We start from the raw sequence: 56,976 nt of genomic DNA, 5'->3' as shown, positions 1-56,976 counted from the left end.
GCGTCGGCGAACTTCACTTCGTTGCCGTCCATCAGGATGCGGCCCGAATCCGGCTGATATTCGCCGCCCAGAATCTTCAGCAGCGTCGATTTGCCCGCGCCGTTCTCGCCCATCAGGCCATGCACTTCGCCGGCGTTCACGTCGAACGACACGCCGTCTAGCGCGCGCACGCCCGGGAATACTTTGCCGATATTGTCAAAACGCAGTGTCGCTGACACTTCGGTTTCCTCTCATTCGATCGCTGCGACACGCTCATCCGGAGCGCGCCGCAGCGGGAAACACCCTAAACAACCTCTATCCAGCGCTTACTTCGAAGCGAGACCCATCTGCTGGCGCACGCTTTCCACGTTGTCGCGCGTGGCCAGCATGCCCGTCGTCAGCGTGAGCTTCGGCGGTTCCTTGCCTTGCGTGATCCAGGCGTACATCAGGTCCGAGGTCTCTTCGCCGTGGCGCTTCGGGCTGATGATGACGGTGCCGTAGAAGCCCGTCGGGTTCGGCTTCTTGAACTCGTTGAGCGCCGAATCCGACCCGCCGATGCCGATACCGATCATGTTGTCGGCCTTGAAGCCGCGGCCTTCCGCTGCGCGCACCGCGCCGAGCACGGCTTCGTCGTTCAGACCGTAGGCGACCCAGTGCTTGAACTGCGGGTTCTTGGTCAGCGCGATGTTGGCGGCGTTGAAGGCGTTTTCCGTGTCGGTCTTGGCTTGCGGCGCGGCGATGATGTTCGCCTTCGGGAAGCCAGCGGCCACCAGCGCGTCGGTCGCGCCGCTGGTGCGGTCATGCGCCGTCGGCAGCTGTTCGTAGGTCACGTCGATCGCGCCGACGTCCTTCATGTCCCAGCCGCGCTTCTTGATTTCGGCGGCGATGCCGTCACCCACCTGCTTGCCGATGTTGTACGCCGAGATGCCCATGTGCGGCACTGACTCGATCGGCTTGCCCGCACCGTCGACGAGGCGGTCGTCCACCGTCATCATCTTGAGGTTGTCGGCCTTGGCCTTGGCAACGATGCCCGGCCCGAGCTTGACGTCAGGCGTGCAGATGATGAAGCCCTGCGCCTTTTGCGCGGCCAGGTTGTCGATCGCGCTCATCACCTTCTCGCCCGACGGCGCACCGATCTTCACCAGCGTGAAGCCCTTTTCCTTCGCGGCGGCTTCGGCGAACTTCCATTCGTCCTGGAACCACGGTTCTTCGGGCTGCTTGACGAGAAAGCCGATCTTCACCGGATCGGCGGCTTGCGCGACGGGCGCCTGGACGAGCACTGCGGTTGTCGCGGCGGCGATCAGCGTGAGGAAAATCCTGCGTTGCATGGTGTCAGTCTCCTGTCTTCTTCAGTCACGGGAAGGGTAACGGCCGCTTGTTCTGCCTTCGCCCGCGCGCGGCCAGCGCCGCGGCGAAAGTGATGCGATGTCTTGCTACCTTGTATTGCCTTCGTGCTGCTTTTTAGTACTGCTTTTTTTGCTGCTGTTTTTACTTCGATACTGCGGTGCTGCGTTTATTCGTGATGCAGCGCCGTGCGGCCGCCATCGATGGTGATACAGCTCGCGTTGATGAACGGCGCTTCGTCCGAGGCGAGGAACACGGCTGTCATCGCCACTTCCTCCGGCTTGCCGATGCGCTTCATCGGCGGCAATTCGAGGGTGGCGCGGCGCGCCGCTTCGGGGTCGGGCTGAGCGTTCCACCAGTCGTGCGTGAGCTGCGTTTCGATGTAGCCCGGCGCGATGGCGTTCACGCGCACGTTCCTCGGCGCGTATTCGATGCCCAGCGCCCGCGTAAGGCCGATCACACCGTGCTTCGCCACCGGATACGGGAAGCAGCCCGGAATGATCTGGAACGCGTGTGTCGAGGCGATGTTGATGATGCTGCCCGCGCGCCGTTCGACCATACCCGGCAGCACCGCGCGACAGCCGTTCCACACGCCGTCCAGATCGACGGCGAAGCAGCGCCGCCAGTCGTCGTCGGTCATCGTGAGCGGATCGGCGAAAACGTTGATGCCGGCGTTGTTCACGAGCACATCGACAGGGCCGAACGCCTCCTGCGCTTCGCTCACGGCGGCCTGCACCGAAGCGGATTGCGTCACGTCGGTCTGCACGGCGAGCACGCGCGCGCCGCTTGCTTCCGCGATCTCGCGCGCCGTCCCTTGGGCCGTGGCGATATCGAGTTCCGCGAGCACGACCGCCGCGCCCTCAGCGGCGAACGCGCGCGCAATCGCCGCGCCGATGCCGCGTCCCGCGCCGGTCACGAGTGCGACCTTGCCCGTCAGGCGATTCACGCTTTGGCTCCGTGGGCGCGCGCCGTTTCACTCCAGCCCGCGATAAACGCGAGCGCATTGGCGCGCGTCGCCGCCACGTCCTGGCCCGGCTTGTAGAGCGCCGATCCGAGGCCAAAGCCGCTCGCGCCCGCGGCCAGTTGCGGCCCCATGTTGTCGGGCTTCACGCCGCCCACCGGCAAGAGCGGCACGACGGCCGGAATCACGGCGCGCCAGGCCTTCGTCACCTCCGGGCCAAGCTGTTCGGCGGGGAACATCTTGAGACCGTCCGCGCCGCACTTGAGCGCGGCGAACGCTTCCGTCGGCGTGGCGACGCCCGGCACGCAGGCGAGACCTTGCAGCTTGGCGGCGAGGATCACTTCGGTATCCGCATGAGGCATCACGATCAGTTCGCCGCCCGCGGCTTTCACGTCGCGCACGCGCTCGGTCGAGAGCACGGTGCCCGCGCCGATCAGCGCGTCGGCGGGCAACGTCGCGCGCAGCGCCGCGATGCTCTCCAGCGGCGACGGCGAATTGAGCGGCACTTCGATGATCCGGAAGCCCGCCTCATAGATCGCGCGGCCATGTTCGGCGGCTTCGGCGGGCTTGATGCCACGCACGATCGCGACCATCCGGCACGCGGCAAACGCGGCGACGAAGCCGGCGTGAGGCGTGTACGGAGCGGGCAGGTTCAGTTCGGGTTGCATGTGCGTGTCCTGTTATGAGCGTGAGCGTGTACGGGTGCGGGCGTTGTCAGACCACGGCGTTGACGAGGCCCGCGCGCACCGCGATGCGCCAGAGGCCGCGCTCGGTCGCATCGCGCACGATCTGCGCGCCGGTGCAGCCAAACTGCGCCAGCGCCAGCCGATAGCGCTCGCACAAGGCATCGGCGCCAATCAGTTGCGGCGCGCAGCCCGCGAGCGCCACGTCGCGGCGCGCCAGCACCGCTTCCAGCCCGGCCAGTTCATGGCCGATCACGAGACCGGAGAGATAGTCGGGTTGTTCGTCGGCGGCCAGTTGATCGGTGAGGCCCAGCGTGCGCGTGCTGAACGCAGTGGCGAGCAGGCCCGCGCTGCCGTGTTCGCGCGCCACCGTCACGCCGCGCAGGAACGCGGCGGTGTCGGGCGCGGCGGGCAGCTTCATGGTGCGGCCGAGGATCGTGTGCGCCTTGAGCGCGGCGTAGACCTCGCCCGTCATGAAGGTGTAAAAGCGCGCGATGCGTGCGCCTTCCACGACCGCCCATTTGGCGTGCGTGCCCGGCAGGCCGATCAGCGCGGTGTCCTGTGACGTCTTGCCGCTCAGTGCGCCGAAAATCTGCGTTTCTTCGCCGCGCATCACGTTCGGCAGCGCGCCCGGTTCGAGCACGCCGGGCACGACGGCGATCTGCGCGCCGTTTTGGGTTCGCACCTTGACGATGCCGGTCACGAGCGCGTCTTCACCCGCGGGGGTCTCGACATAAGGCGCCTGCACCCAGCCCTGCGCACTGCCGACCATCCCCGCCGCCAGCACGGGTAACGACGACGCCTGCGCAAGCCACACGCCACAGGCTTCCTCGAAAGCGGCGTCGAAACCGCCCTCTTCGGCCGGCACGGGCAGATTCATGATGCCCGCCGTCGAGACGCGCGTGTCGAGCACGTTGCCCGCCGCGTCGAAGAGGTACGCGCGCAGCGACGTCGTGCCCCAGTCGAGCGCGATCAGCGCTGCGCCTTCGTGCTTGCCGTGTTCCATAGTGTGTTCAGTCGTGCGGCCGGTCATCGGCGAATCCTGCGCGTGGTGGGCTGCGGCGCGCGCCAGCCGAGTTCCTGCGAAATCGCGCGCGCCTCGCGCTGCACGACCGGAATCAGCTCATCCATGCGTTCGAGCGGCATGTAGGGAATCGTGCTCGCCACCGACAGCGCCGCGACGATCGCCCCCGAAGCGTCGCGCACGGGCGCCGCCACGCAACGGATCGAAATTTCGTTTTCCTCAAGATCGAACGTATAACCGCCCGCCGAATAGGTGGCCATGCGCTTGAGGAAGGTATCGGGGTCGAGGCTGTGATCGGGGCGGAAACTCACGGCCGCCAGCGTGCGCCGCGACGCCTCGAACAGATCGCGCCAGGACTGCGGCGCGAGGTCGAGCATCATCGCCTTGCCGATGCCCGTGGAAGCGAGCGGCATGCGGTGTCCCACGCGCGAGCGCATTTCGAGACCGCGCTGGCCGGGGATCTTGTCGATATAGAGCACGTCGTCGCCATCGCGCACGCCGAGGTGAATCGTGTCGAGCGTGGCGTTCGCCAGTGCTTCGAGGTGCGTGCGCGCGACCGCCGTGAGCGGCATCTGTTCGAGCGCGATGGTGCCGAGTTCGATCAGCTTCGGCCCGAGCAGATAACCGCCCTGCACCTGGCGCAGATAACGCGCCTGCACGAGGCTCGACACCAGCCGGTGCGTGGTGCTGCGCGTGGTGCCAAGCACCGCACCGAACGAGCGCAGATCGCGCACGCCCGCTGCAGCGGCTTCGAGGATGGCGAGGCCGCGCAGGAGCGTCTGCGTGCCGGCCTGCGACGAGCCGTCGAGCAGCGTGCCCGGCAGTCCGACGATTTCATCGCCGGCCGCGTGGGCTTTGGGTTGCGCTTTCGGTTGCGCTTGCGTTTGAGCCGCTTTGGGCACGCTCGCGGCATTCGGCGCCGGCACGGCGTCGATGTCGTCAAGACGCTCGGCGAGATTGTGAGACATCGCTTTGTTCATGGCGAGGTCGATCTGAAAGAAGACGGGAGATGAACGCGCGGCGTCAAAAGACGGCGCGCGGGCCATGGTTCGGGGTGCGGCGGCGCGCATTCGCGCGGGACGGCGGACGGCACGAGGCCGCGCACTTCGCGGGCTGGAACATGGCAAACGTCTCCGGTTTTGCCCGCTGGAGCGCATCTGCGGCGCGGCTGCGGGCTTTTCTTTAGGTTTGGCCGATGGGCTGACGCGCGTTCTTCTGGACTGCGATGCACGTCATCTCGGATGGATCGGATTGTAGGGCGGTTTTTCTGAGATCTCCAATATGTGATTGGGTCGCTCATATATTGGGAATTCCGCGTTTTGAGAGCCTTATCCGGATGGGTAATGCTGCGGCAGACCTTGATGGAATCGAGGGCGCAATCGCCCGTCCTTGCAGAGAGTTGAGCCATGTCATCCCCGCGCTGCGGCGGGGTCGCTCAATTCTCTGGAGGACATATAAAATTTTGTATAGTCTAAAACTTGAAAAGCGCGTGCGGTTTTGCGGCAGTGCTCTCGTGGATCTTCAGGCGTTTCCGCTGAAGGCACGCAAGGAAGCCGGGCGGCAAATTCGCCTCGTGCAAGGCGGTGAGCCTCCTGACGACTGGAAGCCCGTCAACCCCGTCGGTCCTGGCACGCGTGAAATTCGCCTTAGGGAAAACGGCAATGCTTACCGCATTCTCTACGTGGCGACCTTTCGCGACGCGGTGTACGTACTGCACTGTTTTCAGAAGAAGACTGAAAAAATTCCCTTTGCCGATATGTCGCTCGCCGCACGTCGATATCGGGACATTCGCAATGAGGAGCACGGATCTTGAAATTCGAGACTTTCGACAACGTGTGGGACGCGATCGAGGACACCCCCGGCGACGCGGCAAACATGGAACTGCGTTGCCAGTTGATGTTCGCGCTGGAGGAGCACATCAAGCGCCACAAGATGACACAGGTGCAAGCCGCGAAACTCTTTGGCGTGACCCAACCGCGTATCTCCGATCTCATGCGCGGCAAGATGGACCGCTTCGGCATCGACATGCTCGTCAACATGGCCGCGACGGCAGGCATGAAGATCGAACTGCGTATCCACGAAGGCACGCCACACGATTCCAACGCACAAGAAAAAGCGGCCACCCGCTAAACCGGGCAGCCGCTTTCCAGAAACTCACACTACGCAGGAAGAAACCTTACTTCCCTGCTGGCGCCTTGTACGCGACGCAGTCCACTTCCACCTTGCAGTCGATCACCATGCTCGACTGCACGCAGGCGCGTGCCGGCGGATGATCGCCGAAGTATTCGCGGAACACCTTGTTGAACGACTGGAAGTCGCGCGCATCGTCGAGCCACACGCCGCAGCGCACCACATGCTCCGGACCGTAACCCGCTTCCTTGAGGATGGCGAACACGTTCTGGATCGTCTTGTGCGACTGCTCGACGATGCCGCCGTTGATCACTTCGCCGTTTTCCATCGGCGTCTGGCCCGAGACGAACAGCCAGCCATCGGCTTCCACCGCGCGTGCGAACGGCAGATGTTGACCGCCCTGGCCCTTGCCGCCTTCCACTCCATATCGTTTCATCGTTTGCTCCTGTGTGTTCGTGCGGCGCGTGTGCAGTGGCGTGTGCAACGCACGGCGCGCCGAAGGTCGAAATTGAATACTTAAAAAGCCGCGGTTTCGGTGCCCGCTGCGTTCGTCTCGCGCGGCCCGCGCGCGACAAAATGGCCCGCGCGCTCGCCGGTCGGCTGGCCATCGCGGTACGACAGCACGCCGTTCACCCACACCGCGTCGATGCCTTCCGCCACCTGCTGCGGCTTGTCGAAGGTCGCGGCGTCGCGCACCTTCGCGGGATCGAACAGCACGAGATCGGCGTGCCATCCCACACGCACTTCGCCGCGTTGCGCGAGACCAAAACGCCGCGCGGACAGCCCCGTCATCTTGCGCACCGCTTCTTCGAGCGGCAGCAATTGCTCGTCGCGCGCGTAGTGGCCGAGCACGCGCGGAAATGCGCCCCACAGACGCGGATGCGGCAGCGGATCGTTCGGCAGTCCGTCCGAGCCCACCATCGTCGCCGGATGCGAGAGGATGCGACGCACGTCGTCCTCGGACATGTTGTGATAGACCGCGCCCGCCGGCTGCAGACGCTTGCCCGCTTCCTGCTGCGAGACACCCCATTCGGCAGCGATGTCCTTGATGAGCTTGCCCGCCTGCTCCGGATGCGGCGTCGACCACGTAATCGTGATGTCGATGTCGCCCGTCACCTGCTTGAGGTCGAGCGTCGACGAACTGCGGCTATACGGATAGCAGTCGCAGCCCACCGGCTGATACTTGCGCGCGCCGTCGAGCGAGGCGAGCACTTCCGTGCTGCGCCCCCAGTTGGACGGCCCCGCGCACTTCAGATGCGAAATGATCACCGGCACACGCGCATGCTTGCCGATGTGGTATGCCTCGTCCATCGCGTCGAGGATCGCGTCGAACTCGGTGCGCATGTGCGTGGTGTAGAGCGCGCCGGCCAGCGCGAGCGGCTCCGCCAGCGTGGCGACTTCTTCGGTCGACGCCTCGTAGGCGGAACCATAAGCCAGGCCCGTCGACAGACCCAGCGCGCCGTTCACCAACGCTTCTTCAAGCTGCGCGCGCATCGCCTCGGTTTCTTCGAGCGTGGCCGCACGTTTGAGATCGTCGAGATGATTGTTGCGCAGCGCCGTATGGCCGATCAGCGCGCCCACGTTCACGGCGGGCTTCGCCGCGTTCACCGCTGCGACATAGTCCGCGAAGGTCGGGTACTGAAACGCGTCGCGCGTGCCGAGCAGGTTCATCGGATCGGGCGGATCGCCCTTGAGCGAAACCGGCGACGCGCTGATGCCGCAATTGCCGACGATCACCGTCGTCACGCCCTGACTGATCTTGGGCAGCATTTGCGGCGCGCGGATCACGTGGGTGTCATCGTGCGTATGCACGTCGATGAAACCGGGCGCGAGCGCACGGCCTTCGGCTTCGATCACCTCTTCGGCGAGCCAGTTCGACAGATTGCCGATGGCGACGATGCGGCCATCGCGCAGCGCGACGTCGCGTTCAACGGGCGGCGCGCCGGTGCCGTCATAAAGCATGGCGCCGACGATCAAGGTGTCGGCGGCTTCGGGATGCGAATGCATATCAGGGTCTCCTGTCGATCCCAGACACAGGTTGTCGATGAAGCGTTTTGATCCTATCCGCACGCTGGCGCGGCTGCGCGCCCGGGTGCAAAGTCGGCAGAAAAATCAGTCGCCAAGCGGCTGACGCTCGCCGCCGCGCCCCGCCGTGCCGCGATGCGCGTCGAGCGTGTGTTTCATGCGCCGCAGCAATTCGCGGCTCTGCTCGGGTTGCGACATGGCGAGTTCGGTGACGAGCACGTCGAGCGCCATCATCATTGCGTAACGCGACGACGACGGCTTGTAGATGAAATCGGTTTCGCTGGCGACGATCGGCACGAGCCAGTCGGCGAGCGCGGCCAGCGGCGAAGCCGGTGCGGTCAGCGCCACCAGCTTCGCGCCGTAGTCGCGCGCGATGCGGCAGGCGTCGAGCAGTTCGGGCACGCGCCCTGTCACGGAAAGCGCGACCACCACGCAATCGGGCGTGAGCGTACTGGCGACCATGCGCTGCAGCAGGCTGTCCTGATACGACGCGACCGGCCGCCCGAGCCGCACGAGGCGAAAGCGCATTTCGTCGGCGAGCGCACTGGAGCCGCCGCCCATGCCGAACACGTAAATTATGCGCGCGTTGGCCAGCGCCGCGGCGGCATCGGCGAACGGCGCCTGGCGCAGCAGTTCGTGGTTGCGCGCGAGCGCGCCGTGGATTTCCTCATACACACGCGTGGCGAGCGACGCGTCGGCCGAATCTGCATTGGCGGCGTTCGTGGCATCGTCTGCACGCTGCTTGCGGCGCTTGCCTTTGCCTTCGGCGGATTCGTTCTTGCCCGCTTTTGCCGCCCGGCCGTCAGGGACGGCACGCAGAAAGCGCTCGCCCACGGCCGCCGCCTGAGCGAGACGCAGCTTCAGTTCGCGAACGTCCTGGCAACCGACGGTCTTGGCGAAACGCGTGACCGACGCCACGCTCACGCCCGCGCGCTGCGCCAGTTCGCCGATGCTCGCGCGCGCGGCGGCGGCAATGTCAGCGAGGATCAGGGCGGCGACGTCGCGCTCGGCCGGACGCAGATCCGGCACGCATTGCGTGATTCGCGCGACGATATCGAAACGGCCTGGATCAAGGGCGGAATTCATGGGAGTCGGGCAAGATTCAGATGGGACGGCGGGGATGCTTTTGTTAGTAAATAACATTTCACGCAGAGATGGTACTTTGTGTACTATCACCGAGTCAACGCCACAAGATGTCGATCCCGTAATATAAGGCGTTATGGAGAATATGGAGCGAACGGAAATGAAAGTTACAAACTATCAGAGTGCGACGATCGACCCGAACAGCAAGGGCCTCGGCAACGTGCCCGGCGCGAGCGTGCCGCTGGGCGACGCCTCCCGCCTCGAATGGAATCTGCTGGCCGAAGATGTCAGCCTGCCCGCCGCCGTCCTGTATGCGGATCGCGTCGAACATAACCTCAAGTGGATGCAGGAATTCGTCACACGCTACGGCGTGAAGCTCGCGCCGCACGGCAAGACGACGATGGCGCCGCAACTGTTCCGCCGTCAGATCGACGCCGGTGCGTGGGGCATCACGCTCGCCACGGCGCATCAGACGCGCGCGGCGTATCGCGGCGGCATTTCGCGCGTGCTGATGGCGAACCAGCTCGTGGGTCGCCGCAACATGGCGATCATCGCCGAGCTGCTCAGCGACGCGACTTTCGAATTCTTCTGCCTGGTCGATTCGGTGGAAGGCGTCGAGCAACTGGGCGAATTCTTCCGCAAGGCCAACCGCAAGCTCGAAGTGCTGCTGGAACTGGGCGTGCCGCGCGGGCGCACCGGCGTGCGCGATGCGGACACACGCCGCGCCGTGCTGGAAGCGATCGCGCGCTATCCGGATTCGCTCGCGCTTGCGGGCGTGGAAATCTACGAAGGCGTGCTCAAGGAAGAAAGCGAAGTGCGCACCTTCCTGCGCGACGCGCTCAACGTGACCGAGGAACTCGCCGCCGCGGGTCGCTTCTCGCGCGCGCCGGCGCTGCTGTCGGGTGCGGGATCGGCGTGGTACGACATCGTCGCCGAGGAATTCGCCCAGGCGGCCAAGGCCGGCACGATCGACGTCGTGCTGCGCCCCGGCTGCTACCTGACCCATGACGTGGGCGTCTACAAGAAAGCGCAGTCGGACATCCTTTCGCGCAACCCGGTCGCACGCGAAATGGGCACGGCGCTCCTGCCCGCGCTACAGCTCTGGGCGAATGTGCAGTCGATTCCGGAACCGGGCCGCGCGATCATCGGCTTCGGCAAGCGCGACGCGGCTTTCGATGCGGGCTTCCCGGAGCCGTCGCGCCACTATCGTCCGGCGCGTGACGGCGAAGTCCACGGCGCGCCGCGCGAGATCGACGCGAAAGAAGGCTGGGAAGTGTTCCAGATGATGGATCAGCACGCCTACCTGCAGATTCCCGCGGGCGCGGATATCCAGGTGGGCGACATGATCGGCTTCGACATCTCGCACCCGTGCCTCACCTTCGACAAGTGGCGTCAGGTGCTGATGGTCGATGGCGAGTATCGCGTGACGGAAGTGATCGAAACGTTCTTCTGATCGAGCGTTGCTTCAATCGGCGGCGTCGCCCGTTGCAACGGTCTGCGCCGCCGCTACGCCAATGCGCTCTTCCATCATGCGCAATGCGCCCGACAGCGCCGTGAGCGCATCATCGGGCAGCGACATCGCCACGCGCAGAAACTCATTGCGGCGCGGCAGTCCCTCTTCGACGATCTCACGACCTGCGGCGGTCAGCTTGACGTTGGTGATGCGGTTGTCGCGCTCGTCGGCGCTGCGCGCAATCCAGCCCAGCGACTCCAGCGGCTTCAGTTGCCGCGTGAGCGCGCCCGGGTCCACACGCAGGCGCTCGACCAGACGCTTCTGCGAAGAAGCGCCGTCCTGCTCGTGCAAGGCCAGCAGGATGCGCCAGCGCGGCAACGGGTGGCCCACCTGCGCCTCGAACGCCGACATGAACGCGCGATAGGTGCGTCCGAATTGCTGCATGATGGCGATGCGGTCCTGTGCTTCCATGCGGTGTTTTCCTGCCTGAATTCTGATTCGCGGATTGCGTTCGGTTTGCTGCGTGCGGATTACTGCGTGCGGGTTCAATCGGCGTGAATAACCGGCTCGACCTTGCGCTGCAGTTTGATGAGCGGCACGCGGCGCGTCTGCCAGACCGACACCAGCGCCACCACCGCCGCCAGCGCGATGCCCAGATGGATCGCGCCCACCAGCGCCTCGCGCGCGGCTTCGAGCAGCGGCGCGCCATTGTGCCCGGCCTTCGCCAGTTCGCCAACGAGCGCACCCTGCGCGTTCCGGTTAATGAGAATTTGCGGATCGGCGAGTTGCGCGAACCAGTGCAGCGCGCCATCGGCGTCGAGCGCCTTGTGCACGCCGCTCGAGTAGAGCTGCGTCACCAGCGTGCCGGTCAGCGCCGTGCCGATCATCCCGCCGATCATGCGCAGCGATTGCAGCAGCGCCGTGGCGATGCCCAGATGTTCGCGGCCCGCGGTCTGCTGCGCGAACACGGTCAGGTTCGGCATCACGAAGCCCAGCCCCAGGCCGCCGACGATCATCACCGTCATCAACAGCCCGCGCGGCGTGTTGTGCGACGCGAGCGCCACCGCGAAGCACGCGAAAGCCAGCATCGCGAAGCCGATATAGAGCATGCGATTGGGATTGCGGATGCGCGACACGATGCGCCCGTTCGCGATACTGCCGATCGTGATGAACACCACCAGCGGCGTGATGACGACGCCCGCCTCGTTCGGCGACATGCCAAAGCCGCCCTGAAACAGCAGCGGCGCGTAGAACAGCAGCGAGAACATCGTGAAACCGCCCATCACGGCGAGCGTGAAAAGCGCGTTCAGGCTGGCGTTGCGGAACATATCGACGGGCAGGATCGCCTGCGGGCAGCGCCGCTCCCACTGCCACAACGCCCAGCCCGAAGCGGCGGCAAGCGCAAGCAGCCCGATCGCCGCGAGCGACAGGCCGTGCTCCGGCAAACGCTCGACGAACAGTTGCAGGCTGCCCAGCGTCACGGCGATCAGCAGCGCGCCGGGCCAGTCGAGCCGCATGCGCTCCTTGTGCGCGATATGGCGCAGATGCGGCAGATAGCGCCACACGAAGAACAGCGATAGCAGACCAACCGGCAGATTGACGTAGAACACCGAACGCCAGCCGTAGTACTGCGTGAGGAAACCGCCCAGCGACGGCCCAATCGCATTGGCAATGCCGAACGCCGAACTCATCAGCACCTGCCAGCGCAGGCGCACGACCGAATCGGGGAAAAGATCGGGGATGCAGGCGAACGCCGTGCCCACCAGCATGCCGCCGCCGATGCCCTGCAAGCCGCGCGCGATGACGAGAAACGTCATGCTGCTGGCCGCGCCGCACAACACCGACGCGAGCGTAAACACGACAATCGACGCAATCACGAAGGGCTTGCGGCCGTAGTAATCGCCGAGCCGGCCAAAAATGGGGACGGTAATGACGGAAGTAAGCAGATAGGACGTGGCGACCCACGCATAAAGCTCGAAGCCGCGCAGTTCGGCGACGATGGTCGGCAAGGCGGTGCCGACGACAGTCTGGTCGAGCGCAACCAGCATGGTCACGAAAGAGACGCCGAGCATCGCCAGAAGCGACTCCCGGAACGGCAGCACCTGGCCGCTGGAATGGTGAGCGGCGGTATGAACGGCCATTTTTTGATCCCGCAACGATTGACGCGTCAAAGGATTCACATCTTAGCATGGGCGATCCTCGATAAACTGGGGGTCGAGCGGCGATGTCCGCACTGACCGCGCAGTCTTTCGGGAGGCCTATGGCGACACTCAACGATTTTTCCGAAGCCGATCTTGCCGCGCTCAAGCGCGCGAAACATGAACTGGAAACGCCGCCGCTCGGCATGAAACTGGCGGCTATCGTCGGCGCGCCGGTCGAGAAGCTGATCGCGAAACTGCCCGCCGTCGCCAACGACAAGGTCAACGACGCCACTCAGGCGGCGCTGCGCAAGTGCCTGCAACTCGCGCTCAAGACGCTCGGCAAGGCGGGCCTCGCAGACGCGAGTACGCTTGCCGCGGTCGTGCCCGCCAAACCCAGCAACCTGCTCCACAAGTTCGCGGTCGCGACCACCGGCGCGGCGGGCGGCGCGTTCGGACTCTTTGCGTTACCCGTCGAGTTGCCGGTGACGACGACGCTGATGTTCCGCTCGATCTGCGATATCGCACGCAGCGAAGGCGAAGACATCGCGAGCGCCGACACGCAACTCCAGTGCCTCACGGTGTTCGGTATGGGCGGACGCTCGGCCTCCGACGACGAAGCCGACTTCGGCTACTTCGTCGTGCGCGGCGCACTGGCACAGGCGGTGTCGAAGGCGTCGTCGGAGATGGCGACCAAGGGCTTAGCCGCCCACGGGTCGGCGGCGCTGCTCAAGCTGATGCAGACCGTCGCGGCGCGCTTCTCGGTTCAGGTGAGCGAGCAGGTGGCGGCGAAATCGATTCCGGCGATTGGCGCCGTGCTGGGTGCGATGGTGAACACGGTCTTTATCGACCACTTCCAGAACGTCGCGCACGGCCATTTCACGGTGCGACGGCTCGAACGCCGCTACGGCGAAGCCGCGGTGCACGCCGCCTACGACGAAATCGAGGTCTCGCTGGATTGAGTCGATTGATGCGGCGAGGCCGTTTTCTGCGCGCGCGCCGTCGTGTCGGCGGTCGTCACGCGTCGAACGAAGCGCGCTGAATCGTCGAGCGATCGACGCGCCTCGGGCATGAAAGGCGCGTAGATCGGCCAGATATGCGGCAGGTTGCGCGCGATTTCGCAATCGACCTCAACGCCTGCCGCGCGCGCACGCTCGGCGACGCGCCGCGTATCGTCGAGCAAAGTCTCGGTACTGCCCGCCAGCATGAAAAGCGGCGGCAGGCCGCGAAAATCGGCGTAGAGCGGCGAGACGTAGGGATCGGTCGCACGCGTCGCGGCCGCATCGCCGAGATAGAGCGCGGCGACGCGACCGAAAACTTCGCCGCAGAACATGGGATCGCGCCCATCGTTTTCGCGGATCGAGGCACCGGTTACGGCCAGATCGGTCCACGGCGAGTAGAGCAACGCGCCCGCCGGCAGTTTGTCGCCAGCGTCGCGCAAGGCCACCAGGGTTGCGAGCGCAAGGCCACCGCCCGCCGAATCGCCTGCGATCACGAGTGAATCGGCGCGCACGCCGTCGGCGAGCAAACGCCGGTAAGCGGCGAGCGCATCGTCGAGCGCCGCCGGGAATGGATGCTCGGGCGCAAGACGGTAATCGAGCGAAAACACATCGGCTTCGGCACGCGTGGCGAGGCCATACGTGATCGCGCGATGCGTCTTTGGCGAACAGAAGTAATAGCCGCCGCCGTGCAGATAGAGGATCGTGCGCGGCGCCCCGCCCTCGCGCACCAGCCACTCGCCGCGCAACGGCGCCTCTGCCTGCCCATACAGCTCGCGCAGCTGCCAGCCCGCGGGCACGGGCGGCAGCCACACGCGCTTCTCCGTGTTTGCCCGCGTAAGCGCGACGTCAATCGGACGGCGCGTCACCGGCAAAAAGCGGCGACGCAACCACCAGCAAATGAAGCGGCTTTGCAGGCTCATGGATCAGTTCGCAGGCAACACCTGACCGCGAATCTCGCCCGACGGATTCTGTTGCGTGTGCACGTTGAAATACCATTGGCCGGCCATCAGATCGGTGACCTGCTTGTCGGTGAGCGTCGCGCTGCCTTTGATCGGGCTGGCCAGTTCACCCTTCGGAATCGGCACCTGCACGCCTGCGTTCTGGCCAACGGGTGCGGGGCCGTGGAAATGCGCGGCCGTCGTCGGGCTCGACAGGCCTTCGTAAGTGACGGTCCAGTTCAGCGATTTGCTGGACGTGTCGAACGTCGCGTTGAGCATGCCGTGGCCGTGACTCACGCGCGGCGGCACTTCACTGGACGGTTCGAGATCGGCTTTCAGTGCGACGGTGTCGGCAAAAGCGGCGCCGGAGGCGAGGACACACAGAGCGAGAGCGAGCTGCAGCGGACGAAGCGCTTTCATGGGATTTCTCCGTTGTTGTGACGCGCTGCACCAGAGGAAACTGAAAGGCATCCCGGGCCGCAGTCGCGTAGCCACATGCTAGAGCAAATCCGCCAATGATGTTCGAAGCGTCATAGCCGATAACGGCCCGACGCGACGACAGGAAATCGCAGGCAAAAAAAGAGCGCCGCGAACGGCGCTCTGAACCCAAGTACTACCTTCTACTTTGCTACCCGTTTGCGTCGACGATCCAGCGCATTGCCGGACCGTCGACATCGTTCGATTGAGGGTCGATCGAATTAGAAGCGGTGACGGATACCCGTCGAGATGACGCCCTGGTTCTTCGACGACGAGAAGTTCGACGACGAGACGAAGCCAACCTGCGTCTCGCCCACTGCCGCGTCGCCCGAACCCGAAGCGGCCACGCCCAGCAGGTAGACGTCGGTACGCTTCGAGAGTGCGTAGTCGGCTTGCAGACCGAACTCGTTCCAGTGCGCCGTCTTGCCGCCGCCCGTCGAGCTCAGCAGCGAACCGTTCACGTTGGTGTACGTGTACATGGCGCCGATGCCGAGTGCCGGCGTCAGGTTGTAATGCACATTGGCTTCGATGTTGTTGAAGCGCACCGACAGATTGTCTTGCAGACCGTTCAGGCGCGTTTGCGTGAAGGTCACGCCGCCCACAGCCGGACCGTAGGCGTAGCTCACGCCCGCGCCCCACACGCGCTGACGCTGACGCGAGACGAACTGGTCGTTGGCGATCGCACCGCCAGAGTTGCTGAGGCTGCCCGCGCCATTGGCCTGCAGGTATGCAGCCGCGAGGCGCAGACCTTCATACGAGTAGCCCATGCCGGCGCTGTATGCACGGTTGTTCGCGAAGCCGCCAGCCTGGTTCGAGAACGCGTAGGCGCCGCCGAACTGGAAACCCGAGAGGTTCGGGCTCGCGTACTTGACCGAGTTGTTCAGCGAGTACGATGCGTTGCCGTTGTCGTTGTCCAACACGTGCGCGAAGTACGTACCGCCCCACGAGCCGACTGCGGTCAGCGGTGCGAGATAGTCGACCACGGAGTCGTACTGACGGCCGAACGTGACCGTACCGAACTGGTCGTGCGTCAGACCGACGTATGCCTGACGGTTGAACAGGCTGTTGTTGTTCAGCGAATTACCCTGCTGGCCGTTCATCAGGTTGAAGCCGCTTTCGAGGGTGAAGATCGTCTTCAGACCGCCGCCGAGATCTTCAACACCGCGCAGGCCCCAACGGCTTTGCTGAACGTTACCGCTCGTCATCGCATAGTTCGAGCTGCCGTTCACGTTGCTCGTGTACGTGAAACCTGCATCGACGATGCCGTAAAGCGTCACGCTGCTTTGAGCATACGACGCCGATGCGAAAGTCGCGGCGACTGCAGCCGCGATAACCAGACTCTTTTTCATAGTGATTCCTTCGTTTTAAAACCTTTCGGCATTGGTAGACGATTTCGCCGACAGCGTGCCGGCTTGCGTTATCCCCTCACGCCGCAATGACGGCGCCGCATTCATTTGCAAGCCGCAAGTTTATTGGCGTCACTTTTGGCGCAGCCATCCCACGCCAGCACAAAAGGCTTTTCGAAAAAATCAAATGCATCCTTGTTTGCATCTGCAATCGCTTGATGGATAAAGCATTCGCTCAATCTCAATTTCACGCGTGATGAACGTCGCGAATCCGTATCCCGATATAGCGTTGTCGCGAGGCAACACGATCAATTTGGGACAACTAGCGGATTAGGAGCAGTCCCATTCCGCAGGCCTCTGTGGATGGGTACGATCCCGCAACGCTCGCGTAGTCGCCTTGCGCCGAGCCTCATTCCTTTTCAGAAGAACCGCGCACCCGCGCCCTCGCATTCCATGTCGACGCGTCCCAAGACCATGAATCAGCTTCAGGCGATGCGCGTGTTCGTGAGCGTCGCCGAGAACGGCTCATTTGGCCGCGCCGCTACGAACCTCAAGATGTCGAACGCGGTCGTCACGCGTTACGTCGCCCTGCTTGAGACGCACCTCAATACGCGACTCATCAACCGCAATACGCGCAGCATTTCGCTCACCGAAGCAGGACTTTCGTACGCGCAGGCCAGCCGGCAGATGCTCGAAGATCTCGAACGCATCGAGACACAGATTGCCCACGGCGTGTCTGTGCCCTCGGGCACACTGCGCATCGTCGCGCATGCGTCGTTCTCGCTGCACGGCCTCACGCCCTTGCTCAAGCAATACCTCGCGTCGTTCACGCAGGTCCGCCTTGCGCTCACGCTGCTGCATCGCCCGGTCGATCTCATCGAAGAGGGTTTCGATGTGGGCATCGTCGCGCCGCGTCAGGTCAGCGGCGGCACGTTGATCCGCCGCCCGCTCGTCACCGTTGCGCCGGTCGCGGTGGCGTCGCCCGCTTATCTCGATTTGCATCGCGCGCCCGCCCATCCGTCAGAACTCGCGTGTCATACGCTGCTCGCGCCGTCTGCGGATATCCACGGCAACGAATGGCATTTCGACGACGCCGACGGCGTGCGCGTGCCGGTGATGATCGAACCGGCCTACGCCGTCAATAATTCGGTGATGTTGCGCCAGGCGGCGCTCGCGGGAATGGGCATCACGATCCTGCCCGCCAACCAGGTGGCCGCCGATCTCGCGACCGGAACGCTCGTGCGCGTGCTGGCCGACTACACGATCCGCGACGCCGACAAGGAACTCTCACTGGTGTATCCGGGGCGTCGGCATGTACCGGCCAAGACGCGTTCGTTCGTCGACTTCACGGTGGACTGGTTTCGGCAGAACGAAGTAACGCGCCAGTCGATTATCGACACATCGTGTAATAGTTAATTGATGGTTTTTATCTCGATTTTTGGCGCCGTGCGAACTATGCTTCTTTCTGCGAGAAGTGACTCTTCATCGAAGGGTCTCCAAGCTTGAACGCGGCTTCGGCCGCGTTTTTTTTCGCCTGTTTTTATGGCGTTCGCGCCTGCATGCTTCGTTTCTGGCAGAACTGCCAGTTTCGCGTCATGTTCGGATCATCAACGGACAAACTTCGCCAACTTATCGCGCGAGCAGATCCGATGTCACGCCAGCAACGCGGCCTGTTGTTCGATGCCATCGAGCATGGTGTGACAGGTCCGCATCAGCGCGACACCTTCTTCGCGTAGTTGCTGCGGTGTATGACAGTTCATATGACGGCGATAGGTTTCGAGCACGGCCATCAGCGCAGGATAGTGCAGCACGCCGACAGCGCCCGCGAGCCGATGATGCCATTCGCGCAAACGCGCAATATCGACGTCTTCCAGCAGTTCGGATAACGCGTTGATATCCTCGCGCACTGCGCTCACGAAAGAGCCGAGCAGCGTTTTTACCGTCGCCTCGCTCCCCCACACCTGGATCATGTGCGCGAGATCGAGAGGTTCGCCCTCGCCCGTCACGTTACCGATGGCGGTCGAACCGTCGACACTGCTTGCCGTCACGCCCGCGCCGCGCCCTTCGCTTCCCTCCGGCGCGACACGATGAGTCCCCTCCGCGCCGAACCAGCGCGCCAGATGCTCGCGCAGCGTGGCGACGCGCGTGGGCTTGATCAGGCAATCGTCCATGCCCGCTTCGCGGCACAGACGCATGTTCTCGGGCGCGGTGTTCGCCGTGATGCCGAGAATCGGCAGCCGCACGGTGCTGCGCGGCGGCGAGTTCTCGCCCTCGCGCCGCGCGCGCGTCAACTCCAGTTCGCGCACGCAACGCGCGAGGTCGTACCCAGAGACATTCGGCATATGGCAGTCGGTGATCAGGCAACCGTAGCGCGAGCGCTTCAGCGCTTCAAGCGCCTGCGCGCCGTCGTCGACCACATCGCATGCGAAGCCCAGCAGTGCAAGTTGATGGCGGATCAGCTCCTGATTCACGGGATGATCCTCGGCGACCAGGATCAGGCGGCCCGCAGCGCATTCCCTGTCGCGATCAGGCGCGACCAGCGCCGCTTCGGTGGATAGCACCGGGCGCGCCGCTGTCGCGGGCAGACCGGCGATCGCCATTGCACAGGCCGCGCCAAGTCCATGCCAGGAAAGCGGGTTGACGCTCACGCGCACGCCGCCTTCCGCCACGCGATAGCCGCTGGGTTTAGGGTTTTCCGTCAGGCGGATGACCGGCACGCCAGGATCGCCGAGTTCACCGGCCAGCGCCTCCGCCGCGAACACCAGATCGACGCCGCCTTGCTGCGCCAGCTTGCGCAGCGCGGGCAGATCAGGGCGTTGCGCCTGAAGGGTTGGTCGCGATGGCTCCGCCCAGGCGCGCGACATCTTCATGCCGAGCGCAACCCCAAGATGCATCAGCGCCTCGGCCACCGCCGCATCGTCGCAAAGGACGATCGCCCGCTTGCCGCGCAGACCGTCCGCGTGGGCCGCCTGAATCTCCACGGGCAATTCGATGTGGAGCGTCATGCAGGTGCCGCGGCCCGGCTCGCTGCGCAGTTCGAGCGTGCCGCCCATCAGCGCCGCAAGCTTGCGACAGATCGTGAGGCCAAGACCCGTCCCGCCGAAGCGCCGCGTCGTCGACGTTTCCGCCTGAACGAAGGGCTCGAACAGTTGCGCCTGGGCCTGCGCGGCGATGCCGATGCCGGTGTCGGCCACGGAGATCGACAGGCTCTGGCGCTGCTGGGCGGCCACACCGTCTGAAGCACTCGCCGACACGTTCACGTTGACTTCACCATGCGGCGTGAACTTGATCGCATTACTAAGCAGATTGAAGAGAATCTGCCGCAGTCGCACACTGTCGCCGCGCAGTTGTGCGGCCACGCCAGCCCCGACGTCCACGCGCACCTTCAGGCCCTTTTCGTGCGCGCGCCCCGCCAGCAATCCCACCGCGCTATCGACCAGCTCGCGCACGGCGAACGGCTCGGAATCGATGACAAGCCGGCCCGCCTGGATCTTCGAATAATCGAGCAGATCGTCGAGGATCTGCAGCAGCGCGCCCGCCGATTCGTGCACCATGCCGACCATCTGCGTCTGGTCGGGATTGAGCGGCGTGCGCTCAAGCACTTCCACGAGCCCGAGCACACCGTTCATCGGCGTGCGGATTTCATGGCTCATCATCGCCAGGAAGTCGTCTTTCGCGCGCGAGGCGGCTTCCGCCAGATCGCGGGCGCGCGACAATTCGGCTGCGCGGGTGTGCTCGACATTGGCGTCGACGGCGTAGCCGCTCCACATCACCACGCCGTCTTCGGCGCGGCGCGGCATGAATTCCGCGCGCGCCCACAGCAGCCCGGTGGCGCCGTGGAAGCGAAATTCGAGGTTGACCGGCGAAAGCAGCCGCGCCGATCGTTCGAGCGCCGCCGTGAGCCGCGCGCGATCGCCGCGATGCACGCGCGAAAGATCGAGCGCGCTGGTGCGCATGAGCTGGGTAGCCGCTTCGCCGAGCAGGCGCTGCGTATCGCCGCCCAGGTACGGGAAGGTGTACTGCCCGCCAGATCCACGCCGCAGCTGGAACACAATCGCGGGAAGCGAACCCGTGACGTCCGAGAGCAGCCGCTCAGACGCGCGCGCGCGCATTTCGGCGCGACGGATATCGGTGATGTCGATCATCGTGCCGAGCACGCAGAACGGCACGTTGCGTGCATCGCGGCACAGGCGCGTCCAGAAAATGCCGTGACGACGGCCGGCTTCGGCCATGCCTGGACCACCGGGCTCGTCGAAAACGAATTCGACGCGCTGGCTCTCGCCCTCATCGACCGTCTTCGAATAGAGCGTATCCACGCGCCGGCTGTTTTCCTCGCCCCAGGCGGCCACCGCCGCGCCGGTGCGGCCGAGCACATCGCCGCGCTGCAGCCCGGTCATCTCCTCATAAGCGCGATTCACCGCCAGATAACGGTTTTCCAGATCCCGCGCGCCAAGCGGATACGGAATCATCTCCGTCATGGTGTCCTGCAACTCGACCTGTTTGGCGAGCACCTGTTCGGCGCGCCTTCGCCTTCGCATCTCGCGCTGCAACAGCACGTAGGCGCGCAGTGTCACCAGCAGCACGACCCCGAAGGCGATCACGAATGGCAGCAGGCGCAGCGCGTTCATGCTCCAGCCGCCGCGGCGCTCGACTGCGGCCGCCGTCCAGCGATTGCGGATGTCCTGTTGCTCGACCGGCGACATTGCATCGAGCGCACGATCGACCAGCACTTTCAGCGGCGCCAGATCGCTGCGCACCGCAAAGGTGGCCGACTCGTCGGTGCCTAACGCACCTACCACTTTCAGCGATTCGAGATATTGGCGGCTAAGCGGACCGTCGAGCGCCGCAGCAGCGCCCACCAGCAGATCGGCGTCGCCTCGCCGCACGCGGGCGAGGCCGGCATCGAGCGTCGTGGCGCGTTCGATGTGCAACGGGAGCGCCTCGCCGAACAACTGCTGCGCCGATGGCGCATGCGGCGCCAGCACGATGCGTCGATCAGCGAGCTCTTGCGGGCTGCGCAACATCGGCTCGTCGCGGCGGCCCACGATCACCAGCGGATAGTGTTCGAACGAGCGCGTATAGAGCGTACCGTCGGCCAGCGCGCCATCGCGTTCGGCCGACGCGAGCATCGCCAGATCGCCACGCCGCAAGGCCGCGTCGGCATCACGCCAGGGCGCGACGGGCACGCGCTCGAACGTGACGCCGAGCGTGCGGCCCAGATAGTCGAGATAGTCGTTCGCCATACCCGTGGCGCGCTCGCGCCCGTTCGCGTAGCTGAACGGCAGCCAGGCCGGATCGAAGCCCACTTTCAGCGGCGGCAGCGAACGCAGCCACGCGCGCTCAGCCGGATCGAGAATGAGCGGCGTGGCGCGCGGCCCTTCGCTGTGAGGCGCGTCGCTGCCTGTGTCGATGTCGCGGCCGAGCCAGCGCATCTGCAGCGCGGCCGCAGCAGACGGGCGCACGCCGCCGGCCGCGACGTTCAACTGATCTCGCAGCGCTGCCCTCGCGAGCGGCACACCATAGCGCAGCTCGCGCACCGTGTAGCCTTCCTCGTAAGCGACGCGCAGCCCGCGAAAGGCCGCGAGGGCAAGCTGGTAATGGACGACTGGCGCGAAGCCGGCGTAAACGTCGGCGCGCCCCTGGACGAGCGCGAGCAGCGCGGCGCGCGTATCCGGAAAAACGAGGATGTCGGCTTGTGCAAAGCGCTCGCGCAAGACCGTCTCCAGCGCATAGCCGCGCTCGACGGCGATACGTGCGTGCGCGAAATGCTGCGCCGGGTTCGCTTGCGCCTCGTCGCCAGCCCGAGTGACGAACGCGCTTTTGCCGCTCAGATACGGCACCGTGAAAGCGAGACAGCGTTCGCGCTGCGGCAGACGCGCGACGCTCATGAGGATGTCGACTTCGGCAGCGCACGCGCCTGCGAGCAATGCGCTCATGTCCGGATAGACGCGCGGCACGAGCCGCACGCCGGGCCCCAGGAGCAGACGCAGATAGTCCGCACTGAAGCCGCTCACGCTATCGCCGTCGACGACTTCGAGCGGCGGCCAGCCGCCCGCGACGATGCCGACATTGAGTGTCGGTGGAAAGCCGTGCGCGTCGACGCCCGCGAGCGACGCTTCTGACCTGGCGGCGCACGCGACGCCCGCAGCGAACACCCCAGCCATGCAGAAAGCGATCATCGCGCACAGCACGCACGCACGCGCGACGTCACATAGCGCGCGTCGCAGGGCAATGGGTGAAGTGAATGGCGGCGCGCTCATGGACGCGGTTCATGCTCCGCCGGACTGGCCGCCCAGCCCCGGCGCGATGCGCGCGCGACGGCGCGTTGCACGACGATGAACCATGCCCGCGACGATGCCGCCGAGCATCGGTGCGGCCCAGAAAAGCCACAGCTGATCGAGCGCCCAGTCGCCGACAAAGAGTGCGCACCCGGTCGAGCGCGCCGGGTTCATGCCGCCATTGCTGACCGGAATCGCGATCAGACTGACGGCCGTCAGGCAGGCGCCGAGCGCCGCCGGTGCAGCGCGACGTCGCTGCTGCGAGCCCGACACGAAGAGGTGGATGAGTACGAAAGCGAACGTCATGGTCAGCTCGACGGTGAGCACGGCGCCGAGCGCGTACTCGCCGGGCGAATGCTCACCGTAGCCGTTGCTGCCGAAATCAGAGACTGTGAACGCGAAGCCTGGCCGCCCGCTCGCCACGATGGCGAGCAATGCTGCGCCCGCGAGCGCGCCCAAGGTCTGCGCCGCGATATACGGCGCCACGTCGCGCGTGGGAAAACGACCGGCAATGGCGTAGCCGATCGTCACGGCGGGATTGAAGTGAGCGCTGGACGCCCTGCCGCAAGCGTAGGCCGCGACGGCCTGCGCAAGTCCGAAAGCAGCCGCCATCTCAAAGACGATCCAGCCCTGTGCAGGCGCGCTGCCATTCAACGCCGAGCTCGCGCAGCCCACGAACACGAGCCACGCGGTGCCAGCCGCCTCGACCGCCAAACGCTCGCCGAGCTTCATCGTCCTGTGTCCCCTTCCAGTTGCCGCGCGCCAGCCGTTACTGAGCCCGCAGCCCTTTCGGAAACGAGATCGGAATTGTCGCGATGACCAACATGACCAGCAGTTCGCGCGTCGGACCAAAAATTATGATCAGGCCCGTCGGCTGATCAGATAGGACAACTCTGAAAAAATGAAGCGCGCGCGCTCACTCGGCATCTTCGGCGTGCACGACGCCACACTCGACGGCAAAGCGGTAAAGCTCGATATCGCTGGTGAGCGCGAGCTTCTTCATGGCCGCGCATTTCTGCGCGCTGATGGTCTTGACGCTGCGCCCGAGCAATCTGGCGATCTCGGTGACGCCCAGCCCGGTGGCGTAATGCGACAGCACTTCGTATTCACGTCGTGACAGCACCTGATGCACGTGCGCGCGCCGCTCCTCGCGCGCGGCCTTGTCGAGCAGGTCGCGCACCGACGGCCCCACGTATTGTTCCTGCGCGAGCGCCGAGGCGATGGCGACGGGTATCAGATCAATGCGATCGCGCTTGCTGAGCAAGCCGCCGATGTCGAGTTCGAGCGCGCGGCGCAACACCTTGGCGTCGTCGTCCATGGTGAGTACGACAACAGGCTTGTCCACATGCTCGCGCCGGAACGCGCTGATCGCTTCATGGCCCTCCTCGCAGCCGTCGCCCGGCATGTGCAGGTCCATCACGACAAGGTCGAAGTCGTGCCGCGTCGCCATGTCGAAAAGCTGAGCCACGGTCTGCGCGCGCGCCACGATACGCATGTTGGGCTGCGCGGCGATCAGATTGTCGAGCGCAAAGAGCACGAGGGGATGATCGTCCGCGATGAGCAGCTTCAGCGGCTGCGCCTGTTGCGTGGCATCGGCCCCTGACGGCTCGGGCGCGTTGCGCGCAGCGCTCTCGTGTCTCAACACCGAGGAGAGATGCGCCGGCCATACACGGGGCTGGAAAACGGACGTCGTATTCATAGCAGACCGTGAGCCCGGACGAAGGCGAACAGGCCCGCGTCGTTGCTCACGCCGAGCTTCGCCATGGCGTCGCGTTTCTGGCGGCTCACCGTACGCACGTCGCGCTCAAGCAAACGGGCGATTTCGGTAATCGTGCGGCCGCGCACAAATTGACGGATGACTTCCGATTCACGCGGCGAAAGGCGGGGTTCGCGCGTGCTATCGGTGCGCTCGGTGCCTGCCGCCGCCAGTTCTTCGAGAATCGAGCGGCTTACGTAGCGCAGTCCGTTTCCTGCGCCGCGCACCGCCGCGAGCAGTTCGTCCATGGGCTCGCTTTTGCGGATGAGCGCCGTTACGCCTGTATTCATGACGGCGCGCAGGATGGCTGCATTGGCAATGCTCGTCAGCACCACGATGCGCAGTTGCGGCCAGTCGCGCCGCAGACGCCGCACGAGGTTCAGCCCGTCTTCAGGCGCTCCCGGCTCGCTGGGCATGGTGAGATCGGTGAGCACGATGTCGCACGCGACTTTTTCGAGTGTGTGAAAAAGAGCGCGCGGGCCGGAGGCCTCGCCCACGACGTGAATGTCGCCGGCCGCCTCAAGCGCGGAACGCACACCGAGTAATACGAATGGGTGATCGTCGGCAAGGACGACTCTGAGCTTCAAGGTGGCTCTCTCTCGATGTAGTAGGGGTATCGGATCGGCCGACGCGTGCCCGAACCTTCATCTGGCCGCGTCATTTTCTTCGTCGCGCGATTCGCAACGTTTCTGAAAGCACCATCTGAACATTGATTAAAGATTGCCAGAATAAGAAATATCCGAATCATGAATAGTAAATAACATTTAAATGTCTATTTTTTATGCTAAATAAGTGGATTTAATTCGCACAATTCTCAATTTTAAAATCACACTTTTAAGAACTTTATCTAGCCGGATTCAAACTGCGGCGCTATTGCCTGACCGAGGCCGCGAGGACCGTACTGCTGGCGCGATCGCGTCATCAGCATGAGGGCGGTGAACACGAGGCTGCGCAAATGCGGGCCATGCGAGCGCCGCACATGCGGCGGCACCCAGCCAGACGGCGGGCCAACCCGCGACCCCAAGCAGCATCGGAATGGCGGACGGCGCCAGCCAGAAGGCGACGAACGCCCCCGTGTTCCCCATGGCGAGTGCGCTGCCCACACGGCCGTGGCCCGCGAGCGTCGCGAGTTCGGTGTAGGCCACGCCATGCCACGCCGACGCGGCGACGCCGCCTGCCACCAGCAACACGGATAGCGCGATCAGCGAAAGTGCAGGCAAGCCCGGCTGGGCATGCACTGCTTGCGCGCACCACGCCGTCGTCGCGGCCAGCACAGCGAAAAGCACGACGGTGAGCGCCGCACAGGCGCGCAGATACGCGTTGCGGTTTCCGCGCCGGTCGGTCCATCGGCCGCTCCACACACGCATGACTGCCGCGCCGATCTGCACCGATGCGAGCACCACGCCTGCCGCCGCACTGGCCGCATGGCCGAAATCGTGGAGGAACACGCTTGCGAACGTGATCACCGCGACCTGCGGAATGCACAGTGCCGCGATGCCGCCGGCCATGCGCCAGACCTGGGCGCGCAACAATGGCGAGCGCGCCGGCGCCGTGACCGCGGGCGTTTCAGACGCCGTGTTTGCCTGCGGGACGATATCGGGCTCGCGCACCCAGATAATCGTGAGGAATGCCGATATAAAACACATCGCCGCGAGCGTGCCGTACACCCACATGAATCCCGCATGGGCCGCGAGCGCCGGCAGCAGCAGCGCGCCGATGCCCGCTCCCGCGGGAACCGCCGTCTGCCGGATGCTCATCGCAAGTCCACGCTCCTTTGGCCCGAACCAGGCCATCACGGCGCGTCCGCTCGAACCGTTGACGCTGCCGCCCAGCAGCCCGATGGCGAGAAATCCCGCCACCAGCGCATGCGGCCCAGGCACATGGGCAGCGGACGGCACGCCCCACACCGCCATCGCGATGAGCGCTGCCATCGTCGATGCAAGCCCGAGCAGCAGCACGCGCCGGTCGCCCCAACGATCCGTCAGCAGTCCCCAAGGCAACTCGCTCAGCACAATCCCGAGCCCGAGCATGCCGAGCACAAAGCCCAGTTCTCCCGTGCCGATGCCATACGAGGGGCGCAGCCACACCGCCGTCGCCGGTATCCCGGAAAACGCGGCCGCAAAACTCGCATTGGCCGCGACGCCAACGCTCAAGACCTTCCAGCGATGCGACGCGGGGCCGCCGTTCGTGTTTTGTTTCGCGCGTGCTGTCGTGTGTTCGATTACGTGCTCCATTTCCGCCTCCAGAAATGCATTGACTGCGGCCATGCTAAGGGCGCACCATCTATCGGAAAAGCGGAAATATCCAAACGATGTGATCGGATTTTCCGAAACATTGAACGCAATACGAACGCCATCGACATGAACGCTCGCGGTCTCGATCTCGCGCAGTTGCGCACTTTCCTCGCCGTGACGGAAGCAGGCAGCGTATCGGGCGCTGCGGAGCGGGTATTTCTTTCGCAGTCCTCGGTCAGCGAGCAACTGAAGAAGCTCGAAGATCGCATCGGCCAGCCGCTATTCGTGCGCAGCAAACAAGGCGTTGCCGCTACACCCGCGGGCGCGAAGCTCGTCGAGCACGCGCGCCGCATCGTGGCGATGTGCGACGCCGCGTTCGACGACATGCTCGGGCGCTCGCTCGACGGCGAACTGCGCCTGGCCATCACCGATTACTACCGGCCGCACGACGTGGCCGCCATCATCCGGCGCTTTGCGAGCCAGCATCCGCGTCTGCGCCTGCACGTGACCGTGCTGCCGAGCGCCGTAATCGAGGCGAGCGCGCAGGACAATGTGTTCGATATCGGTGTGTCGCTACGTATGGTCGATGCGCCGTCGCGGCGTGCATCGTCGCGCGCCGATCATGCGAGTGGCGAAAGCACGGTCATCCGGCGCGAGAAGCTGCTCTGGGTCGGCGCGCGCGAGACGCTGCGCGAACATGCGTCGCTCGCGCCGCCGTGGCCATTGGTGCTGCTGCCGTCGACATGCCAGTTGCAGCGCTACGTCGTAAAGCTGCTCGAACGCGCGCGCATGCCGTATCTGATTTCGCATTCGGCGTCGGGTGTCGCCGGGCTGCAACTGGCGCTCAAGGCGGGGCTGGGGATTTCGTGTCTGAACGAATCGGCGATCGGCGATGGCGTGGAAGCCTGCCCCGCTTCGTTCGGGCTGCCGCCGTTGCCGGCGGCGGAGTTTCATCTGCTGCCGGGACGGCCCGGCGAAAGCGCGCAGGTGAGCCATGCGCGCGAAGCGCTCGCGGCCCTGCTCGGTTAGGGCCCGCGAAGCGCCGCGAAAACGTCGGGAAAATCCGCCGGGAAAACCTCGGAAAGCGTCAGTCCTGCGCGCGCACCAGATCGGCGAAACGCAGCAGATCGACATTGCCGCCCGAAATCACGATGCCCACGCGCTTGCCGCGCACATCCACCTTGCGTTGCAGCACCGCCGCCGCCGCGAGACAGCCGGTCGGCTCGACCACCAGCTTCATGCGGCTCGCGAAGAACTTCATCGTCTCGACGAGTTCCGCGTCGCTCACCGTGACGATCTCCTGCACACGCTCGCGGATCACCGCGAAGGTGTAGTTGCCGAGATGCTGCGTCTGCGCGCCATCGGCGATCGTTTTAGGCGTGTCGATGTGGACGATCTCGCCCTTCTGGAAACTCTGCTGGCCGTCGTTGCCGGCCGCCGGTTCCACGCCGATCACCGTGCAGCGCGGCGCAAGCGCATGCGCCACCGTCGCGCAACCCGACAGCAGCCCGCCACCGCCGAGCGGCGTGAGCAGCACGTCGAGATCGCCAGCCTCCTCGAACAGTTCCTTGGCCGCCGTGCCCTGCCCTGCCATCACGTGCGGATGGTCGTAAGGCGGAATCAGCGTAAGGCCGCGCTCTTCGGCGAGCCGCTTGCCGAGCGCTTCGCGGTCTTCGGTGTAGCGGTCGTAAAACACGACTTCGCCGCCGTAGCCGCGCGTCGCCTCGACCTTCACCGAGGGCGCATCGTGCGGCATCACGATCACAGCCTTCACGCCGAGCAGTTGCGCCGACAGCGCGATCGCCTGCGCGTGATTGCCCGACGAGAACGTGATCACGCCGCCCTTCTTTTGCTCCGGCGTGAATTGCGCGATGGCGTTATATGCGCCGCGAAACTTGAACGCGCCCATGCGCTGGAAGTTCTCGCACTTGAAGAACAGTTCCGCGCCCGTGAGCGCGTTCGCGGTGCGCGAAGTCATCACGGGTGTACGGTGCGCAACGCCGCGAATGCGCTCGTGGGCGGCGGCGACGTCTTCGAAGGTGATCGGCAAGGTGCTCATGGTCGATGCTCGCTGGGCAGGTAGGAATAGACGGTCGGGCGCGCCACGCCGAGCGTGCGCGCGACTTCGGCAAGCGCGTGGCGCAGGTTCAGGTGGCCGCTTTCGGCGAGTTCGCGCACGGCTTCGCGGCGCTGCGCGAGCGTCATGCCGATGGGCGTGGTGTTGCGCGCGGCGGCAAAGCGTTCGAGCGCGGCGCGGATGGTGTCGCGGGCCTCGCCGCTCGTATGCGGCGCAAGCGTTTCGGCGACTGGCGAGGCCGCGCCGGTCTGCATCAGCTGGCCGAGACCCGCCGTGACCGCACCGAGCAGCGACACGTCCATGTTCAGGCAGATGGCCGCGACGCATTCGCCCGCGCTGTTCTTCAGGCCGATGGACGTGCTCTTGACCGGACGGCCATCCGGAAAACGATTCGGATAGTTGGCGACGACGTCGGGAAAGCCGGGGTCCGCGATGCGGGCGAGGCCCATTTCGGTCGCGGCGTCGCCGATCTGACGGCCCGACAGATTGTTCGCAATGGCGACGACCGATTGCTCGGGCGTGGTGAGATCATGCAGCAGGACTTCGACGAGCGGCGCCAGCGTCTGGCCGAGCGCCTCGACGATCTTGCGACCCTCGCGCAGGAGGAGCTGGTTTTCGTGCTGGATTTCAGCGGATCTGGCTGGCTTCGTCATGAATGACATTTTGACGGTTTACGACAAAATGTCAAATCACTTCGACAAAGCGTTTATTTGCCGAGCCAGCGCCGGAAGAAAGCGATGGCGAGCGCGAACGCGCTAACGCGCGAAGAAGATGCCGAAGCGGGAATCTGCTGCAAGCGGGTGAGATCGATAAGCGGGCTGGGACTCATGGCTGGACTCCGGAACGGCGCAGCGATGTGCCGCGCATCAAGGAGAGTCAGCTTAGAGATCGCGCTCGCGCGGCTGAATCGGAGGAATACGAAAAGCGGGCGAGCAACGAAAAACGCCCTTGCAGCGGCATGCTGCAAGGGCGTTCTGAGTACGGTACTGCTCAGCGCGACGTTTAGAACGGAATATCGTCGTCCATTTCGTCGAAGCCGCCGCCAGCCGGCGCGCTCGGACGGCCACCGCCGCTTGCGCCGCCGCCGCTCGAACGCGGCGCGCCGCCGCCCATGTTGCCGCCCGAAGCACGGCCACCGCCGCGCGGCGCCGACGACTGCTGGCTGTAGCCGCCGTCATCGCCCATATCCGCGTCTGCCGATGCACCGCCGCCGCTGCGGCCGCCCAGCATCTGCATCTGATCCGCGACGATTTCCGTCGAGTAACGGTCCGTGCCGTCCTGCGCCTGCCACTTGCGCGTGCGGATGCGGCCTTCGATATACACCGACGAACCTTTCTTCAGGTATTGCGAGACGATCTCGGCCAGACGGCCGAAGAACGCCACGCGGTGCCATTCGGTCATTTCCTTGAACTCGCCGGACGCCTTGTCCTTATAGCGGTCGGTCGTCGCGAGGCGGATGTTCGCCACGGCGTCGCCGCTCGGCAGATAGCGCACTTCCGGCTCGGCGCCGAGGTTGCCGACGAGGATCACCTTGTTCACGGATGCCATGAAATTCTCCTGTTGATTCAGTATCGAAAAGCGGCCGCGCGCTCATGGCCGTCATTGTGCGACTGCCGGGCGCGAATCGCTTTTCGCGAAATAGGTTGCTGAGAGTGTTGTTGCACGGCGCACCGCCTGGCGCACCGTTGCTTCGATACATTCGAGCCAGCGAGGCTTATGCCTGCTTATGCCTGTTTAGCCTCAGCCCGCTTGGGCGGGGCCTTCATGTTGGCCGCGATTATAAGCCAGCACGCCACCAGCCCCGAGCAGGTGTAAAACACCGCGCTCGCGCCGTCGTGCTTGAGCATCCAGCCGCCCACCACGCCGCCCAGCGCAAGGCCGATCGACTGCGTCGTGTTGTACACGCCGGTGGCCGCGCCCTTGCGCGTGCCGGGCGCGAGCTTCGACACCAGCGAAGGCTGCGACGCTTCCAGAATATTGAAGCCGAGGAAGTACACGAACAGCACGCCCGCCACGATTGCAATGGTATGCGCAAGCGAGCCGAGCAGAAGCTGGCCGATCAGGATAAGCCCAATGGCCGATACCACGACTGCCTTCATCTTGCCCTTCTTCTCTGCCGCGATGATGGCCGGCACCATCAGCACAAAAGACAGGCCCATCACCGGCAGATAAATCTTCCAGTGCGCGGCGACTGGCAAGCCCGCATCCACCAGCAGGCGCGGCACGACCAGGAACAGCGCGGTCTGTGTGGCATGCAGCACCAGCACGCCGAAGTTCAGGCGCAGCAGCTCCACGTTGTGGAGGACTTCGGAGAACGGCGCGCGCACATGCACGGGGCGGGGCGCATCGGGCACCACCCACAGCACCACGCCCACCGCGACGATCGAGAACACGCCCACCAGCGTGAACAGGCCGCTCATGCCGACCCAGTGGAACACCACCGGTGCGCCCACGATCGCCACCGCGAAGGACAGGCCGATCGAGCCGCCCACCATCGCCATGGCCTTGGTGCGGTTCTGCTCCGAGGTCAGATCGGCGATGAAGGCCAGCACGGCGGACGACACCGCGCCCATGCCCTGGATCACCCGCCCGACGATAATCCACGTCATATCGTGCGCGCCCGCCGCGACGAAGCTGCCGATCGCGAAGATCACGAGACCGGCGGCGATCACGGGTTTGCGCCCGATCTTGTCGGAGATCCAGCCGTAGAAGATGTACAGAAGGGACTGTGTGACGCCGTACGCGCCTAGCGCGATGCCGACTAGCAGCACGTTGTCGCCGCCGGGAATGGTTTTCGCGTAAACCGAAAACACCGGCATGATCATGAACAGGCCCAGCATGCGCAGCGCGAAGATCGCGGCAAGCGACACGGTCGCGCGCACTTCGGGCGCGCTCATGCGTGAAGAGGTAGCGGGTGAGTTGGAGGACATCGGAGCGTTTTGTGATTAGGCCGCCGTGCCCACCGGTCATGCGGTCATGCGCGCCGTGGACGCCGACCGTGGCCCGGCGCGCAGGCCTGGGTCGCATGCAAGATCTGTCGATTCGCTTGCAGGGCCCGCGTACGATGCGTCAGGCGCACGTCAGGACCCTTTCAAAGACCGTCAGGAAGCCGTAACGGCGGTCTGGAAAAGTCGTTATAGTAGCAGGTTTAGCCTCCCTTTCTCCCGCAGGTTCATGGAACAGATCCGTATCCGTGGGGCCCGAACCCACAACCTCAAGAACGTCAATCTGGACCTGCCGCGCCACAAGCTCGTGGTGATTACCGGGCTGTCGGGCTCGGGCAAGTCCTCGCTGGCCTTCGACACGCTCTACGCGGAAGGCCAGCGCCGTTACGTGGAAAGCCTCTCGGCCTACGCGCGCCAGTTCCTGCAGCTGATGGAAAAGCCCGATGTCGACCTGATCGAGGGTCTGTCACCGGCTATCTCCATCGAGCAGAAAGCCACCTCGCACAACCCGCGATCGACGGTCGGCACGGTCACCGAAATTCACGACTACCTGCGACTTCTTTACGCACGTGTGGGCACGCCTTACTGCCCGGATCACGAGATTCCGCTGGAGTCGCAAAGCGTCTCGCAGATGGTCGACGCCGCGCTCGCGCTGCCGGAAGAAACCCGGCTGATGATCCTCGCGCCCGTGATCGTGGACCGCAAGGGCGAGCACGCCGAACTCTTCGACGATATGCAGGCGCAGGGTTTCGTGCGCTTTCGCGTGCGTTCGGGCGGCGGCACGGCCAATGAAGGCGAGGCGAAGATCTACGAGGTGGAGTCGCTGCCCAAGCTCAAGAAGAGCGAGCGCCACACCATCGACGTGGTGGTGGACCGCCTGAAAGTGCGCCCGGACATGAAGCAGCGCCTCGCGGAATCGTTCGAGACCGCGCTGCGTCTGGCCGAAGGCCGCGCCGTCGCGCTCGAAATGGACACGAACAAGGAGCATCTGTTCAGCTCGAAGTTCGCCTGCCCGATCTGCTCGTATTCGCTGCCGGAGCTGGAGCCGCGCCTCTTCTCGTTCAACAACCCGATGGGCGCGTGCCCGGAGTGCGACGGCCTGGGCCAGATCACCTTCTTCGATCCGAAGCGGGTGGTCGCGCATCCGTCGCTGTCGCTCGCGGCGGGCGCGGTCAAGGGCTGGGACCGCCGCAACCAGTTCTACTTCCAGATGCTGCAAAGCCTGGCGGTGTTCTACGACTTCGACATCGACACCGCCTTCGAAGACCTGCCGGAGAAGGTGCGCAAGATCCTCCTGTACGGCTCGGGCAAGCAGGAAATCCCGTTCTCGTACATCAACGAGCGCGGGCGGACTTCGGTGCGCGAGCACGTGTTCGAAGGGATCATTCCGAACCTGGAGCGCCGCTATCGCGAAACCGATTCGTCCGCGGTGCGCGAAGAACTCTCGAAATACCAGAACAATCAGGCCTGCCCGCACTGCGAAGGCACGCGTCTGCGCCGCGAAGCGCGTTTCGTGCGCATCGGCATGAACGAGGACGCGCGCGCCATCTATGAGGTGAGCGGCTGGCCGCTGCGCGACTCGCTCGGCTACTTCCAGACGCTGCGCCTCGAAGGCGCCAAGCGCGAGATCGCCGATAAAGTGGTCAAGGAAATCGTCGCGCGGCTGATGTTCCTGAATAACGTCGGGCTCGATTACCTGTCGCTCGACCGCAGCGCCGAAACGCTCTCGGGCGGCGAGGCGCAGCGTATTCGTCTGGCATCGCAGATCGGCTCGGGGCTCACGGGCGTGATGTACGTGCTCGACGAGCCGTCGATCGGCCTGCATCAGCGCGACAACGACCGCCTGATTTCCACGCTCAAGCATCTGCGCGACCTCGGCAATTCGGTGATCGTCGTGGAGCACGACGAAGACATGATCCGCATGGCCGACTATGTGGTCGACATGGGACCGGGCGCGGGCGAGCACGGCGGCATGGTGATTTCCGAAGGCACGCCCAAGCACGTGGAGAACGATCCGGCTTCGATGACGGGCCAGTATCTGTCGGGCGCGCGCCGTATCGACTATCCGGACGAGCGTATGGAGCCGGGCGAGCGCCGCCTGCGCATCGTCGAGGCTTACGGCAACAATCTCAAGCACGTCACGCTCGACCTGCCGGTCGGCCTGTTGACCTGCGTAACGGGCGTGTCGGGCTCGGGCAAGTCGACGCTCATCAACGACACGCTTTACCACGCGATCTCGCAGCATCTGTACGGATCGTCGGCGGAACCGGCGCCGTTCGAGGCCATCGAGGGGATGGAGCATTTCGACAAGGTCATCAACGTCGATCAATCGCCGATCGGCCGCACGCCGCGCTCGAATCCGGCCACCTACACGGGCCTCTTCACGCCGATCCGCGAGCTGTTCGCGGGCGTGCCGGCGGCCAAGGAACGCGGCTATGAGTCGGGCCGCTTCTCGTTCAACGTCAAGGGCGGCCGCTGCGAAAGCTGCCAGGGCGACGGCGTGCTGAAAGTGGAAATGCACTTTCTGCCGGATGTCTACGTGCCTTGCGACGTCTGCCACGGCAAGCGCTACAACCGCGAGACGCTGGAAATCCAGTACAAGGGCCGGAACATCAGCGAAGTGCTCGATATGACGGTGGAAACCGCCTACGAGTTCTTCAAGGCGGTGCCGGTCGTCGCGCGCAAGCTCAAAACCTTGCTGGACGTGGGTTTGGGCTATATCCGCCTGGGCCAGTCGGCCACTACGCTCTCGGGCGGCGAGGCGCAGCGCGTGAAGCTGTCGCTGGAACTTTCCAAGCGCGACACCGGCCGCACGCTCTACATCCTCGACGAGCCGACCACCGGTCTGCACTTCCACGATATCGCGCTGCTGCTCGAAGTGATTCATCGGCTACGAGATCAGGGCAATACGGTCGTGATCATCGAGCATAATCTCGATGTAATCAAAACGGCAGACTGGGTCATCGACATGGGTCCCGAAGGCGGCGCGGGCGGCGGCCAGATCGTGGCTCAAGGCACGCCCGAGCAGGTGGCGAAATCGAAGGCCAGCTTCACGGGCCGCTATCTTGCGCCGCTGCTCAAGCGCTCGGGCGGCAAGGTGGCGGCGCTCGATACGGCTTCGGGCACCTAGTCAGGCAAACAAGCAGCGCAGATTTGCGATAAAGCTGCGCACACAACGGAACGGGGGCCGCGCGCCCCCAAGGGTCTGGGGACGGAATACACGCAACATGGCCAAGCGCAACGAAGCGACCGACACGGCGGACGACAAGCAGCAGGTGCGCGACCTGCGGCCCCGGCCCGTCCGGCTCACGAGCGATATGAGCCTGCCGAAGCTGTCGGCGGTGGAGATCGGCAGCTACCTGGCCGCGATTGGCGGGATGTGGGCGGTGCTGCATCTGAACCTGCTCGGCGCCCTGCTCGCGGGCATGCTCGTCTATCAGCTCGTGCACACTATTTCTCCGCTGATCGAACGGCGCATGTCGAGCAGCCGGGCGCGCTGGCTTTCGGTGGTGCTGGTATCGATCGTGATAGTCGGCGTGCTCACGGGCCTCACGGTAGGCGTGATCGAACAGTTCGAGAACGACGTGCCGAGCGTGCAGAAAGTCATGTCGCAGATGATGAACTTCGTCGATCAGGCGCGCGGTCGCATTCCCGACGCCATCGCCTCCTATCTGCCGGTGGACGTCGCGCAGATGAAGCTCAAGGCGCTCGCGCTGATGCACGAGCACGCCACCCAGCTGGGCCAGGGCGGCAAGAACGCGGCGCGCATCCTGGGGCATATCGTGATCGGCATGATCATCGGCGCGATCATCGCGATTGGCGCGCAGAAGAACGCCACGCGGCTGCCGTTGTCGACGGCGTTTGTCGCGCGGGTTTCCCGATTCGCGGACGCGTTCCGCCGCATCGTGTTCGCGCAGGTGAAGATTTCGGCGATCAACACGGTGTTCACGGGGCTGTTCCTGCTGCTGGTGCTGCCGGTGGTGCACGCACCGCTGCCGCTCGCGAAGATGCTGGTGGTGGTGACCTTCGTGGTGGGCCTGCTGCCGGTAATCGGCAATCTGATCTCGAACACGCTGATCGTGGCGATCGCGCTGACGGTCAGCCTGCCGGCGGCGGTGACGGCGCTGGCGTTTCTGATCGTGATCCACAAGCTCGAATACTTCCTGAACGCACGCATCGTGGGCGGCCAGATCGAGGCGCGCACGTGGGAATTGCTGATGGCGATGCTGGTGATGGAAGCCGCATTCGGCATCCAGGGCGTGATCGCCGCGCCGATTTTCTATGCGTATATCAAGCGCGAGCTGATTTATTTGCGGCTGGTTTGAAGGCGGCACTTCGCAGCAACGCGCACCATGAAAAATGGCCCCTTTGGGGGCCATTTTCGTTACTCCGCAGGGAAATCGCAGCTCAACGGAAAACCACCGTCTTATGGCCGTTGAGCAGAATGCGGTGCTCCACATGCCACTTCACCGCACGCGCGAGCGTCACGCACTCCACGTCGCGGCCGATCGCCGTGAGTTGCTCCGGCGTCATATTGTGGTCCACGCGCTCGACTTCCTGCTCGATGATCGGGCCTTCGTCCAGATCCGACGTCACATAGTGCGCCGTCGCGCCAATCAGCTTCACGCCGCGGTCGAACGCCTGGTAATACGGCTTCGCGCCCTTGAAGCTCGGCAGGAACGAGTGGTGAATGTTGATCGCGCGGCCTTCCAGCGCATTGCACAGTTGCGGCGACAGAATCTGCATGTAGCGCGCGAGCACCACCAGATCGGCACGTTCGTTGTTGATCACTTCGAGCACGCGCGCTTCCTGCGCGGCCTTGTCGGCCGCCGTGCCGCCGAGCAGCGGGAAGTGATGGAACGGAATGTTGTAGCTCGCCGCCAGCTGATAGAAGTCCTTGTGATTCGAGATGATCGCCGGGATTTCAATCGGCAACTGGCCGGTGCGGTAGCGGAACAGCAGGTCGTTCAGGCAGTGGCCGATCTTGGAAACCATGATGACCACGCGCGGCTTCACGTTCGCGTCCTGCAGTTCCCAGCGCATGCCGAACTCGTCGGCGAGCGGTGCAAACGCCGCGCGCAGGCCGTCGAGGCCCGGGTCGCCGCCCACTTGCTGGAAATGCACGCGCATGAAGAATTCGCTCGTGTGGCTGTCGCCGAACTGGGCCGAATCGAGAATGTTGCTGCCGCGCTCGAACAGAAAACCCGACACGGCATGCACGATGCCCGGCCGGTCGGCGCACGACAGGTTGAGAATGAAGCTGTGATCGGTCGACATGACCTTGGTAACTCCCGTCATTTCTTTGTGATTCAAAAGGGCTTTAGCGAGTAAAAAATCCAACGCCCTTTCACAGCGTCGGTGGTTCGAAGATCGCGGCGATACCCTCGCACGCGTCTTCGTCGATCCATTGGCGGCGCAGCATCAGATCGAGCGTCGCGAGACTCGCGTCGACCGTCATGCGGCCTTCCTCGATCCAGCGCGCGGTTTCTTCGATGCGCGCGAGGCGGTGCTCGCCCACTTCGCCGTCCTGATTGTGCGGCACGAAATCTTCGGGCAACACGAGGTCGTAGACGAAGATCTGCTCGGCCTGGGTGCCTTCGGGCAGCGACTGCAGCACATGCACGGTGCGACCCGGCGTGGCGCGCGCGGCCAGTTCGGCGGCAATGCCCGCCTCTTCCCAGCATTCCTTCGCAAGCGTCGCTTCAACGCCCAGGCCCCAGCCGATGCCGCCCGCCACGACGTTGTCGAGCATGCCGGGATCGGTGGCCTTGGTGTCGCTGCGGCGCGCGATCCACAATTGCGGCGCTGTCGGCACCGTCGGCGCAGCCGTGGCCGCATATTCTACGACGCCGTTCAGATGCACCGCGTAGGTCATGGTGCCGAAGAAGCGCGAGGCGGCGCGTTCGATATAGGCGAGCGGCGGCGCATCGAAGCTGTTGCGGATCGCGTAGGTCTCGTTGCGCCAGCCCGGAATGCGGCCCTCGGCGGCCAGCGCGCCGATCACCGATCCCAGCGCCGCGCTGCGCGCCGTAACGTTGTCGAACTCAGCGCCAAGTGCGACACGCGCATCCGGCCCGGCATCGACGATGGTGAAGACATCAGGCCAGCGCGCCAGCAGCGGCGCATCGGCGCGGCGAATCCAGCCCACGCGCTGGTCGCCGAAGTAAAAGGGCAAATGCGCGGCGGCGTCGAAGCGGCGCGCGTCAATGATGCAAGGCAGGCTCATCGGGTCATCCGGTAGTCGTTCGGCAGGATCAGTCGCGCAGTGCAATGCGCATGCCGATGGCGATGAAGGTCAGGCCCGCGAGGCGGTCGAGCCACACGCCCGCGCGCGGACGGCGCTTGAGCCAGCCGCCGATGGTGCCCGCGCATAGACCGAAAATCGAAAACACCACCACCGTTTGCAGCATGAAGACCACACCCAGTTCGAGCATCTGCAGCGTGACGCTTTGAGCGCCGCTTTGTGCACCATGCGTATCGACAAACTGCGGCAGGAACACCACGAAGAACAGCGTCACCTTCGGGTTCATCACGTTGCCGAGCACGCTCTGGCGAAAAATCGTCGAAAGCGGCTGACGCGGACGGTCGCCCGCGGAAGCCAGCCCCTGGCTGCGCAACGCCTTCACGCCAATCCAGATCAGGTACGCCGCGCCCGCGAGCTTGAGAATCTGGAACGCCAGCGGCGACGAACGCAGCAGTGCGGCGATACCCAACGCGGCCAGCGTGGTGTGGAAGGTCACCCCCGCGGCAAAGCCAAGCGCGGAGACCAGCCCGGCCGCGCGCCCCTGCGAGATGCCGCGCGCGAGCACCTGGAGGTTATCCGGACCGGGCGCAAAGGTAATGGCGAGCGAAGTCGCGAGAAAAAGCGCGAAATTGGGCATGGCCTCAGGGTCTCCGTGGGATCAATGTCCGCCGAACGAGGTGATGGTGTAGAGCGGCAGGCCCGATTCGGTGAGCAGCTTCGAGCCGCCCAGTTCCGGCAGGTCGATGATCGCCGCGCCTTCCACCACCGTCGCGCCCAGGCGTTCGAGCAGGCGCTTGCCCGCGAGCATGGTGCCGCCCGTGGCGATCAGATCGTCGACGATCACGACGCGCTCGCCCTGGCTGACGGCGTCCTCGTGAATCTCGACGGTCGATTCGCCGTATTCGAGCTTGTAGGTCTCCGAGACCGTCTTGTACGGCAGCTTGCCGATCTTGCGGATCGGCACGAAGCCCACGTTCAGCTCATAGGCGACGATCGGCCCGATGATGAAGCCGCGCGCGTCCAGACCTGCGATGCGGTCGAGCTTCATGCCCACGTAACGCTCGACGAGCAGGTCGATCAGCACGCGCAGGCCCTTGGGGTCGCCGATGAGCGGCGTGATGTCGCGGAACTGCACTCCCGGCTGAGGCCAGTCGGGCACCGTGCGGATCAGGCTGTTTACGAACTGCGCAGGATCGACGCTCGCGTTCGCAGGTGCGTTGGACATGATTTCTCCGGGTAGTAACCAGTAACAGATAGAAAGAAGCGGGTCGATTAACGGGGCGGGACCCTGTATCGCCAGCGGCGCTCAGGCCGCAGCACCCGCCTTGCGATGGCGGGACAGACGTTCCTCGGCCAGCGCGAGCTGCTCGGGCAGGCCGCGCAGCACGACGATGTCGGCTTCGCGCAGCTTCGTCGACGGGTCCGGCTCCACGCCGCGAATGCCGTGGCGGCGGATCGCCGTGACTTCCACGCCGAGGTCCACGAGGCCCAGATCGGCCAGCGTGCGGCCCACGGCGTCGGCGCGCGGATCGACCGGTACGGATTGTAGCCGCACCTGCTCGTGACCGTCCTCGCCCGCATCGTCGGTGCCGTGGAAGTAGCCGCGCAGCAGGCTGTAACGCTCGTCGCGCAGCTCTTCCACGCGGCGCACCACGCGGCGCATCGGCACGCCCATCAGCACCAGCATGTGCGAGGCCAGCATCAGGCTGCCTTCGACGATTTCCGGAATCACCTCGGTTGCACCCGCAGCGAGCAGACGTTCGAGATCGGCGTCGTCGACGGTGCGCACGATTACCGGCAGCGTGGGCTCCAGTTCGTGGATGTGATGCAGCACGCGAAACGCCGACTGCGTGTTCGCATAAGTAATAGCCACCGCCGCCGCGCGGTGAATGCCCGCCGCGACCAGCGACTCGCGCCGCGCCGCATCGCCGAACACCACCGATTCGCCCGCCGCCGCCGCCGCCGCGACACGATCCGGGTCCAGGTCGAGCGCCACATACGAGAGCCCTTCGTATTCGAGCATGCGCGCCAGGTTCTGCCCCGCGCGGCCATAGCCGCAGACGATCACGTGGCCGCTCTGCTTGAGGCTTTGCGTGGCGATGCGCGTCATCATCAGCGACTGCTGCATCCATTCTGTGGAGGACAGGCGCAGCACGATGCGATCGGCGTTCTGGATCAGGAACGGCGCGGCCAGCATCGACAGCAGCATCGCCGCGAGAATCGCCTGCAGCAGCGTGGGATCGACCAGATGTTTGTCGAGAATGAGGTTCAGCAGCACGAAGCCGAATTCGCCCGCCTGCGCGAGACCGAGGCCCGTGCGCATCGACACGCCCGGCGACGCGCCGAAGAGCCGCGTGATCGCCGTGATCAGCACGGCCTTGAGCACGATCGGCGCGATCAGGAACGCGGCCACCATCAGCGGATGCTGCCAGATCACATGCGGATTCAGCAGCATGCCCGTGGTCACAAAGAACAGGCCCAGCAGCACGTCGCGAAACGGCTTGATGTCCTCTTCCACCTGATGCTTGTAAGGCGTTTCGGCGATCAACATGCCGGCGATAAACGCGCCCAGCGCGAGCGACAGGCCGAATTTATCGGTGATAAAGGCCGCGCCCAGCGTCACCAGCAGCACGTTCAGCACGAACAGCTCCTGCGAGCGGCGGCGCGCGACCACGTTGAACCAGCGCGTCATGAACTTCTGGCCGACGAACAGCAGAATGCCCAAAGCCAGCACGATCTTGATCGCCGCCATGCCAAGCGATTCGATCAGCGACTCCGACGAGCCGCCAAACGCCGCAATCACGATCAGGAGCGGCACCACGGCCAGATCCTGGAACAGCAGCACGCCGAGAATATTGCGGCCATGCTCCGATTCGATCTCCAGCCGCTCCGCCAGCATCTTGCTGACGATGGCGGTGGACGACATCGCCAGCGCTCCGCCCAGCGCCACGCAGGCCTGCCAGGTGATATGCACCCACGGCGAGAGCGCCAGCCCCACCAGCAGCGCCACCGCGATCGACCCCATGACCTGCGAGAGCCCCAGCCCGAACACGGCGCGCCGCATCGCGCGCAGCTTGGAGAGCGAAAACTCCAGCCCGATCGAGAACATCAGGAACACCACGCCGAATTCCGCCAGGTTCTGTGCGCCGTGCGTGTCCGGGACGATGCCGAGCGCGCGCGGCCCGACCAGAATCCCGACCGTCAGATAGCCCAGCATCGGCGGCAGATTCAGGTAACGGAACAGCACGACGCCCACCACCGAAGCGAGCAGCAGGAACAACGTCATTTCCAGCGGTGAAATCATCGTGCGAAGCGTCCTCGTTCTTATGGGTTGCCGAAAGTACGCCTGAACCAGCACGTAGCCGACGGTGAAAACTCTGCCCGCGCCGGTCGGGTCCATGATCGGCGCAAACGATGCGAATTGGGAAGTGCTGCGAGGGTCAAGCCGGGGAATGCCGGTGGCGCCTAGCGCCGCCGGCAAGGGGCCACGCCGCCGGCAAGGGGCGCTGGGAGCGCAGGCGCGGCGCGCATACGCCTTTGCTATACTCCCCGGATGATAGCGAAAATCAATGGCGACCGGGCGCTGACGCTCGCTCGCGACGTGCTCGACATCGAAGCTGACGCCGTGCGCGGGCTTCGCGACCGGCTGGACGACAACTTCGTCAGCGCGGTCGATCTCATCCTCAGTTGCCGTGGACGCGTGGTCGTTTCCGGCATCGGCAAATCGGGCCATATTGCCCGCAAGCTCGCGGCCACGCTGGCCTCCACGGGCACGCCCGCTTTCTTCGTGCATCCCGCCGAAGCGAGCCACGGCGACCTCGGCATGGTGACGGCGGACGACGTCTTTATTGGCCTGTCCAACTCCGGCGAATCCGAAGAACTCGTGGCGATCCTGCCGCTCGTCAAGCGCATCGGCGCGAAGATGATCGGCATGACGGGCGACCGCCCGCAATCGACGCTCGGCAAGCTGTGCGACGTCCATCTGAACGCCGGCGTCGAAAAGGAAGCCTGCCCGCTCAATCTCGCGCCCACCGCCAGCACCACGGCGGCGCTCGCGCTGTCAGACGCGCTTGCGGTGGCGGTGCTCGACGCGCGCGGCTTTGGCGCCGACGACTTCGCGCGCTCGCATCCGGGCGGCGCGCTCGGCCGGCGCCTGCTCACCTATGTGCGCGACGTGATGCGCACCGGCGAAGCGATCCCGCAGGTACGCGACAACGCCTCGGTGCGCGACGCCCTCTTCCAGCTCACCGCCAAGCGCATGGGCATGACGGCGATCGTCAACGCCGAGCGCCACGTCGCCGGCATCTTCACCGACGGCGACCTGCGCCGCGTGCTGGAGCGCGTGGGCGATTTCCGCGATCTGCCGATCAGCGAAGTCATGACCCGCGGCCCGCGCACGATCGGTCCCGATCAACTTGCCGTGGAAGCGGTGGAACTGATGGAGCGCCATCGCATCAATCAGATGCTGGTGGTGGACGCCGAAGGCGTACTCATCGGCGCACTCAATATGCACGACCTGTTCTCCAAGAAGGTGATCTGATGGCGGCTTCCGAGCTGGATGCGAAGACGCGCGCGGCACGCGTGCGACTGATGATTTTCGACGTCGATGGCGTGCTCACCGACGGCGGCCTGCTGTTTACCGGCGCGGGCGACACCATGAAGGACTTCAACTCGCTCGACGGCCACGGCGCGAAGCTGCTGCGCGAAGCGGGCATCGACACGGCCATCATCACCGGGCGCAAGTCCGAGATCGTCGCCGTGCGCGCGAAGGAACTGCGCATCACGCATCTGTATCAGGGCGTGGAAGACAAGCGCGTCGCGTTCCAGCAACTGCTCGCCGAGACCGGCGTCACGGCTGAAGAATGCGGCTACATGGGCGACGACTGGCCCGACCTCGCGGTGATGCTCCAGTGCGGCTTTGGCGCAGCACCGGCCAACGCGCACACCGAAGTGCTGGCGCGCGCCCATTGGGTCACCGACCGCACCGGCGGCCACGGCGCCGTGCGCGAAGTCACCGACCTGATCCTGCGCGCCCAGGGGCACTATGACGCGATGCTCGCCGCAGCCTGTTCGGCGCAATCGCCGGACGCCGGGGCGCACCGATGAACCAGAAGTTCCGCCTCACCTCGCTGATCCCGGTGCTGTGCGTCGCATTGCTCGCCGGTTTCACGTGGTGGCTGTTCCAGGCCGTCAAGCCGCACGAGAACGAGGCTGCGCCGCGTCCGCTCACGCATTCGCCCGATTACTTCGCCGACAACTTCTCGGTCTCCGAACTCGACCAGTCGGGCGCGACGCAGTACCGCCTGACCGCCACCCACATGGTGCACTACGAGGACGACCAGGATAGCGACCTCACGATGCCCGCGGTGCGCGCGTTCCAGCCCGGCAAGCCGACGGTCACGGCCACCGGCAAGCGCGGCACGGTCAATTCGGACGCCTCGATCGTTAATCTGTACGACAACGCCCGCATCCTGCGCGCCGCCGGCTATGGCGACCCCGAGATGCAGGCTGATTCCGAGCATTTCCGCGTGCTGGTGAACGACGATGTGATCCTGACCGAAAAGCCGGTTAAACTTCGTCGCGGCCTGTCGGTCATGACGGCCACCAACGGCATGAACTACAACAACGTCACCCGGGTGATCCAGCTCTACGGCAACGTCCGCGGCGCGATCGCTCCGGCTGATTCCGGCGGCTCGTCCTGATCCCCGGGCCGTCCACGCAAGGCATGATTGCATGAACGAATCGCTTCCCCGTCTCTTGTCCGGTTTGCCGCGCGCCGAGCGCTGGCGCCGCGCCGCGTTCGCCACGCTGGGCGCGCTCGCCCTCGCGCTTCCGCTCGCGGGCTTCGCGCCGGCCGCGCACGCCGAACGCGCCGACAAGGACAAACCGCTCAACATCGAAGCGGACAACATGACGTATGACGACCTCAAGCAGCAGACCATCTTCACCGGTCACGTGGTCGCCACCAAGGGCACGATCCTGATCAAGGCCGACAAGCTCGTCGTCACCCAGGATCCTCAGGGTTACCAGTACGCCACCGGCACGGTCGCGCCGGGCACGCCGGACGCCAACCTTGCCTACTTCCGCCAGAAGCGCGAGGGTATCGACGAATACGTCGACGGCACGGCCGAGCGCATCGACTACGACGGCAAGCAGGACCTCACCACGCTCACGACGCGCGCCACGGTGCGCCGCCTGCAAGGCCTGTCCACGGTGATGGATCAGGTGCATGGCAGCGTCGTGACCTATGACGGCCAGAACGACTTCTACACCGCGAAGTCGGGTACGGACGTCGCGGGCCCGGGCAATCCGAAGGGCCGTGTGCGCGCCATGCTGTCGCCGCGCAACGGCGGCGTGCAGCCGCTCACGGGCGCTTCGGCTACGCTTGCGCCCTCCACGAAGCTTCAGGAAGCGCCGCAACAGTGAACATCGCCACCGCCTCCCCCATCCATCAGCGCCCGTCCGCGGGCAAGACGAGCTCGCTCGTCGTGCGCAACCTCAAGAAGCGCTATGGCTCGCGCACGGTGGTCAAGGACGTCTCGCTCGACGTGAAAAGCGGCGAAGTGGTCGGTCTGCTCGGCCCCAACGGCGCGGGCAAGACCACCTCGTTCTACATGATCGTGGGTCTCGTGCCGCTCGACGCGGGCGAGATCGATCTCGACGGCCAGTCGATCAGTCTGCTGCCGATCCACAAGCGCGCGGCGCTTGGCTTGTCGTACCTGCCGCAGGAAGCGTCGGTGTTCCGCAAGCTCACCGTCGAAGAGAACATCCGCGCGGTGCTCGAACTGCAAGTGGACGAGAACGGCAAGCGCCTGTCGAAAGACGTCATCACGACGCGCGCCGAAGCGCTGCTCGACGAACTGCAGATTGCGCATCTGCGTGAAAATCCGGCGCTCTCGCTGTCGGGCGGCGAGCGCCGCCGTGTGGAAATCGCACGCGCACTGGCCACCGACCCGAGCTTCATTCTGCTCGACGAGCCGTTCGCGGGCGTGGACCCGATCGCCGTGCTCGAAATCCAGAAGATCGTGAAGTTCCTGAAGCAGCGCAACATCGGCGTGCTGATTACGGACCACAACGTGCGCGAAACGCTCGGCATCTGCGATCACGCCTACATCATCAGTGACGGCACCGTGCTGGCTGCCGGCGCGCCTGGTGAAATCATCGAAAACGAAAGCGTGCGCCGCGTCTATCTCGGCGAACACTTCCGCATGTAACACCGCTAGTACGCCGATCGTCCGGGCGCAGCACGCGCCCGGATCCGGTCTCGCTGGTTCTGACTGTATCCGGCTGTTCGTCGCTGTATCCTGGGCGCCAAGTCTGCCTCGCGCCCCCGCTTCCCCTGAGTTTTCCGTTTGTGTCTGCCCGCCGTCAGCGATTGCCCGCTGCGAGCGCGCGATGCGCTATCGTGTGGCTGCGTCACAGGCGCGGCATGCTTACGCAACACGAATAAATGCGTTATCGGGCATGGAGCCGCAGGCGCTGTTTGCGCACCAAATTCGCCCCCGCAGCCCCAGCGGCACCAAGGCGGGGCACGCGCGTTTTCGCGAATGTCGCGTGGTATCGCGAGCGTGGCAAACTCTTTACAATGAATCGCACATTGCCATGAAAGCCAGCCTCCAACTCCGCCTCTCGCAGCATCTTGCGCTCACTCCGCAACTGCAGCAGTCCATCCGGCTGCTACAGCTGTCGACGCTCGAACTGCAGCAGGAAGTCGCCACGGCGATCTCGCAAAATCCGCTGCTGGAGAACGACGACGACTGGATTTCAAGCCCCCTGCGCGTAGCCGCGGACGGCTCGCTGATCGCCCAGCCGCCGCAATCGTCGGCGCCGGAATCGATGCAGGGCGCCAGCAACGGCTCGTCCAGCTCATCGGGCAGCGACAGCGATAACGGCGATGGCGAACCGCGCGGCGTGGACGACTACAACGGCCTGGGCGGCGACGCCAACGGCGATTCCAGCCAATGGAATCTGGACGACTACGGCCGCTCGGGCAGCGCCTCCGACGACGACGATCTGCCGCCGCTGCAGATCCACGAATCCACCACGACGCTGCGCGATCACCTGATGGCGCAATTGCGCGAAACGAACGCCAGCCTGCGCGATCGTGCGCTCATTACGTTCCTGATCGAATCGCTCGACGAAGACGGTTACCTCTCCACGACGTGCGAGGAAATTCTTGCCGATATCCCGGAAGAACTCGAAGTCGATAACGACGAGCTGAACGCGGCACTCGCCTTGCTGCACAGCTTCGACCCGGCGGGCGTGGGTGCGCGTTCGGCTTCCGAATGTCTCAAGCTGCAACTGCTGCGCGTCAATTCGTCGCCTACGCGCACGCTGGCGCTGGAGATCGTGTCGAACCATCTGGAACTGCTCGCGGCGCGCGACTTCACGCGCTTGCGCAAGCAACTGAAGACCGGCGACGACGAACTGCGCGACGCGCACACGATGATCCGCTCGCTCGAACCGTTCCCGGGCGCGGCCTACGGCAAGGCGGAAGCCGACTACGTCGTGCCAGACATCATGGTGAAGAAGACGGGCCAGAACTGGTTCGCAGAACTGAACCCGGAAGTGGTGCCCAAGCTGCGCATCAACCATTTGTACGCGAATATCCTGCGCAACAACCGGGGCGATCCGGGTAGCGGCTCGCTGCGCCAGCAGTTGCAGGAAGCACGCTGGCTCATCAAGAACATCCAGCAGCGCTTCGAAACCATCCTGCGCGTGGCGCAGGCGATCGTCGAGCGTCAGAAGAACTTTTTCGTCCACGGCGAGATCGCCATGCGCCCCTTGGTTTTGAGGGAGATTGCTGATACGCTGGGCCTACACGAATCAACTGTCTCGCGTGTGACAACCGGTAAATACATGCTGACTCCATTCGGGACACTTGAATTTAAGTACTTCTTCGGATCGCATGTATCGACAGACACGGGAGGCGCAGCATCCTCAACCGCGATCCGCGCGCTCATCAAGCAACTCATAGGAGCCGAGAACACCAAATCCCCTCTTTCGGACAGCCGCATAGCCGAACTGCTGGCTGAACAGGGTTTCGTGGTTGCGCGACGCACCGTCGCGAAGTATCGCGAAGCACTGAAGATTCCAGCGGTCAATTTGCGCAAGTCTCTTTGAGCCTGTTCCGGCTTTTACGGAGCAGGCGTTTTCCGGCCGCAACGCCAGTTGGCGGAAATGGCCGGCCGCGCTAGTCGTTCGTAGCAGGCCTTTCGGGGAGCCGCACGCTTCGGCAAGTCAGTCGACCGGCACAGCCGCGCTTCACGCGTCACGCGGCCATCAGCCTGGAGAAGCACTATGAATCTGAAGATCAGTGGACACCATCTCGAAGTAACGCCAGCGTTGCGAGAATATGTGATCACCAAACTGGACAGGGTGCTAAGGCATTTCGATCAGGTCATCGATGGCAATGTGGTCCTCTCGGTCGACAACCACAAGGAAAAGGACAAGAGACAGAAGGTTGAAGTGAACCTTCATCTGAAAGGCAAGGACATCTTCGTTGAGAGCTGCAATGGCGACATGTATGCCGCCATCGATCTCGTGGTCGATAAACTCGATCGCCAGGTCGTGCGTCACAAGGACCGCGTGCAGGGACATCAGCACGAAGCGCTCAAGCATCAGCCGCAAGTTCAGATCGAACTACCGCCGCAATGATGCGATGAAGATGTTGGTGCGATAGCAGTAGCAGGAACGCGGGGCTGCCGGTTGAATTCCGATGCGGCCCCGATTCAGAACCGGTTGGAACGTCTGATCCAACGCACCAGCGCAGCCGCCCACAGGGCGGCTTTTTTAATGGAAGCCCGCTGCGCGCGTTCGGCATCGAACGGTGTGGACGGGTGCAACCGTGCAACAATGGTTGCGCCGATGCCTGGCGCATCGCACCATCGGCCAGTACGCTTGATCTATAATGGACTGGTCGCTTTCGGGGTATCACGTCCCCACGGTCCCGGCTCCGCGCAGGTTGTGCCAAGGTTATGCCAACCACGGCGCCGGCCGCGCACGCATCGTCAGGTGCGCAAAGGCATGTATGCCTCGCGCATCCTTCGCATCGTTTGCCGGGGTGAGGAGCATTTCAGGCCACGTTTTCGCCTGCCAACATGAATCGTTTAGCCAAAATACTTCCCATCGAGAACGTCGTCGTCGGCCTGTCCGTTACCAGCAAGAAACGCGTCTTCGAACAAGCTGGCCTGATCTTCGAAAACCAGAACGGCATTGCCCGCAGCACGGTTACCGACAATCTGTTCGCGCGCGAGCGCCTGGGCTCCACCGGTCTCGGTGAGGGCGTGGCGATCCCGCACGGCCGCATCAAGGGCCTGAAGCAGCCGCTCGCCGCCTTCGTGCGTCTGGCCGAGCCCATTGCCTTCGAAGCGCCGGATGGTCAGCCCGTCTCGCTCCTCATCTTCCTGCTCGTGCCCGAACAGGCTACGCAGCAGCATCTTGAAATTCTGTCCGAGATCGCCCAGTTGCTGTCGGATCGCGAAACGCGCGAGCGCCTGCACACGGAAGAGGATCGCGAGACGTTGCATCGCCTGCTCACCCAGTGGCAACCTTGATGTAGCGCGTGTTGCACATCAGCGCGTACGTCGCGTCTGCCCGGCCGTTGCGTTTGTCACGTCCGGCCGGCGCGCGCCGCCTGCGTGTGTGCGTGCACGGCTCATCGGTGAAAACACGGGCAACCGGGCGAGGCCGGTATCCGTTAAAACGGTGGAAGTACTGAAAAGTAGTCAAGCGAGTCACTGCGGAGTCACCGGTTCATGGACACGTCCAGCATCAACGCCCAAAGCATCTTCGACGACAACGCCACCACGCTGAAGCTCAGCTGGCTGACGGGGCACGAAGGCTGGGAACGCGGCTTTTCGGCTGAAACGGTCGCCACGGCCACGGCCAGCGCCGACCTCGTCGGCCACTTGAACCTGATTCACCCGAACCGCATTCAGGTGCTCGGCGACGCCGAAGTGCATTACTACCAGCGTCAGACCGACGAAGACCGTTCGCGCCACATGGCCGAACTGATCGCCCTGGAGCCGCCCTTCCTCGTAGTCGCCGACGGCATGACCGCGCCGCCCGAACTGGTCCTGCGCTGCACACGCTCGTCCACGCCGCTGTTCACCACGCCGATGTCAGCGGCCACGGTGATCGACAGCCTGCGTCTCTACATGTCGCGCATCCTCGCGCCGCGCGCCACGCTGCACGGCGTATTCCTCGACATTCTCGGCATGGGCGTGTTGCTCACCGGCGATTCAGGCCTGGGCAAGAGCGAACTGGGGCTGGAACTGATCAGCCGCGGCCACGGTCTGGTGGCCGACGACGCCGTGGACTTCGTGCGCCTCGGACCGGATTTCGTCGAAGGCCGCTGCCCGCCGCTGCTGCAGAATCTGCTGGAAGTGCGCGGTCTGGGCCTGCTCGACATCAAGACGATCTTCGGTGAAACGGCCGTGCGCCGGAAAATGAAGCTCAAGCTGATCGTGCAGCTGGTGCGCCGTCCCGACGGCGAATTCCAGCGTCTGCCGCTGGAATCGCAAACCGTCGATGTGCTCGGCCTGCCCATCAGCAAGGTCACGATTCAGGTCGCGGCTGGCCGAAACCTCGCCGTGCTGGTCGAAGCGGCCGTGCGCAACACGATCCTGCAGCTGCGCGGCATCGACACGCTGCGCGACTTCATGGACCGCCAGCGCCTCGCCATGCAGGACCCCGACAGCCAGTTCCCCGGCAAGCTGATCTAACGTTCCCCGCGGCCCGGCCAGAAGCCTGTCCTGGGCCGCCGGTGTGCGGCCGGCACGCCCGACTGTCATCGCGAGGGCGCAGATCGGATGCTATGATGACCCAATCGGGTTCATCGACTTTCCCATGCGTATCATCCTGATCACCGGCATCTCGGGTTCCGGCAAGTCAGTGGCGCTGAACGCGCTCGAAGACGTCGGCTATTTCTGCGTCGACAACCTGCCTCCGCGTTTTCTGCCGCAACTCGCGCAATATCTCTCCGAAGACGGTTACGAGCGTCTCGCGGTTGCGATCGACGCGCGCTCGAGTTCCTCGTTCGAAGACATGCCGGAGATGATCCGCGGTCTCGCGCCCCAGCACGACGTGCGTGTGCTGTTTCTCAACGCCAGCACGCAGTCGTTGATCCAGCGCTTTTCCGAAACGCGCCGCCGCCATCCGCTGTCGGGTTCCGCCGCACACGATGCCAACGTGGGCATGCTCAAATCGCTGGAAGAAGCGATCGAGCACGAGCGCGAACTGGTCGCCAACCTCGCCGAATTCGGCCATCAGGTCGACACCAGCAATCTCAGTTCGAACGCGCTGCGCCAGTGGGTGAAGGTATTCGTCGAAGGCGAGCGCGGCTCGCTCATGCTCACCTTCGAATCGTTCGGCTTCAAGCGCGGTGTGCCGCTCGACGCCGATCTCGTGTTCGATGTCCGCACGCTACCCAATCCGCATTACGACGCCCGTCTGCGTCCGCTCACCGGGCTCGATCAGCCCGTGATCGACTTTCTCAAGGCGCAACCGGCGGTGCATGAAATGATCGACGACGTTTATGCGTTCGTGGCCAAGTGGCTGCCGCATTTTCGCGCCGATAACCGCAGCTATCTGACCGTCGCGATTGGCTGCACCGGCGGCCAGCATCGCTCGGTCTTTATCGCCCAGACGCTCGCCACGCGCTTCGCGGGCGAGTCTAACGTGATCGTGCGTCATCGCGATGCACCCCTCGACGTCGGAGAATCGTCCCGGCTTATCGCCTAACTGGCCGCGCGGGCGCGGCCTTAACCGAAGCGTTGCGCCATGTCCTCGACTCCTGCCGTGCTCGCCGATTTGCCGCTCTTTCCGCTGCATACGGTGCTCTTCCCCGGCGGCCTGTTGCCGCTGAAGATCTTCGAAGCGCGTTATCTGGACATGGCGCGCGAATGTCTGCGCGAAAAAACGCCGTTCGGCGTGTGCCTGCTGAAAAGCGGCGGCGAAGTCGCGCTGCCCGACGAACCCTCGGTGCCCGAAGCGATCGGCTGTCTCGCCGAAATCGAGCAATGCGATGTGGAGACGTTCGGCATGCTGCTGATCCGCGCGCAGGGCACGCGGCGTTTCAGGCTGCTATCGCATCGGGCGCAGCACGACGGCCTGCTGGTCGGCATGGCCGAGCCGTTGCCCGACGACATTCCGCTCGAAGGCAGCGAAGCGCTGGCGCGCTTTGGCGCCTGCGCCGAAGTGCTGGAACGCATCATCGCGACGATCCGCGAGCGCGATGCTGCCAGCGTCCCCTTCGCGGAGCCGTTCCGCTTCGACGACCCCACGTGGGTCTCCAACCGCCTCGCCGAAGTGCTGCCGATCGCGCTGCGCGCGCGCCAAAAGCTCATGGAGCTGAACGACGCCGGCGCGCGTATCGAGGTCGTGCATCACTACATGCAGCAGCATCAGTTGCTCTGATGCTGCTGCTTTAACGCTTCAAATCAGCGACCCACGCAGACCGTCGAGCAGTTTGCGCACCGGCGCGGGCACGCCATATGCATCGATCTCGCGCAGCGGCACCCACACCGTTTCGGCTTCCTGCGCGCCGAGCGCGCCGCCCTTGCGCCCCATCTCGACCACACGCGGCTCAATGTCGAGCTTGAAGTGCGTGAAGGTGTGCGTGAGCGGTGCGAGCGCCGACACCGTCGACAGATCCGCCCCAAAACCTTCAGCGCGCTCAGCGAGCGCGGCTTCGCCGGGCGCTTCGGGCAGGCTCCACAAGCCGCCCCAGATGCCCGAAGGCGGGCGCTTTTCCAGCATCACCGAATCGCCGTCCATCAGCACGAGCATCCAGGTCTGCCGCAACGGCACGGCCTTTTTCGGACGCGACGCGGGCAATTGACGCTGACGGTTGGTGGTCTTCGCCAAGCAGTCGCTCGCGAACGGGCAGCGCTCGCAGTCGGGCTTGCCGCGCGTGCAGAGCGTCGCGCCCAGATCCATCAGGCCTTGCGTGTACGAGCTCACATCGGCGTCCGTCGCATTGGCATCGGGCACCAGCGACTCGGCCAGCGTCCACATGCCGTTTTCCACGCGCTTTTCGCCCGGAAAGCCTTCCACGCCGAACACGCGCGCCAGCACGCGCTTCACGTTGCCATCGAGAATCGTCTCGCGCGCGCCGAACGCGAACGAGGCGATCGCCGCAGCCGTCGAGCGGCCGATGCCAGGAAGTTCCGCGAGACCTTCGACCGTGCGCGGGAACTGCCCGCCGTGTTCCTGCGCCACCACCTGCGCGCAGCGGTACAGATTGCGCGCGCGCGTGTAGTAGCCGAGGCCTGCCCACAGCGCCATCACGTCGTCGATGGGCGCGTTGGCGAGGTCTTCGACGGTCGGAAAGCGTTCGAGAAAGCGCGCGTAGTAGGGAATCACGGTGGAAACCTGCGTCTGCTGCAGCATGATTTCCGATAGCCAGATGCGATAGGCATCGCGCGTGTTCTGCCACGGCAGATCGTGGCGGCCATGCACGCGCTGCCAGGCGATCAGGCGCGGCGCGAAGCTCGCGAGCAGTTCCACGGGATACGTGGCCTTCAGCGCGGCCTGGCGCGCGGCGCTCGTGAGCGTGTCTTTGGATGCAGTCGAGAGATACATGGAGAAGCTTGCCCGTCAGCGCTGGCAGCGCGGACAGAAATAAGTGGAGCGCTGGCCCTGCACGATCTGTTTGATCGGCGTGCCGCAAACGCGGCAGGGCTGGCCCGCGCGGTCGTAGACGAAATATTCGAGCTGAAAATAGCCGCTCTCGCCATTACTGCCGACGAAGTCGCGCAACGTGCTGCCGCCCTTTTCGATTGCGGAGGCCAGCACGGCGCGCACGGCGTCGGCGAGCAGTTCGTAGCGCGCCAGCGAAACGCGCCCTGCGGGCGTGGTCGGCCGGATACCCGCGCGAAACAGACTTTCCGACGCGTAGATATTGCCAACGCCCACGACGATATCGCCCGCGAGCAGCGCCTGCTTGACGGAGACCTTGCGTCCGCGCGTCTCGCGAAACAACAGCGCGCCGTCGAAGGCTGGCGTAAACGGCTCGATGCCCAGGTTCGCCAGCAGCGGATGCCCCAGCACGTCGCCAGCCTCGCGCGGATGCCACAGCACGGCGCCGAAGCGGCGCGGATCGCGATAGCGCAGCGTGAACTCGTCGAACAGCCAGTCGACGTGATCGTGCTTTTCGGCCGCCGGCGGCTTTGGAAAATTACGTAACACCCGCAACGTCCCAGTCATGCCAAGATGCACGATAAACCAGCCTTCATCGATTTCGAACAGCAGATATTTGCCGCGCCGCCCCACGGAACGAATCGTGCGACCGCGTAGCGTGCGGGCGAGCGTGGCGGGCACCGGCCAGCGCAGCGACGCATTGCGCACGTCAACGCGCTCGACGCGGCGGCCGGCGACCCAGGGCTCGATGCCTCTGCGGGTGACTTCGACTTCTGGCAGTTCTGGCATGACTGGCGACTGATGAAAGGCGGGTGGTGAGATTGGCTGAAACGATCGGGGGATGCGCGGGGCTGGTCTGCAACTTGCGTCATCGTCGTGCGCGTATTGTAGCCAGCGCGTTACAATCGACCGAAACATTCGACGGAATTCCATGGAACTGTCTTTCGTAAAGCTGTTTGCGAAGCGCCTGCCTGGAGCAGCGCCGCGTCTGCGCAACACCCCGGCACTGCGTGCGTTCGGACCCCGTCGCCTGCTTGGCGTCGCCGTACTCGCCGCCTGGGCATTGACCACTTCGAGCGCGTACGCGCAGGATCCGTCCCCCGACTCTGACGACACTTCCGTCACGATGCCGGACGCCTTCGGCCCCGCCACGGCGGACGAGCAGAAGGACCTGCCGAACGTTGCGCTCTCCAGCCAGATCGTCTTCCAGGTGCTCGCCGCCGAAGTCGCGTTGCAACGCGACCAGCCGGCGCCCGCCTACCAGACCTATCTCGCGCTCGCCCGCGACACGCACGATCCGCGCATGGCGCAGCGTGCGACCGAGATCGCGCTGGCCGCGCAAAGCCCCACGGACGCGCTGACCGCGGTGCAACTGTGGCAGCAGTACGCTCCCGATTCGGAGCGCGCGGCGCAGCTCGACGCCTCCCTGCTCGTCCTCAGCGGCAAGCCCGCCGACGCGCAGCCGCTGCTCGCGCGCGAACTGGCGCGCGTACCCGCGGATAGCCGCGGTCAGGCGATCCTCTCGCTGCAACTGCTGCTCTCGCGCGGCCCGAACCGTTCGGGCGGCCTGGACGTGCTCAAGTCGCTGCTGTCCAACGACATGAACCGCCCTGAAGCGCAGCTCGCTATCGGCCGTCAGCAACTGCTCGCCGACGACGTGCCCGGCGCACGCAAGTCGTTCGAGCAGGCGCTCGCGATCAAGCCCGACTTCCTGCCCGCCGCGCTGATGCTCGCGCAGATGGGCCCTGAAGAGCGCAAGGAAGGCGTCGCTGCAATCGAAAAGTACGTGCAGAGCAATCCGAAGTCGCGTGACGGGCGCCTCGCGCTCGCGCAGACCTATCTGGCTTCCGATCGTCTGGACGACGCGCAGAAGCAGTTCGAGATCCTGCACAAGAACGATTCGAAAGACCTGATGCCGCTGATGGCGCTCTCGCTCATCGACGTGCAGCAGAAGAAGTACGACGACGCGAAGAAGTACCTGCAGATGTACGCGCAACAGGCTGAAAAGACGCCGGGCGCGGATGCGGGTCAGGCGTATATCTACCTCGCGCAGCTGTCCGTCGAGCAGAAGGACGATGCGGGCGCGCAAGCGTGGCTCAACAAGATCGGCCCGAGCAGCCAGCAGTACGTGCCCGCGCAGATCACGCGCGCGCAGATGCTCGACCGTCAGGGCAAGATCGACGAAGCGCGCAAGCAGCTCGCCAGCATCCAGAGCGACGACCCGCGCGACCAGGCGCTGATCGCCCGCACGGACGCCGCGATCCTGTTCGACGCGAAGCGCTACCCGGAAGCCGAAGCACGTCTGGCCAAGGCCACCGCCGATTTCCCGGACGATCCCGATCTCACCTATGACTACGCGATGGCCGCCGAAAAGAACGGCCACTACGAAATCATGGAAGCGCAGTTGCGCAAGCTGATCAAGACGCAGCCGGACAATCCGCAGGCGTACAACGCCCTCGGCTATTCGCTCGCGGATCGCAACCAGCGTCTGCCGGAAGCGGATCGTCTGGTCGAGAAAGCTTCGTCGCTGGCACCGGACGACGCCTTCATCATGGACAGCGTGGGCTGGGTCAAATACCGCATGGGCGACAACGCCGATGCCATCAAGCTGCTGCGTAAGGCGTACAGCCTGCAGCCGAACGCCGAAATCGGCGCGCATCTGGGCGAAGTGCTGTGGAAGAACGGCGACCAGACCGGCGCGCGCGATGCCTGGCGCGAAGCCCGCAAGCTCGAACCCGACAACGACACGCTCCTGAAGACGCTCAAGCGTTTCCAGGTCAACGATCTCTGATGGCGAATTTCCCTCTGTCCAGTCTGCTGTCCACCTGCGTGCGCCGTCCGGCACTGGGCGTGGCGGCCGCCGCGCTGCTCGCCCTCGCGGGCTGCGCGACGCAGGCGCCGCACGAGCCGTCCACCGCGCGCGCCACGACTTCGCTGACCACGCAGACGAGCCGCGCGTATCACGGCCGCTTCGCGATCCAGTACAACGATCAGAACGGCCAGCAGCGCAACGCCTACGGCAACTTCGATCTGCGCGAGGCGAATTCGACCGTCACGCTGCAGTTGCTCAATCCGCTCGGACAGACGCTGGCTGTCGTGACGTCCGCGCCGGGTCAGGCCACGCTCGAACTGCCGAACAAGCCGCCGCTCACCGCCGACAACGTCAGCACGCTGATGCAGCAGGCGATGGGCTTCGCGCTGCCGGTCGAAGGTCTGCGCTACTGGCTGCAGCCGTCGGCGGCGCCCGATTCGCGCGCCCGCACGACGTTCGATCCGCAGAATCCGCAGCGCCTCTCGAAGATCGAGCAGGACGGCTGGGACATCGACTATCTCGCTTACGCGGATGCGCCGGCCACCGGCGTCAAACGCGTGAACCTCACGCGCGAAGATCCGCCGCTGCAGATCAAGCTCGTGCTCGACCAGTAATCCAGGAATTGCGTCCGGCATGTGCTTCGACGCACACCTCGCCGGACGCCACGCAACATGACCGAAACTCAAGACTCGCTGCGCGACTGCCTCGCGCCCGCGAAACTCAATCTGTTCCTCCATATCACGGGCCGCCGGCCCGACGGCTACCACAACCTGCAGACGGTTTTCCAGCTGCTGGACTGGGGCGACACGCTGCATTTCAAGCGTCGCCAGGATGGCCGCATTACGCGCACGACCGAAGTCGACGGCGTTCCCGCCGAACATGACCTGACGGTGCGCGCCGCCACGCTGCTCAAGCAACACACGGGCACGCAGCAAGGCGTGGAAATCGACATCGAAAAGCGTCTGCCGATGGGCGCGGGCCTGGGCGGCGGCAGCTCGGACGCGGCCACCACGCTGCTGGCGCTCAACCGGCTGTGGAAACTGAATCTGCCGCGCGAGGAATTGCAGGCGCTGGCGCTGAAACTAGGTGCGGATGTGCCCTTCTTCGTGTTCGGGAAGAATGCATTTGCAGAAGGCGTTGGCGAAGCGTTGCAGGCAATTGAATTGCCCGCACGCCACTTCCTCGTGGTGACACCGCAGGCACACGTCCCGACCGCCGAGATTTTTTCGGAAAAGCAGTTGACACGTGACACGCAGCACTGCACAATAGCATTCTTTCTTGCACAGCAAGCAACGCAGCAGGGATGGCCAGATAGCTTCGGTCATAACGATATGCAAGCCGTTGTCGCAGGAAAATACGCGGAAGTAGCGCAAGTGCTGCGATGGTTTGATGATGTATCAAACAG

General features: G+C 64.6%; 53 protein-coding genes (2 of these 53 cut by a window edge). 22 read left to right on the top strand and 31 right to left on the bottom strand.

Translation table 11 applies throughout. From position 1 onward, the window contains the following. From araG to F3J17_RS29095, 6 genes are all read right to left on the bottom strand, one after another. Window positions 1-218: the 5' end (the start) of an L-arabinose ABC transporter ATP-binding protein AraG gene (gene araG / locus F3J17_RS29120; RefSeq protein ID WP_167067490.1), read on the bottom strand. The gene continues 1,294 nt to the left of window position 1, outside the view; 218 of the gene's 1,512 nt are visible here — the first part of the coding sequence; the start codon lies at window positions 216-218; the stop codon falls past the left edge of the window. An 87-nt stretch (window positions 219-305) separates the two neighbouring features. Continuing rightward, complete coding sequence (locus F3J17_RS29115) at window positions 306-1,307, bottom strand: arabinose ABC transporter substrate-binding protein (protein ID WP_167067488.1); 1,002 nt, start codon at window positions 1,305-1,307, stop codon at window positions 306-308. Window positions 1,308-1,492: 185 nt separating this feature from the next. After that, window positions 1,493-2,269, bottom strand: a complete 777-nt coding sequence (locus F3J17_RS29110; RefSeq protein WP_167067486.1) for an SDR family oxidoreductase — start codon at window positions 2,267-2,269, stop codon at window positions 1,493-1,495. Further along, window positions 2,266-2,952: a 2-dehydro-3-deoxy-6-phosphogalactonate aldolase gene (locus tag F3J17_RS29105; protein WP_167067484.1), complete on the bottom strand. Its 687-nt coding sequence runs from the start codon at window positions 2,950-2,952 to the stop codon at window positions 2,266-2,268. The genes F3J17_RS29110 and F3J17_RS29105 overlap by 4 nt, the downstream gene beginning before the upstream one ends. Before the next feature lie 46 nt (window positions 2,953-2,998). Continuing rightward, window positions 2,999-4,000, bottom strand: a complete 1,002-nt coding sequence (locus tag F3J17_RS29100; protein WP_167067482.1) for a 2-dehydro-3-deoxygalactonokinase — start codon at window positions 3,998-4,000, stop codon at window positions 2,999-3,001. Further along, on the bottom strand, window positions 3,997-4,971 hold the full coding sequence (locus F3J17_RS29095) for an IclR family transcriptional regulator (RefSeq protein ID WP_167067480.1): 975 nt from the start codon (window positions 4,969-4,971) through the stop codon (window positions 3,997-3,999). Before F3J17_RS29095 ends, F3J17_RS29100 begins: the two co-directional genes overlap by 4 nt. A gap of 533 nt (window positions 4,972-5,504) precedes the next feature. Here F3J17_RS29095 and F3J17_RS29090 point away from each other — a divergent pair. Further along, complete coding sequence (locus F3J17_RS29090; RefSeq protein ID WP_345891263.1) at window positions 5,505-5,804, top strand: type II toxin-antitoxin system RelE/ParE family toxin; 300 nt, start codon at window positions 5,505-5,507, stop codon at window positions 5,802-5,804. Beyond that, window positions 5,801-6,121 carry an XRE family transcriptional regulator gene (locus F3J17_RS29085; RefSeq protein ID WP_167067478.1) on the top strand — a complete coding sequence of 107 codons (321 nt, stop codon included), beginning with the start codon at window positions 5,801-5,803 and terminating at the stop codon, window positions 6,119-6,121. Before F3J17_RS29090 ends, F3J17_RS29085 begins: the two co-directional genes overlap by 4 nt. 46 nt (window positions 6,122-6,167) lie before the next feature. Here the strand turns inward: F3J17_RS29085 and F3J17_RS29080 are convergent, their stop codons facing one another. From F3J17_RS29080 to F3J17_RS29070, 3 genes are all read right to left on the bottom strand, one after another. Further along, window positions 6,168-6,557 carry a RidA family protein gene (locus F3J17_RS29080; RefSeq protein ID WP_027815644.1) on the bottom strand — a complete coding sequence of 130 codons (390 nt, stop codon included), beginning with the start codon at window positions 6,555-6,557 and terminating at the stop codon, window positions 6,168-6,170. A gap of 80 nt (window positions 6,558-6,637) precedes the next feature. Then, window positions 6,638-8,128, bottom strand: a complete 1,491-nt coding sequence (locus F3J17_RS29075; protein WP_167067476.1) for a D-aminoacylase — start codon at window positions 8,126-8,128, stop codon at window positions 6,638-6,640. 105 nt (window positions 8,129-8,233) lie between these two features. After that, the gene (locus tag F3J17_RS29070; protein WP_167067474.1) at window positions 8,234-9,232 is read right to left on the bottom strand and encodes a MurR/RpiR family transcriptional regulator; all 999 of its coding nucleotides are present in this window, start codon (window positions 9,230-9,232) and stop codon (window positions 8,234-8,236) included. Between the two features lie 157 nt (window positions 9,233-9,389). Here F3J17_RS29070 and F3J17_RS29065 point away from each other — a divergent pair, with 157 nt between their 5' ends. Continuing rightward, window positions 9,390-10,682 carry an amino acid deaminase gene (locus F3J17_RS29065; protein WP_167067472.1) on the top strand — a complete coding sequence of 431 codons (1,293 nt, stop codon included), beginning with the start codon at window positions 9,390-9,392 and terminating at the stop codon, window positions 10,680-10,682. Window positions 10,683-10,694: 12 nt separating this feature from the next. On the opposite strand, the gene F3J17_RS29060 is transcribed toward F3J17_RS29065, so the two are convergent. Both F3J17_RS29060 and F3J17_RS29055 read right to left on the bottom strand, forming a co-directional pair. Beyond that, on the bottom strand, window positions 10,695-11,153 hold the full coding sequence (locus F3J17_RS29060; protein WP_167067470.1) for a MarR family transcriptional regulator: 459 nt from the start codon (window positions 11,151-11,153) through the stop codon (window positions 10,695-10,697). A gap of 74 nt (window positions 11,154-11,227) precedes the next feature. Further along, window positions 11,228-12,823 (bottom strand): MDR family MFS transporter, encoded by a 1,596-nt coding sequence (locus tag F3J17_RS29055; protein ID WP_167067468.1) that lies wholly within the window; start codon window positions 12,821-12,823, stop codon window positions 11,228-11,230. Window positions 12,824-12,942: 119 nt separating this feature from the next. Between F3J17_RS29055 and F3J17_RS29050 the strand changes: the two genes are divergently transcribed. Beyond that, complete coding sequence (locus F3J17_RS29050; protein ID WP_167067466.1) at window positions 12,943-13,782, top strand: EcsC family protein; 840 nt, start codon at window positions 12,943-12,945, stop codon at window positions 13,780-13,782. On the opposite strand, the gene F3J17_RS29045 is transcribed toward F3J17_RS29050, so the two are convergent. The 3 genes from F3J17_RS29045 to F3J17_RS29035 form a co-directional block, all read right to left on the bottom strand. After that, a complete protein-coding gene (locus F3J17_RS29045; protein WP_167067464.1) occupies window positions 13,752-14,741 on the bottom strand; it encodes an alpha/beta hydrolase in 990 nt (329 codons plus the stop codon). The genes F3J17_RS29050 and F3J17_RS29045 overlap by 31 nt on opposite strands. Before the next feature lie 3 nt (window positions 14,742-14,744). Then, window positions 14,745-15,179, bottom strand: coding sequence for a CHRD domain-containing protein (locus F3J17_RS29040; RefSeq protein WP_167067462.1), 435 nt, complete (start codon window positions 15,177-15,179; stop codon window positions 14,745-14,747). Window positions 15,180-15,457: 278 nt separating this feature from the next. Then, window positions 15,458-16,585, bottom strand: a complete 1,128-nt coding sequence (locus F3J17_RS29035; RefSeq protein ID WP_167067460.1) for a porin — start codon at window positions 16,583-16,585, stop codon at window positions 15,458-15,460. A gap of 450 nt (window positions 16,586-17,035) precedes the next feature. On the opposite strand from F3J17_RS29035, the gene F3J17_RS29030 reads away from it, so the two are divergent. Continuing rightward, window positions 17,036-17,998, top strand: coding sequence for a LysR family transcriptional regulator (locus F3J17_RS29030; protein ID WP_240161196.1), 963 nt, complete (start codon window positions 17,036-17,038; stop codon window positions 17,996-17,998). A gap of 236 nt (window positions 17,999-18,234) precedes the next feature. Here the strand turns inward: F3J17_RS29030 and F3J17_RS29025 are convergent, their stop codons facing one another. The 5 genes from F3J17_RS29025 to F3J17_RS29005 all read right to left on the bottom strand — a co-directional run bounded on the left by F3J17_RS29025 (window position 18,235) and on the right by F3J17_RS29005 (window position 26,850). Further along, window positions 18,235-22,842, bottom strand: coding sequence for a transporter substrate-binding domain-containing protein (locus tag F3J17_RS29025; RefSeq protein ID WP_167067456.1), 4,608 nt, complete (start codon window positions 22,840-22,842; stop codon window positions 18,235-18,237). A gap of 9 nt (window positions 22,843-22,851) precedes the next feature. Then, window positions 22,852-23,592, bottom strand: a complete 741-nt coding sequence (locus F3J17_RS29020) for an aquaporin (protein WP_167067453.1) — start codon at window positions 23,590-23,592, stop codon at window positions 22,852-22,854. A 184-nt stretch (window positions 23,593-23,776) separates the two neighbouring features. Further along, complete coding sequence (locus tag F3J17_RS29015; protein WP_167067451.1) at window positions 23,777-24,559, bottom strand: response regulator transcription factor; 783 nt, start codon at window positions 24,557-24,559, stop codon at window positions 23,777-23,779. After that, window positions 24,556-25,203, bottom strand: a complete 648-nt coding sequence (locus tag F3J17_RS29010; RefSeq protein WP_167067448.1) for a response regulator transcription factor — start codon at window positions 25,201-25,203, stop codon at window positions 24,556-24,558. Before F3J17_RS29010 ends, F3J17_RS29015 begins: the two co-directional genes overlap by 4 nt. Before the next feature lie 270 nt (window positions 25,204-25,473). Then, window positions 25,474-26,850, bottom strand: coding sequence for an MFS transporter (locus F3J17_RS29005; protein WP_167067576.1), 1,377 nt, complete (start codon window positions 26,848-26,850; stop codon window positions 25,474-25,476). Window positions 26,851-26,976: 126 nt separating this feature from the next. Here F3J17_RS29005 and F3J17_RS29000 point away from each other — a divergent pair, with 126 nt between their 5' ends. Next, complete coding sequence (locus F3J17_RS29000; RefSeq protein ID WP_167067445.1) at window positions 26,977-27,879, top strand: LysR family transcriptional regulator; 903 nt, start codon at window positions 26,977-26,979, stop codon at window positions 27,877-27,879. Between the two features lie 58 nt (window positions 27,880-27,937). Here F3J17_RS29000 and F3J17_RS28995 read toward each other — a convergent pair whose 3' ends face one another. The 5 genes from F3J17_RS28995 to F3J17_RS28980 form a co-directional block, all read right to left on the bottom strand. Continuing rightward, window positions 27,938-28,909: a threo-3-hydroxy-L-aspartate ammonia-lyase gene (locus tag F3J17_RS28995; protein WP_167067442.1), complete on the bottom strand. Its 972-nt coding sequence runs from the start codon at window positions 28,907-28,909 to the stop codon at window positions 27,938-27,940. Further along, window positions 28,906-29,580, bottom strand: a complete 675-nt coding sequence (locus tag F3J17_RS28990; RefSeq protein ID WP_167067439.1) for a PAS domain-containing protein — start codon at window positions 29,578-29,580, stop codon at window positions 28,906-28,908. The genes F3J17_RS28995 and F3J17_RS28990 overlap by 4 nt, the downstream gene beginning before the upstream one ends. Window positions 29,581-29,633: 53 nt before the next feature. Continuing rightward, on the bottom strand, window positions 29,634-29,756 hold the full coding sequence (locus F3J17_RS36505; protein ID WP_275692931.1) for a hypothetical protein: 123 nt from the start codon (window positions 29,754-29,756) through the stop codon (window positions 29,634-29,636). 173 nt (window positions 29,757-29,929) lie between these two features. Continuing rightward, entirely contained in the window at window positions 29,930-30,475 is a 546-nt protein-coding gene (locus tag F3J17_RS28985) for a single-stranded DNA-binding protein (RefSeq protein ID WP_167067436.1), read from the bottom strand. 176 nt (window positions 30,476-30,651) lie between these two features. Continuing rightward, window positions 30,652-31,824, bottom strand: coding sequence for an MFS transporter (locus F3J17_RS28980; RefSeq protein ID WP_167067573.1), 1,173 nt, complete (start codon window positions 31,822-31,824; stop codon window positions 30,652-30,654). Window positions 31,825-32,101: 277 nt separating this feature from the next. Between F3J17_RS28980 and uvrA the strand changes: the two genes are divergently transcribed. Further along, window positions 32,102-35,002: an excinuclease ABC subunit UvrA gene (gene uvrA, locus F3J17_RS28975; RefSeq protein WP_167067433.1), complete on the top strand. Its 2,901-nt coding sequence runs from the start codon at window positions 32,102-32,104 to the stop codon at window positions 35,000-35,002. 97 nt (window positions 35,003-35,099) lie between these two features. Beyond that, complete coding sequence (locus F3J17_RS28970) at window positions 35,100-36,197, top strand: AI-2E family transporter (RefSeq protein WP_167067430.1); 1,098 nt, start codon at window positions 35,100-35,102, stop codon at window positions 36,195-36,197. An 82-nt stretch (window positions 36,198-36,279) separates the two neighbouring features. Here F3J17_RS28970 and purU read toward each other — a convergent pair whose 3' ends face one another. The 5 genes from purU to F3J17_RS28945 form a co-directional block, all read right to left on the bottom strand. Then, complete coding sequence (gene purU, locus F3J17_RS28965; protein WP_167067427.1) at window positions 36,280-37,149, bottom strand: formyltetrahydrofolate deformylase; 870 nt, start codon at window positions 37,147-37,149, stop codon at window positions 36,280-36,282. Between the two features lie 70 nt (window positions 37,150-37,219). Next, window positions 37,220-38,098 (bottom strand): NUDIX hydrolase family protein, encoded by an 879-nt coding sequence (locus F3J17_RS28960; RefSeq protein WP_167067424.1) that lies wholly within the window; start codon window positions 38,096-38,098, stop codon window positions 37,220-37,222. Window positions 38,099-38,126: 28 nt separating this feature from the next. Continuing rightward, entirely contained in the window at window positions 38,127-38,753 is a 627-nt protein-coding gene (locus F3J17_RS28955; RefSeq protein WP_167067421.1) for a LysE family translocator, read from the bottom strand. Window positions 38,754-38,774: 21 nt separating this feature from the next. Then, window positions 38,775-39,341, bottom strand: coding sequence for an adenine phosphoribosyltransferase (locus tag F3J17_RS28950; RefSeq protein ID WP_167067418.1), 567 nt, complete (start codon window positions 39,339-39,341; stop codon window positions 38,775-38,777). Between the two features lie 81 nt (window positions 39,342-39,422). After that, window positions 39,423-41,420: a cation:proton antiporter gene (locus F3J17_RS28945; protein ID WP_167067415.1), complete on the bottom strand. Its 1,998-nt coding sequence runs from the start codon at window positions 41,418-41,420 to the stop codon at window positions 39,423-39,425. 249 nt (window positions 41,421-41,669) lie between these two features. Between F3J17_RS28945 and kdsD the strand changes: the two genes are divergently transcribed. The 11 genes from kdsD to F3J17_RS28890 all read left to right on the top strand — a co-directional run bounded on the left by kdsD (window position 41,670) and on the right by F3J17_RS28890 (window position 51,535). Continuing rightward, window positions 41,670-42,656 (top strand): arabinose 5-phosphate isomerase KdsD, encoded by a 987-nt coding sequence (kdsD, locus tag F3J17_RS28940; protein WP_167067412.1) that lies wholly within the window; start codon window positions 41,670-41,672, stop codon window positions 42,654-42,656. After that, window positions 42,656-43,222: an HAD family hydrolase gene (locus F3J17_RS28935; RefSeq protein ID WP_167067409.1), complete on the top strand. Its 567-nt coding sequence runs from the start codon at window positions 42,656-42,658 to the stop codon at window positions 43,220-43,222. The genes kdsD and F3J17_RS28935 overlap by 1 nt, the downstream gene beginning before the upstream one ends. Further along, window positions 43,219-43,818 carry an LPS export ABC transporter periplasmic protein LptC gene (gene lptC / locus F3J17_RS28930; protein WP_167067407.1) on the top strand — a complete coding sequence of 200 codons (600 nt, stop codon included), beginning with the start codon at window positions 43,219-43,221 and terminating at the stop codon, window positions 43,816-43,818. Before F3J17_RS28935 ends, lptC begins: the two co-directional genes overlap by 4 nt. A 31-nt stretch (window positions 43,819-43,849) precedes the next feature. Then, window positions 43,850-44,542, top strand: a complete 693-nt coding sequence (gene lptA / locus F3J17_RS28925) for a lipopolysaccharide transport periplasmic protein LptA (protein ID WP_167067404.1) — start codon at window positions 43,850-43,852, stop codon at window positions 44,540-44,542. Between the two features lie 20 nt (window positions 44,543-44,562). Continuing rightward, the gene (lptB, locus tag F3J17_RS28920; RefSeq protein ID WP_167067570.1) at window positions 44,563-45,330 is read left to right on the top strand and encodes an LPS export ABC transporter ATP-binding protein; all 768 of its coding nucleotides are present in this window, start codon (window positions 44,563-44,565) and stop codon (window positions 45,328-45,330) included. A 388-nt stretch (window positions 45,331-45,718) separates the two neighbouring features. Further along, on the top strand, window positions 45,719-47,239 hold the full coding sequence (locus tag F3J17_RS28915) for an RNA polymerase factor sigma-54 (protein ID WP_167067400.1): 1,521 nt from the start codon (window positions 45,719-45,721) through the stop codon (window positions 47,237-47,239). 177 nt (window positions 47,240-47,416) lie between these two features. Continuing rightward, window positions 47,417-47,773, top strand: a complete 357-nt coding sequence (gene raiA / locus F3J17_RS28910; RefSeq protein ID WP_027815676.1) for a ribosome-associated translation inhibitor RaiA — start codon at window positions 47,417-47,419, stop codon at window positions 47,771-47,773. Between the two features lie 443 nt (window positions 47,774-48,216). After that, window positions 48,217-48,672, top strand: coding sequence for a PTS IIA-like nitrogen regulatory protein PtsN (gene ptsN, locus F3J17_RS28905; protein WP_027815677.1), 456 nt, complete (start codon window positions 48,217-48,219; stop codon window positions 48,670-48,672). Window positions 48,673-48,873: 201 nt separating this feature from the next. Further along, window positions 48,874-49,842, top strand: a complete 969-nt coding sequence (gene hprK / locus F3J17_RS28900; RefSeq protein ID WP_027815678.1) for an HPr(Ser) kinase/phosphatase — start codon at window positions 48,874-48,876, stop codon at window positions 49,840-49,842. Window positions 49,843-49,966: 124 nt separating this feature from the next. After that, window positions 49,967-50,860, top strand: a complete 894-nt coding sequence (gene rapZ, locus F3J17_RS28895; protein WP_167067397.1) for an RNase adapter RapZ — start codon at window positions 49,967-49,969, stop codon at window positions 50,858-50,860. A gap of 39 nt (window positions 50,861-50,899) precedes the next feature. Further along, window positions 50,900-51,535, top strand: coding sequence for an LON peptidase substrate-binding domain-containing protein (locus F3J17_RS28890; RefSeq protein ID WP_167067394.1), 636 nt, complete (start codon window positions 50,900-50,902; stop codon window positions 51,533-51,535). Between the two features lie 18 nt (window positions 51,536-51,553). On the opposite strand, the gene mutY is transcribed toward F3J17_RS28890, so the two are convergent. Continuing rightward, entirely contained in the window at window positions 51,554-52,702 is a 1,149-nt protein-coding gene (gene mutY / locus F3J17_RS28885; protein ID WP_167067391.1) for an A/G-specific adenine glycosylase, read from the bottom strand. Between the two features lie 15 nt (window positions 52,703-52,717). Next, window positions 52,718-53,548, bottom strand: coding sequence for a bifunctional DNA-formamidopyrimidine glycosylase/DNA-(apurinic or apyrimidinic site) lyase (gene mutM / locus F3J17_RS28880; protein WP_167067388.1), 831 nt, complete (start codon window positions 53,546-53,548; stop codon window positions 52,718-52,720). Window positions 53,549-53,690: 142 nt separating this feature from the next. Between mutM and F3J17_RS28875 the strand changes: the two genes are divergently transcribed. The 3 genes in view from F3J17_RS28875 to ispE are tightly spaced (at most 57 nt apart) and all read left to right on the top strand, a layout consistent with a single transcriptional unit that may run on beyond the window. Then, complete coding sequence (locus F3J17_RS28875; RefSeq protein ID WP_167067385.1) at window positions 53,691-55,550, top strand: tetratricopeptide repeat protein; 1,860 nt, start codon at window positions 53,691-53,693, stop codon at window positions 55,548-55,550. Then, on the top strand, window positions 55,550-56,185 hold the full coding sequence (gene lolB / locus F3J17_RS28870) for a lipoprotein insertase outer membrane protein LolB (protein ID WP_167067382.1): 636 nt from the start codon (window positions 55,550-55,552) through the stop codon (window positions 56,183-56,185). Before F3J17_RS28875 ends, lolB begins: the two co-directional genes overlap by 1 nt. A gap of 57 nt (window positions 56,186-56,242) precedes the next feature. Next, window positions 56,243-56,976: the 5' portion of a 4-(cytidine 5'-diphospho)-2-C-methyl-D-erythritol kinase gene (gene ispE / locus F3J17_RS28865; RefSeq protein WP_167067379.1), read on the top strand. 169 nt of this gene lie beyond the right edge of the window; 734 of the gene's 903 nt are visible here — the first part of the coding sequence; the start codon lies at window positions 56,243-56,245; the stop codon falls past the right edge of the window.

This window comes from Burkholderia sp. Ax-1719 (assembly GCF_011753055.1).
Taxonomy (GTDB): domain Bacteria; phylum Pseudomonadota; class Gammaproteobacteria; order Burkholderiales; family Burkholderiaceae; genus Paraburkholderia.
This window is presented reverse-complemented; position numbering and strand designations above follow the sequence as displayed.

Coding starts and splice junctions, on each gene's coding strand:
- F3J17_RS29115 (WP_167067488.1), bottom strand. CDS start 1,307: ATGCAACGCAGGATTTTCCTCACGCTGATCGCCGCCGCGACAACCGCA.
- F3J17_RS29105 (WP_167067484.1), bottom strand. CDS start 2,952: ATGCAACCCGAACTGAACCTGCCCGCTCCGTACACGCCTCACGCCGGC.
- F3J17_RS29100 (WP_167067482.1), bottom strand. CDS start 4,000: ATGACCGGCCGCACGACTGAACACACTATGGAACACGGCAAGCACGAA.
- F3J17_RS29095 (WP_167067480.1), bottom strand. CDS start 4,971: ATGAACAAAGCGATGTCTCACAATCTCGCCGAGCGTCTTGACGACATC.
- F3J17_RS29080 (WP_027815644.1), bottom strand. CDS start 6,557: ATGAAACGATATGGAGTGGAAGGCGGCAAGGGCCAGGGCGGTCAACAT.
- F3J17_RS29075 (WP_167067476.1), bottom strand. CDS start 8,128: ATGCATTCGCATCCCGAAGCCGCCGACACCTTGATCGTCGGCGCCATG.
- F3J17_RS29070 (WP_167067474.1), bottom strand. CDS start 9,232: ATGAATTCCGCCCTTGATCCAGGCCGTTTCGATATCGTCGCGCGAATC.
- F3J17_RS29065 (WP_167067472.1), top strand. CDS start 9,390: ATGAAAGTTACAAACTATCAGAGTGCGACGATCGACCCGAACAGCAAG.
- F3J17_RS29060 (WP_167067470.1), bottom strand. CDS start 11,153: ATGGAAGCACAGGACCGCATCGCCATCATGCAGCAATTCGGACGCACC.
- F3J17_RS29055 (WP_167067468.1), bottom strand. CDS start 12,823: ATGGCCGTTCATACCGCCGCTCACCATTCCAGCGGCCAGGTGCTGCCG.
- F3J17_RS29050 (WP_167067466.1), top strand. CDS start 12,943: ATGGCGACACTCAACGATTTTTCCGAAGCCGATCTTGCCGCGCTCAAG.
- F3J17_RS29045 (WP_167067464.1), bottom strand. CDS start 14,741: ATGAGCCTGCAAAGCCGCTTCATTTGCTGGTGGTTGCGTCGCCGCTTT.
- F3J17_RS29040 (WP_167067462.1), bottom strand. CDS start 15,179: ATGAAAGCGCTTCGTCCGCTGCAGCTCGCTCTCGCTCTGTGTGTCCTC.
- F3J17_RS29035 (WP_167067460.1), bottom strand. CDS start 16,585: ATGAAAAAGAGTCTGGTTATCGCGGCTGCAGTCGCCGCGACTTTCGCA.
- F3J17_RS29030 (WP_240161196.1), top strand. CDS start 17,036: ATGTCGACGCGTCCCAAGACCATGAATCAGCTTCAGGCGATGCGCGTG.
- F3J17_RS29025 (WP_167067456.1), bottom strand. CDS start 22,842: ATGAGCGCGCCGCCATTCACTTCACCCATTGCCCTGCGACGCGCGCTA.
- F3J17_RS29020 (WP_167067453.1), bottom strand. CDS start 23,592: ATGAAGCTCGGCGAGCGTTTGGCGGTCGAGGCGGCTGGCACCGCGTGG.
- F3J17_RS29015 (WP_167067451.1), bottom strand. CDS start 24,559: ATGAATACGACGTCCGTTTTCCAGCCCCGTGTATGGCCGGCGCATCTC.
- F3J17_RS29005 (WP_167067576.1), bottom strand. CDS start 26,850: ATGGAGCACGTAATCGAACACACGACAGCACGCGCGAAACAAAACACG.
- F3J17_RS29000 (WP_167067445.1), top strand. CDS start 26,977: ATGAACGCTCGCGGTCTCGATCTCGCGCAGTTGCGCACTTTCCTCGCC.
- F3J17_RS28995 (WP_167067442.1), bottom strand. CDS start 28,909: ATGAGCACCTTGCCGATCACCTTCGAAGACGTCGCCGCCGCCCACGAG.
- F3J17_RS28990 (WP_167067439.1), bottom strand. CDS start 29,580: ATGACGAAGCCAGCCAGATCCGCTGAAATCCAGCACGAAAACCAGCTC.
- F3J17_RS36505 (WP_275692931.1), bottom strand. CDS start 29,756: ATGAGTCCCAGCCCGCTTATCGATCTCACCCGCTTGCAGCAGATTCCC.
- F3J17_RS28985 (WP_167067436.1), bottom strand. CDS start 30,475: ATGGCATCCGTGAACAAGGTGATCCTCGTCGGCAACCTCGGCGCCGAG.
- F3J17_RS28980 (WP_167067573.1), bottom strand. CDS start 31,824: ATGAGCGCGCCCGAAGTGCGCGCGACCGTGTCGCTTGCCGCGATCTTC.
- uvrA (WP_167067433.1), top strand. CDS start 32,102: ATGGAACAGATCCGTATCCGTGGGGCCCGAACCCACAACCTCAAGAAC.
- F3J17_RS28970 (WP_167067430.1), top strand. CDS start 35,100: ATGGCCAAGCGCAACGAAGCGACCGACACGGCGGACGACAAGCAGCAG.
- purU (WP_167067427.1), bottom strand. CDS start 37,149: ATGTCGACCGATCACAGCTTCATTCTCAACCTGTCGTGCGCCGACCGG.
- F3J17_RS28960 (WP_167067424.1), bottom strand. CDS start 38,098: ATGAGCCTGCCTTGCATCATTGACGCGCGCCGCTTCGACGCCGCCGCG.
- F3J17_RS28955 (WP_167067421.1), bottom strand. CDS start 38,753: ATGCCCAATTTCGCGCTTTTTCTCGCGACTTCGCTCGCCATTACCTTT.
- F3J17_RS28950 (WP_167067418.1), bottom strand. CDS start 39,341: ATGTCCAACGCACCTGCGAACGCGAGCGTCGATCCTGCGCAGTTCGTA.
- F3J17_RS28945 (WP_167067415.1), bottom strand. CDS start 41,420: ATGATTTCACCGCTGGAAATGACGTTGTTCCTGCTGCTCGCTTCGGTG.
- kdsD (WP_167067412.1), top strand. CDS start 41,670: ATGATAGCGAAAATCAATGGCGACCGGGCGCTGACGCTCGCTCGCGAC.
- F3J17_RS28935 (WP_167067409.1), top strand. CDS start 42,656: ATGGCGGCTTCCGAGCTGGATGCGAAGACGCGCGCGGCACGCGTGCGA.
- lptC (WP_167067407.1), top strand. CDS start 43,219: ATGAACCAGAAGTTCCGCCTCACCTCGCTGATCCCGGTGCTGTGCGTC.
- lptA (WP_167067404.1), top strand. CDS start 43,850: ATGAACGAATCGCTTCCCCGTCTCTTGTCCGGTTTGCCGCGCGCCGAG.
- F3J17_RS28915 (WP_167067400.1), top strand. CDS start 45,719: ATGAAAGCCAGCCTCCAACTCCGCCTCTCGCAGCATCTTGCGCTCACT.
- raiA (WP_027815676.1), top strand. CDS start 47,417: ATGAATCTGAAGATCAGTGGACACCATCTCGAAGTAACGCCAGCGTTG.
- ptsN (WP_027815677.1), top strand. CDS start 48,217: ATGAATCGTTTAGCCAAAATACTTCCCATCGAGAACGTCGTCGTCGGC.
- hprK (WP_027815678.1), top strand. CDS start 48,874: ATGGACACGTCCAGCATCAACGCCCAAAGCATCTTCGACGACAACGCC.
- rapZ (WP_167067397.1), top strand. CDS start 49,967: ATGCGTATCATCCTGATCACCGGCATCTCGGGTTCCGGCAAGTCAGTG.
- F3J17_RS28890 (WP_167067394.1), top strand. CDS start 50,900: ATGTCCTCGACTCCTGCCGTGCTCGCCGATTTGCCGCTCTTTCCGCTG.
- mutY (WP_167067391.1), bottom strand. CDS start 52,702: ATGTATCTCTCGACTGCATCCAAAGACACGCTCACGAGCGCCGCGCGC.
- mutM (WP_167067388.1), bottom strand. CDS start 53,548: ATGCCAGAACTGCCAGAAGTCGAAGTCACCCGCAGAGGCATCGAGCCC.
- F3J17_RS28875 (WP_167067385.1), top strand. CDS start 53,691: ATGGAACTGTCTTTCGTAAAGCTGTTTGCGAAGCGCCTGCCTGGAGCA.
- lolB (WP_167067382.1), top strand. CDS start 55,550: ATGGCGAATTTCCCTCTGTCCAGTCTGCTGTCCACCTGCGTGCGCCGT.